This window comes from Buttiauxella agrestis ATCC 33320 (assembly GCF_000735355.1).
In the GTDB taxonomy this organism is placed as follows: Bacteria; Pseudomonadota; Gammaproteobacteria; order Enterobacterales; family Enterobacteriaceae; genus Buttiauxella; species Buttiauxella agrestis.
The window spans coordinates 1-49,993 of the sequence record NZ_JMPI01000033.1; the positions used below are offsets into that span (position 1 = coordinate 1).

At 52.2% G+C, this 49,993-nt stretch carries 56 protein-coding genes, 1 pseudogene, 1 riboswitch and 1 other annotated feature; of the genes and pseudogenes, 13 read left to right on the top strand and 44 right to left on the bottom strand.

Annotated elements, in window-relative coordinates:
• The 7 genes from GBAG_RS12455 to GBAG_RS12475 form a co-directional block, all read right to left on the bottom strand.
• Positions 1–472, bottom strand: a 472-nt coding sequence (locus GBAG_RS12455; protein ID WP_210434942.1) for an NADPH-dependent F420 reductase, incomplete at its 3' end; no start/stop codon positions are given.
• A 106-nt stretch (positions 473–578) separates the two neighbouring features.
• Entirely contained in the window at positions 579–1,379 is an 801-nt protein-coding gene (locus GBAG_RS12460) for an NADPH-dependent F420 reductase (protein WP_345702274.1), read from the bottom strand.
• A complete protein-coding gene (locus GBAG_RS12465) occupies positions 1,351–1,716 on the bottom strand; it encodes a MarR family winged helix-turn-helix transcriptional regulator (RefSeq protein ID WP_210434943.1) in 366 nt (121 codons plus the stop codon). The genes GBAG_RS12460 and GBAG_RS12465 overlap by 29 nt, the downstream gene beginning before the upstream one ends.
• Positions 1,717–2,113: 397 nt before the next feature.
• The gene (locus tag GBAG_RS23255; RefSeq protein ID WP_425591302.1) at positions 2,114–2,317 is read right to left on the bottom strand and encodes a helix-turn-helix domain-containing protein; all 204 of its coding nucleotides are present in this window, start codon (positions 2,315–2,317) and stop codon (positions 2,114–2,116) included.
• 12 nt (positions 2,318–2,329) lie between these two features.
• Positions 2,330–2,452, bottom strand: coding sequence for a hypothetical protein (locus GBAG_RS23260; RefSeq protein ID WP_425591301.1), 123 nt, complete (start codon positions 2,450–2,452; stop codon positions 2,330–2,332).
• A gap of 119 nt (positions 2,453–2,571) precedes the next feature.
• On the bottom strand, positions 2,572–2,874 hold the full coding sequence (locus GBAG_RS12470; protein ID WP_034496461.1) for a helix-turn-helix domain-containing protein: 303 nt from the start codon (positions 2,872–2,874) through the stop codon (positions 2,572–2,574).
• Between the two features lie 5 nt (positions 2,875–2,879).
• Positions 2,880–3,233: a type II toxin-antitoxin system RelE/ParE family toxin gene (locus tag GBAG_RS12475; protein ID WP_034496462.1), complete on the bottom strand. Its 354-nt coding sequence runs from the start codon at positions 3,231–3,233 to the stop codon at positions 2,880–2,882.
• 248 nt (positions 3,234–3,481) lie between these two features.
• Between GBAG_RS12475 and cueP the strand changes: the two genes are divergently transcribed.
• On the top strand, positions 3,482–4,024 hold the full coding sequence (cueP, locus tag GBAG_RS12480; protein ID WP_034496463.1) for a copper-binding periplasmic metallochaperone CueP: 543 nt from the start codon (positions 3,482–3,484) through the stop codon (positions 4,022–4,024).
• A 55-nt stretch (positions 4,025–4,079) separates the two neighbouring features.
• Here cueP and GBAG_RS12485 read toward each other — a convergent pair whose 3' ends face one another.
• From GBAG_RS12485 to GBAG_RS12500, 4 genes are read right to left on the bottom strand one after another with little or no spacing between them, the layout of a single operon-like run.
• Positions 4,080–4,580 (bottom strand): nucleoside deaminase, encoded by a 501-nt coding sequence (locus GBAG_RS12485; protein WP_034496464.1) that lies wholly within the window; start codon positions 4,578–4,580, stop codon positions 4,080–4,082.
• Between the two features lie 12 nt (positions 4,581–4,592).
• The gene (locus GBAG_RS12490; RefSeq protein WP_034496465.1) at positions 4,593–5,351 is read right to left on the bottom strand and encodes an ABC transporter permease; all 759 of its coding nucleotides are present in this window, start codon (positions 5,349–5,351) and stop codon (positions 4,593–4,595) included.
• Positions 5,348–6,127, bottom strand: a complete 780-nt coding sequence (locus tag GBAG_RS12495; RefSeq protein ID WP_034496468.1) for an ABC transporter ATP-binding protein — start codon at positions 6,125–6,127, stop codon at positions 5,348–5,350. Before GBAG_RS12495 ends, GBAG_RS12490 begins: the two co-directional genes overlap by 4 nt.
• A 9-nt stretch (positions 6,128–6,136) precedes the next feature.
• Positions 6,137–7,123, bottom strand: a complete 987-nt coding sequence (locus GBAG_RS12500; protein ID WP_072011178.1) for an ABC transporter substrate-binding protein — start codon at positions 7,121–7,123, stop codon at positions 6,137–6,139.
• 239 nt (positions 7,124–7,362) lie between these two features.
• Between GBAG_RS12500 and acuI the strand changes: the two genes are divergently transcribed.
• Positions 7,363–8,337, top strand: coding sequence for an acrylyl-CoA reductase (NADPH) (gene acuI / locus GBAG_RS12505; protein ID WP_034496470.1), 975 nt, complete (start codon positions 7,363–7,365; stop codon positions 8,335–8,337).
• Positions 8,338–8,877: 540 nt separating this feature from the next.
• On the opposite strand, the gene cobT is transcribed toward acuI, so the two are convergent.
• From cobT to GBAG_RS12605, 20 genes are all read right to left on the bottom strand, one after another.
• Positions 8,878–9,930, bottom strand: a complete 1,053-nt coding sequence (gene cobT / locus GBAG_RS12510) for a nicotinate-nucleotide--dimethylbenzimidazole phosphoribosyltransferase (RefSeq protein ID WP_034496472.1) — start codon at positions 9,928–9,930, stop codon at positions 8,878–8,880.
• 91 nt (positions 9,931–10,021) lie between these two features.
• Positions 10,022–10,765 carry an adenosylcobinamide-GDP ribazoletransferase gene (gene cobS / locus GBAG_RS12515; RefSeq protein ID WP_034496564.1) on the bottom strand — a complete coding sequence of 248 codons (744 nt, stop codon included), beginning with the start codon at positions 10,763–10,765 and terminating at the stop codon, positions 10,022–10,024.
• Positions 10,765–11,307: a bifunctional adenosylcobinamide kinase/adenosylcobinamide-phosphate guanylyltransferase gene (cobU, locus tag GBAG_RS12520; RefSeq protein ID WP_034496474.1), complete on the bottom strand. Its 543-nt coding sequence runs from the start codon at positions 11,305–11,307 to the stop codon at positions 10,765–10,767. Before cobU ends, cobS begins: the two co-directional genes overlap by 1 nt.
• Entirely contained in the window at positions 11,304–12,839 is a 1,536-nt protein-coding gene (locus GBAG_RS12525; RefSeq protein WP_034496477.1) for a cobyric acid synthase, read from the bottom strand. The genes cobU and GBAG_RS12525 overlap by 4 nt, the downstream gene beginning before the upstream one ends.
• Positions 12,839–13,645, bottom strand: a complete 807-nt coding sequence (locus GBAG_RS12530) for an ATP-binding cassette domain-containing protein (RefSeq protein WP_034496480.1) — start codon at positions 13,643–13,645, stop codon at positions 12,839–12,841. Before GBAG_RS12530 ends, GBAG_RS12525 begins: the two co-directional genes overlap by 1 nt.
• Before the next feature lie 11 nt (positions 13,646–13,656).
• Complete coding sequence (locus GBAG_RS12535) at positions 13,657–14,334, bottom strand: energy-coupling factor ABC transporter transmembrane protein (protein WP_034496482.1); 678 nt, start codon at positions 14,332–14,334, stop codon at positions 13,657–13,659.
• Entirely contained in the window at positions 14,321–14,602 is a 282-nt protein-coding gene (locus GBAG_RS12540) for an energy-coupling factor ABC transporter substrate-binding protein (protein ID WP_034496484.1), read from the bottom strand. Before GBAG_RS12540 ends, GBAG_RS12535 begins: the two co-directional genes overlap by 14 nt.
• 1 nt (position 14,603) lies before the next feature.
• Positions 14,604–15,335 (bottom strand): cobalt ECF transporter S component CbiM, encoded by a 732-nt coding sequence (gene cbiM, locus GBAG_RS12545; protein ID WP_034496486.1) that lies wholly within the window; start codon positions 15,333–15,335, stop codon positions 14,604–14,606.
• A gap of 141 nt (positions 15,336–15,476) precedes the next feature.
• Entirely contained in the window at positions 15,477–16,184 is a 708-nt protein-coding gene (locus GBAG_RS12550; protein ID WP_034496487.1) for a cobalt-factor II C(20)-methyltransferase, read from the bottom strand.
• The gene (cbiK, locus tag GBAG_RS12555; protein WP_034496489.1) at positions 16,181–16,975 is read right to left on the bottom strand and encodes a sirohydrochlorin cobaltochelatase; all 795 of its coding nucleotides are present in this window, start codon (positions 16,973–16,975) and stop codon (positions 16,181–16,183) included. Before cbiK ends, GBAG_RS12550 begins: the two co-directional genes overlap by 4 nt.
• The gene (locus GBAG_RS12560; protein ID WP_034496491.1) at positions 16,975–17,763 is read right to left on the bottom strand and encodes a cobalt-precorrin-6A reductase; all 789 of its coding nucleotides are present in this window, start codon (positions 17,761–17,763) and stop codon (positions 16,975–16,977) included. The genes cbiK and GBAG_RS12560 overlap by 1 nt, the downstream gene beginning before the upstream one ends.
• 50 nt (positions 17,764–17,813) lie before the next feature.
• Entirely contained in the window at positions 17,814–18,539 is a 726-nt protein-coding gene (locus tag GBAG_RS12565) for a precorrin-3B C(17)-methyltransferase (RefSeq protein ID WP_034496493.1), read from the bottom strand.
• The gene (cbiG, locus tag GBAG_RS12570; protein WP_034496496.1) at positions 18,533–19,594 is read right to left on the bottom strand and encodes a cobalt-precorrin 5A hydrolase; all 1,062 of its coding nucleotides are present in this window, start codon (positions 19,592–19,594) and stop codon (positions 18,533–18,535) included. Before cbiG ends, GBAG_RS12565 begins: the two co-directional genes overlap by 7 nt.
• Positions 19,575–20,348 (bottom strand): cobalt-precorrin-4 methyltransferase, encoded by a 774-nt coding sequence (locus tag GBAG_RS12575; RefSeq protein ID WP_034496499.1) that lies wholly within the window; start codon positions 20,346–20,348, stop codon positions 19,575–19,577. Before GBAG_RS12575 ends, cbiG begins: the two co-directional genes overlap by 20 nt.
• Positions 20,341–20,910: a decarboxylating cobalt-precorrin-6B (C(15))-methyltransferase gene (locus GBAG_RS12580; protein ID WP_034496501.1), complete on the bottom strand. Its 570-nt coding sequence runs from the start codon at positions 20,908–20,910 to the stop codon at positions 20,341–20,343. Before GBAG_RS12580 ends, GBAG_RS12575 begins: the two co-directional genes overlap by 8 nt.
• Entirely contained in the window at positions 20,900–21,502 is a 603-nt protein-coding gene (locus GBAG_RS12585; RefSeq protein ID WP_034496503.1) for a cobalt-precorrin-7 (C(5))-methyltransferase, read from the bottom strand. The genes GBAG_RS12580 and GBAG_RS12585 overlap by 11 nt, the downstream gene beginning before the upstream one ends.
• Positions 21,496–22,644: a cobalt-precorrin-5B (C(1))-methyltransferase CbiD gene (gene cbiD, locus GBAG_RS12590; RefSeq protein WP_034496505.1), complete on the bottom strand. Its 1,149-nt coding sequence runs from the start codon at positions 22,642–22,644 to the stop codon at positions 21,496–21,498. Before cbiD ends, GBAG_RS12585 begins: the two co-directional genes overlap by 7 nt.
• A complete protein-coding gene (locus tag GBAG_RS12595) occupies positions 22,641–23,273 on the bottom strand; it encodes a cobalt-precorrin-8 methylmutase (RefSeq protein ID WP_034496506.1) in 633 nt (210 codons plus the stop codon). The genes cbiD and GBAG_RS12595 overlap by 4 nt, the downstream gene beginning before the upstream one ends.
• Positions 23,274–23,282: 9 nt before the next feature.
• Entirely contained in the window at positions 23,283–24,242 is a 960-nt protein-coding gene (gene cbiB, locus GBAG_RS12600) for an adenosylcobinamide-phosphate synthase CbiB (protein ID WP_034496509.1), read from the bottom strand.
• Positions 24,239–25,621, bottom strand: a complete 1,383-nt coding sequence (locus tag GBAG_RS12605) for a cobyrinic acid a,c-diamide synthase CobB (RefSeq protein ID WP_034496510.1) — start codon at positions 25,619–25,621, stop codon at positions 24,239–24,241. Before GBAG_RS12605 ends, cbiB begins: the two co-directional genes overlap by 4 nt.
• A 99-nt stretch (positions 25,622–25,720) precedes the next feature.
• Positions 25,721–25,900, bottom strand: a riboswitch (cobalamin riboswitch).
• Between the two features lie 180 nt (positions 25,901–26,080).
• Between GBAG_RS12605 and GBAG_RS12610 the strand changes: the two genes are divergently transcribed.
• Positions 26,081–26,941 (top strand): GHMP family kinase ATP-binding protein, encoded by an 861-nt coding sequence (locus GBAG_RS12610; RefSeq protein WP_034496512.1) that lies wholly within the window; start codon positions 26,081–26,083, stop codon positions 26,939–26,941.
• Between the two features lie 134 nt (positions 26,942–27,075).
• On the opposite strand, the gene GBAG_RS12615 is transcribed toward GBAG_RS12610, so the two are convergent.
• From GBAG_RS12615 to dacD, 4 genes are all read right to left on the bottom strand, one after another.
• A complete protein-coding gene (locus tag GBAG_RS12615) occupies positions 27,076–27,396 on the bottom strand; it encodes a DUF496 family protein (RefSeq protein ID WP_034496514.1) in 321 nt (106 codons plus the stop codon).
• 224 nt (positions 27,397–27,620) lie between these two features.
• Positions 27,621–28,679 carry an FUSC family protein gene (locus GBAG_RS12620; protein ID WP_034496515.1) on the bottom strand — a complete coding sequence of 353 codons (1,059 nt, stop codon included), beginning with the start codon at positions 28,677–28,679 and terminating at the stop codon, positions 27,621–27,623.
• Between the two features lie 221 nt (positions 28,680–28,900).
• Positions 28,901–29,365, bottom strand: coding sequence for a DNA gyrase inhibitor SbmC (gene sbmC / locus GBAG_RS12625; protein ID WP_034496516.1), 465 nt, complete (start codon positions 29,363–29,365; stop codon positions 28,901–28,903).
• Positions 29,366–29,559: 194 nt separating this feature from the next.
• Positions 29,560–30,726: a serine-type D-Ala-D-Ala carboxypeptidase DacD gene (gene dacD, locus GBAG_RS12630; protein WP_034496517.1), complete on the bottom strand. Its 1,167-nt coding sequence runs from the start codon at positions 30,724–30,726 to the stop codon at positions 29,560–29,562.
• A 265-nt stretch (positions 30,727–30,991) separates the two neighbouring features.
• On the opposite strand from dacD, the gene sbcB reads away from it, so the two are divergent.
• A complete protein-coding gene (sbcB, locus tag GBAG_RS12635) occupies positions 30,992–32,419 on the top strand; it encodes an exodeoxyribonuclease I (protein ID WP_034496518.1) in 1,428 nt (475 codons plus the stop codon).
• A 46-nt stretch (positions 32,420–32,465) separates the two neighbouring features.
• On the opposite strand, the gene GBAG_RS12640 is transcribed toward sbcB, so the two are convergent.
• The 5 genes from GBAG_RS12640 to GBAG_RS12655 all read right to left on the bottom strand — a co-directional run bounded on the left by GBAG_RS12640 (position 32,466) and on the right by GBAG_RS12655 (position 37,252).
• Complete coding sequence (locus GBAG_RS12640) at positions 32,466–33,830, bottom strand: APC family permease (RefSeq protein WP_034496566.1); 1,365 nt, start codon at positions 33,828–33,830, stop codon at positions 32,466–32,468.
• Positions 33,820–33,882, bottom strand: a complete 63-nt coding sequence (gene yoeI / locus GBAG_RS23265) for a membrane protein YoeI (protein WP_115631794.1) — start codon at positions 33,880–33,882, stop codon at positions 33,820–33,822. Before yoeI ends, GBAG_RS12640 begins: the two co-directional genes overlap by 11 nt.
• Before the next feature lie 153 nt (positions 33,883–34,035).
• The gene (gene gabT, locus GBAG_RS12645) at positions 34,036–35,334 is read right to left on the bottom strand and encodes a 4-aminobutyrate--2-oxoglutarate transaminase (RefSeq protein ID WP_034496521.1); all 1,299 of its coding nucleotides are present in this window, start codon (positions 35,332–35,334) and stop codon (positions 34,036–34,038) included.
• Between the two features lie 125 nt (positions 35,335–35,459).
• Positions 35,460–36,386, bottom strand: a complete 927-nt coding sequence (locus GBAG_RS12650) for a LysR substrate-binding domain-containing protein (protein ID WP_034496523.1) — start codon at positions 36,384–36,386, stop codon at positions 35,460–35,462.
• Positions 36,387–36,424: 38 nt separating this feature from the next.
• Entirely contained in the window at positions 36,425–37,252 is an 828-nt protein-coding gene (locus tag GBAG_RS12655) for an SDR family oxidoreductase (RefSeq protein WP_034496526.1), read from the bottom strand.
• Positions 37,253–37,449: 197 nt separating this feature from the next.
• Here GBAG_RS12655 and hisL point away from each other — a divergent pair, with 197 nt between their 5' ends.
• The 9 genes from hisL (at position 37,450) to hisIE (ending at position 44,685) form a co-directional block, all read left to right on the top strand.
• Positions 37,450–37,500, top strand: a complete 51-nt coding sequence (gene hisL / locus GBAG_RS22770) for a his operon leader peptide (protein WP_197969191.1) — start codon at positions 37,450–37,452, stop codon at positions 37,498–37,500.
• Positions 37,476–37,598 (top strand) — a sequence feature (His leader region). (Overlaps the previous gene by 25 nt.)
• A gap of 36 nt (positions 37,599–37,634) precedes the next feature.
• Entirely contained in the window at positions 37,635–38,534 is a 900-nt protein-coding gene (gene hisG, locus GBAG_RS12660; RefSeq protein WP_034496529.1) for an ATP phosphoribosyltransferase, read from the top strand.
• Between the two features lie 4 nt (positions 38,535–38,538).
• On the top strand, positions 38,539–39,846 hold the full coding sequence (hisD, locus tag GBAG_RS12665) for a histidinol dehydrogenase (RefSeq protein ID WP_034496532.1): 1,308 nt from the start codon (positions 38,539–38,541) through the stop codon (positions 39,844–39,846).
• Positions 39,843–40,925 (top strand): histidinol-phosphate transaminase, encoded by a 1,083-nt coding sequence (gene hisC / locus GBAG_RS12670; RefSeq protein WP_034496535.1) that lies wholly within the window; start codon positions 39,843–39,845, stop codon positions 40,923–40,925. Before hisD ends, hisC begins: the two co-directional genes overlap by 4 nt.
• Positions 40,922–41,989, top strand: a complete 1,068-nt coding sequence (hisB, locus tag GBAG_RS12675) for a bifunctional histidinol-phosphatase/imidazoleglycerol-phosphate dehydratase HisB (protein ID WP_034496537.1) — start codon at positions 40,922–40,924, stop codon at positions 41,987–41,989. The genes hisC and hisB overlap by 4 nt, the downstream gene beginning before the upstream one ends.
• The gene (gene hisH / locus GBAG_RS12680) at positions 41,989–42,579 is read left to right on the top strand and encodes an imidazole glycerol phosphate synthase subunit HisH (RefSeq protein WP_034496540.1); all 591 of its coding nucleotides are present in this window, start codon (positions 41,989–41,991) and stop codon (positions 42,577–42,579) included. Before hisB ends, hisH begins: the two co-directional genes overlap by 1 nt.
• Positions 42,580–42,584: 5 nt before the next feature.
• On the top strand, positions 42,585–43,322 hold the full coding sequence (gene hisA, locus GBAG_RS12685; RefSeq protein ID WP_034496542.1) for a 1-(5-phosphoribosyl)-5-[(5-phosphoribosylamino)methylideneamino]imidazole-4-carboxamide isomerase: 738 nt from the start codon (positions 42,585–42,587) through the stop codon (positions 43,320–43,322).
• Positions 43,304–44,080 (top strand): imidazole glycerol phosphate synthase subunit HisF, encoded by a 777-nt coding sequence (hisF, locus tag GBAG_RS12690; protein WP_034496545.1) that lies wholly within the window; start codon positions 43,304–43,306, stop codon positions 44,078–44,080. The genes hisA and hisF overlap by 19 nt, the downstream gene beginning before the upstream one ends.
• The gene (hisIE, locus tag GBAG_RS12695; protein ID WP_034496548.1) at positions 44,074–44,685 is read left to right on the top strand and encodes a bifunctional phosphoribosyl-AMP cyclohydrolase/phosphoribosyl-ATP diphosphatase HisIE; all 612 of its coding nucleotides are present in this window, start codon (positions 44,074–44,076) and stop codon (positions 44,683–44,685) included. Before hisF ends, hisIE begins: the two co-directional genes overlap by 7 nt.
• A gap of 58 nt (positions 44,686–44,743) precedes the next feature.
• On the opposite strand, the gene wzzB is transcribed toward hisIE, so the two are convergent.
• The 4 genes and pseudogenes from wzzB to GBAG_RS12715 all read right to left on the bottom strand — a co-directional run.
• Positions 44,744–45,730 carry an LPS O-antigen chain length determinant protein WzzB gene (wzzB, locus tag GBAG_RS12700; protein ID WP_034496551.1) on the bottom strand — a complete coding sequence of 329 codons (987 nt, stop codon included), beginning with the start codon at positions 45,728–45,730 and terminating at the stop codon, positions 44,744–44,746.
• Between the two features lie 465 nt (positions 45,731–46,195).
• Positions 46,196–47,608 carry an NADP-dependent phosphogluconate dehydrogenase gene (gene gndA / locus GBAG_RS12705; RefSeq protein ID WP_034496554.1) on the bottom strand — a complete coding sequence of 471 codons (1,413 nt, stop codon included), beginning with the start codon at positions 47,606–47,608 and terminating at the stop codon, positions 46,196–46,198.
• A 151-nt stretch (positions 47,609–47,759) separates the two neighbouring features.
• Positions 47,760–49,310: an LTA synthase family protein gene (locus GBAG_RS12710; protein ID WP_246864878.1), complete on the bottom strand. Its 1,551-nt coding sequence runs from the start codon at positions 49,308–49,310 to the stop codon at positions 47,760–47,762.
• A gap of 289 nt (positions 49,311–49,599) precedes the next feature.
• Positions 49,600–49,993 (bottom strand): annotated as a pseudogene (locus GBAG_RS12715) (phosphomannomutase CpsG); the annotation flags it as partial.

The following is a 49,993-nucleotide window of genomic DNA, read 5'->3' on the forward strand; positions in this document are numbered from 1 at the left end:
AGGCTGCAAAAGATCCGGAGCCAATCGCATTCCATGCCTTAATAACGGGGCGGCCTAACTGCTCCTCAACCCACTGGCTTTCCACCTGACAGCCTTCCATCGCATCTATTTGCTGATCCCGGTGTGGATAATAATTAGACGTGTCAGCAACTATAACGTCAGAAGGCAAGTCCCGGATGAGCTGTGAAATCTCAGGGATGCGCATAAGCGGTATTGAAAGTATTAACACATCAACTTCGCTGACGGTTTGTTCAGCCTTAACAGGCAAAGCTCCTGTTTCTAGTGTGTCAGCCTCAATCGTTTCCGGGCCACGCGAGTTAGCGACCTTTACGTTGTGTCCTGCGGCTGCCAGTTTACGGGCCAGGGTTTTACCTATGTGGCCTGTACCAAGTATCCCAATGTTAAGTGGAGAGGTTTTATTCATCTTTTTATCCTGAACGGTTGTTTGCTTACAGACAATGAGCGGTTTCATAGTTAAATCACCGCATCTCTAAAATGGAAATATGTGTCAGCTTAGCAACGACATACATTGCGCGCGGCCTGTCATTGTTTACCCATAAAATCTGAGGCTGATTACGTTATGCGGTTTCGGTACGGTTACGCGCAATAATTTCTTCATGCGTAAAAGTTGCACCGGGTGCCATAAATATCTTTAACAACTCATCTCGGTTTTTTGGGGCGCGAGTCGCATCTGCTGCTAAAAGTGCTTCTCTGACTTTATCCATATCCAGTTCAGTACAGTATGCAGGCGTACCGGGCTGCTGGCGCCATGACTCATTTAGGGGACCTGCATCCAGTGCATCAAAACCGGTTTCGCTGACCAGCTTGAGCACAATGGTTTTTGCCAGGGTATTATCTCCGGCCACAGGCAGTGCAATGCGTCCAGGCGTATCAGGCGGAAGACCTTTTTCCGAAAGCGTGGCGGCTAATGCAGCATTCCAGGCTTTAATTAGTGGCCGGCCGGTTTGCTCACTCGCCCATACCGACTCCGGTTTGCCATTTTCAACTTCGGTAATGGTGTTATCCCGGAAGGGATAATAGTTAGAGGTGTCGATAAGCACGACGCTGTCCGGCACCTGACTGAGCAGAACTTTCAGAGTGCGATGCCCTTCAAAAGGAAGGGCAAGAATAATCGCGTCAATATCTTTTACCGCCTCTTCCCGTGTGACGGCGGTTGCGCAGACTTCACGAGCCAGGTCACGGATACTGTCCGGTCCACGGGAGTTGGCGAGCTTTATCTCATGGCCGTTAGCGGAGAGTTTTCGGGCCAGGGTTGCGCCGATGTTTCCTGCGCCAATGATGCCAATCTTCATAATAATTACCTCGCTTATAGAGGGTATGGGATACCGCTTATTCAGATGCGGGATGAGACAGATCATTCAGTGTGTCGCGTAGCTGAGACAGTCCTTCTTCGCTGAGCCGACAGGCAGTTTTAATTTTGTCGGTGATACTCCATAGTGGCTCCCGCAGGGCATCTCCGGCTTCAGTCAGGGTAATAAGTACCCGACGTTCATCAGAAGGGTCACGCGTGCGCTTTACCCTACCGGCAGCTTCCAGACGCTTCAGCAGAGGGGTAATGGTTCCCGTATCCATATTGAGTTTGTTCCCTAATTCACCCACTGCCCGCGGTGTGCCACAGAACAGTTCAAGCATCACCAGATACTGGGGAAACGTCAGGCCCAGCGGATCGAGAAATGGTTTATGGAGTCTGTTCATGCGGTTTGCGGCTCCGTAGAGGGCAAATGAGAGCTGCTTCCCGATTTCCATATTTGCTTTAGATTTCATTTTTTAGATACTCTGTTGCTTTATTATCTAGTGTACTAGATAAAAGCACATAGCATCCTTTTTGTCAGTTAAAGAGTTATGAATGAGTAATTCGTGCGGTATGACAAGGACAACAAATCAGGTTGGCCCAGACCTACTGGATGCTATTGCTCTGGGCGATTTGAACAGGTCCGCTCCTGGCACAAAAAGGCTCCTAAAAACCAGCAGAATCCAATAGGAAAGCCCGCACGGGAATCCCCAGCGCGGGCTTTATTGTTTTTATACCCAGCCAGACAATCTGGTTCTGGTTTCGGAGCAGCAAAGAAGTTAAATGGGTTTCAAAACCGCTTCATGTCCATGAATGATTACCACACCTCTCGCCACTTTTACTTTCCGCGATTTTTTTTGGGCGCATACGCATTGGTCTGGTAATCGGTTTGCGTGTATTTGGGTCAAAGTAACGACTCGGCCAGATATCCTCAGCAGGAACACCAATCGCTTTGCTGATTAGCATTTCCCCTTTTGCCCAGGGGCGGGAAAGCGCATTTGCAATGCGTTGATGAACTCAATCCTGACTGACGGGATAAAGCAGCCAGTGAAGTGCTTTTTTGCGAAGTGCCGCAATGATATCGGCTGGATGGCAGTCGTTCTGGAAAGGAAGAAAAGTGGGGCTACGGGGTAACGTCATAAATAATCTCCGCAGATAATCATTAGATATGTGTTCCCGATGCGATATTCAGGCTGCGAAACCCTATTGGCTGGAGGAACTTTATGCCTCAGAAAGCGCTTATCAAGTTTCGGAAGGGGCTAAACCTTAAACCCGTAATGGCTGCCATCCGGTAACTCAATTTCAACACGCAGCTTACTTCCCGTCGCCTCGACATAGCGTTTCAGCGTCGATAATTTCAGGTCTTGCCCCTGCCTTTCCATACCCGCAATAGTCGGCTGCTTAACACCGAGTGAATGCGCGATTTCAGTCTGGGTTTTACTCAAGCGTTCACGTAATTCAGCAAGATGAATGTCGAGTAAGATTTCCGCTGCTTTTGCCTTGGCTTTAGCGACAACTTCAGGTTTTTCAGCCGCCAGGATTTGCTCGAGCGTTCTGCCCATGTTAGTCATTCCTTCTTGTTTAGTTCATTCAAATACCGCGTGAATTCAGCATCAGCAAGCGGAATCATCACGTCATAAAACCGTTTCTCGTTACCTACTTTATTACCCGCGCAAAGCAAAATCCCTTCACGCTTTGGGTCGAAAGCAAAAAATGCCCTAATGGGATGACCTTTACTCTGAATGCGCAATTCTTTCATATTTCGATGGCGCGAACCGTATACAGTATCTGCATAAGGCCTTGGGAGACCAGGCCCTCTTGCTCGCAAAATAATCAATGATGCCAGCACATTTGCACGGTCAACATCCTCTAGTGCCACCAACCACTCATCAAAAGTTTCAGTTGTTTTAATCACCCACACATTCACTCCTTATTTATTATAGGTTAAAACCTATATAGGTCAAACACTATAAAAGAAGGAAGCTGTCACAGCGGAATTGAATGCTCAACGGGCAAATCTGAAAAGCGGAAGGAAGGTTCCAATGATGAAAAGACTGACTACACATAACCCTATAAAACGTAAAGTTTTGCATATCCTTTTGACCCTCCCCTTACGGGAAGGTTTAGAGTTTGCCGTAGCTTAACTCTCTCTTTAGAAAGGAATCATTGATGAAACGAAATATACTGTTCGCATTGCTGGCACTGAGCATCAGCGGCTCTGCAATCGCCGCTCAATCTGATGCAGAATTTCTCGCAGCACACGGTTTAGCGGGCAAAACTACCGAGCAAATGGTGGAGGCGATCGACGGATCGACTCAGGCGCGTCCGCTGCCATATAACGCAGGTATCACCAGCACCGAGTTGAAATTATCCGATGGCACGCAGCAGTTCAGCTACCCGTTGGGCGATAAGTTTTATCTGTCATTCGCACCGTATCTGACGCAAACCCACCCGTGCTTTAACCACAGCCTGTCGGGCTGTCGTGGAGAGTTGGCGAATACACCATTTGAGGTAAAAGTGACGGATAAAAGCGGCAAAATCCTGGTGCAGAAAAGCATGACCAGCCACGCCAACGGGTTTGTCGGCGTGTGGCTACCTCGTGATATCGAAGGCACAATTGAAGTGAACTATCAGGGCAAAACGGCCAGCGCGCCGATTGCGACACATAAAGACAGCCAGACCTGTTTAACCACGCTGCCATTGCAGGGTTAAGCGTTTTAATATCGAATTAATGTCGGGTGACGCTAACGCTTACCCGACCGTCCCCCTACCGAGTCGACCAAAACGCCTGCTGCATCGCCCTCGTCTCTTCGATGATTTCCGGCACCGGGCCGATCAACTCCACCGGTTTCTGGCAATGCTCAAAAACATACTTCGATGACACGCTCATCGTCGGGTTTTCTTCGTGGCTGCCTGTCGCCTCCAGCAATTGGCTTTCGTACATGCCGAAAACCACCCGCCCGATGTTCGCCCAGTACGCGGTTCCCGCGCACATACAACATGGCTCGACGGCGGTATACAGCGTGCATTGCCACAAATATTCGGCGGTGTAATTGGTGGCGGCGACTCGCGCAAGCGTCGATTCCGCATGGTTTACAGTGTCGATGTTGCACTGCTCGAGCAGCACAGTTTCGTTATCCGGCGCGACTAACAGCGCGCCAAACGGATGATGCCCGAGGGCAATCGCTCGCTGCGCCACGGCATTAGAGCGGCGCAGGTGGCGTAAAATTTGTTCTTGGTTCGGCCCAGGCCCACGTTTTAGTGACATATTTTTCCATCCTTATTTTGCATCAAGGCTCCACGGGAACAGGCGTTTTTGCAACCAGCTCACCAGGGCATAAAGGGTCAAACTACACACCACCAGCAGGAACAGACTGGCGAAGGCCAGGGGGATTTTGAATGATGAGGTGCTGAACAAAATCAAATAACCCAGTCCCTGATCGGCGGCGACAAACTCCGCGACTACCGCACCGATGATCGACAGCGTAATCGCCACTTTCAGCGCACTGAAAATATATGGCACAGCATAGGGCATACGGATTTGCCAGTATTCACGGTTACGCGGTGCACGCAGGGTTTTCGAGAGTTCGAGCAATTCAGCAGGCACTGAAGTCATACCGGTGGCGGTGGAAATCACCAGTGGGAAAAAGGAAATCAGCGTGGTGATCACCACCCGCGGCAACATACCTGAACCGAGTGTGACGACAATAATGGGCGCAATTGCCACAACCGGCGTGGACTGAATCACAATCAGCCACGGTAACACCAAGCGGGCGAGCAATTTAGAGCTGACAATAGCAATGGCAAGCGGCAGCGCAATCACAATCGCCAGCAGGAAACCGCTTAACGCCACGCTTAACGTCGCCAGAATATGCGTCAACCAACGCCCGGCATCCAGCGTGCTTACTGAAGCAAAAATGGCCGACGGCGACGGCAGGATAAACACCGGAATGGCGAATAATTTACACGCGCCCTCCCAAATCAAAATCGCCACCACCAGCGCCAGCAGCGCGATGTACTTTTCCAGAAACGCTCTCATACAGGCTCCTTGCGACGGCTAAACACTTTGTGGCGGATCTGCGCCGTTAACTCGTGGAACAGCGGATGGTTCAGCGTCTCTTCATTTCTTGGGCGCTCCAGCGGCACATCAATAATCTCACTGACCCGACCGGGGCGCGCACTCATCACCACAATTCGGTCGGAAAGCAGCAGCGCCTCCTGAATCGAGTGGGTAACGAACAGCACCGTTTTCGGGCGTTCGTTCCAGATGCGCATTAATTCAAAGCTCATTTCATCGCGCGTCAGGGAATCGAGAGCGGAAAACGGTTCATCCATCAGCAAAATATCCGGGTCATGCAGCAGCGAACGAGCAATGGAAACGCGTTGTTGCATGCCGCCAGACAGCTCCGCCGGGCGTTTGCCTGCAAACTGCGTCAGGCCGGTCATTTCCAGCAGTTCATGCCCACGCGCAATATCTTTGGCATCGACGCGACCATATTTGTGCTTCATCGGAAAGGTGATGTTATCGAGCACGTTAAGCCACGGCAGCAGCGTCGGTTTCTGGAACACAAAACCCATTTCGTCACGCGGTTCGGTCACAGGTTTGCCATACACCGAAATCGTGCCGCTGCTCGGTTTGAGCAGCCCGGCAATCAAACGCAAGATGGTCGATTTCCCGCAGCCTGACGGGCCAATAAACGAGACAAATTCATGGCGGCGCAGCGTCAAATTCACTTTATCGAGCGCGGTAACCTGGGTGCCATCGGCGGATATAAACGTTTGATTAACATCACTCAACTCTATAACAGGCTGCATGGCATTCCCTTACTTAGCGAGGTATCGACGGTCAACCAGCGTTTCCGGGTTCACTTTATCAAGCGGATATTTCATTGATTTTGCGACCCATTCCCAGGTGTGTTTTAACAGCACCGGATCGAATTGCCCCAGCCCATCCTTCTGGCTGATTTCATTGTTAATCAGCGGTTTTGTGACATTGAAATCGGCTTCCAGCATCGCGACGTCTGCTTCTGGCACCATGGCTTTTTGGTCCGCAGCGGCTTTATCCGGGTGCGCGAGGCTAAACTCGATAGACTTTTTCGCCGCCCGCAGGAAGCGCGCCACCACATCGGGTTTCTCATTAATTAACTTATCCGAAGCGAAAAACGACAGGCCATAACCATCGAGGCCGTAATCGGTCCACGCCAGTTCCAGCGGTTTTTTGCCAACCTGGGTCAGCGTGGCTTCAATACTCGGGCGGTTGGTTGACCACACCACCACGCCGTCAACACGCCCCTGCGCCAGCATCGGCACCAGCGTGCCAGGATCGGCTTTGATCTGTTTTACGCTGTCAGGATCAACGCCGTTGTTTTGCAGCATGATGGGCAAGAGCGCGTTCGAGGCTGAGAACGTCGGGATACCCAACGTTTTGCCTTTCAGGCTTTTCATGTCAGTCACGCCGCTACCCTGCCAGGAGTAAATCGCATCAGGCTGTTTCGAGTAGATACTCATAATGGCTTTCACCGGAATACCGCCTTCGGCCTGCGCCATCATTAATGACGCAATCCCGCCAGTGCCGATATCCGCCGCACCCGACGCGATTTTGGTCAGCGTGTCGCTGCTGCCACGCCCCGGCAGAATGGTCACATCCAGTCCTTCTTCGGCGTAAAACCCTTCCTGAACACCCACAAAAACGAACGCTTTATCGCCACCGTTTGGCATCCAGTCGAGCTGCAATTTGAGCTTATCCAGCGCGCTCGCATGCGCACTTACCAGTGCCAGGGCTACTGCGGTCGTCAGTCGTAAAATACGCATGCTTATCTCCTCAAAGGCTGATGTGAAACATTTGTCACAACAGTTAGAAACTTTTGTTTCAAACATACGAGGAGCAGGGTGAAAAGTTAAAATAGGAAAATCTTATAACCTGCTAAAAAGCAGGCGTTTACGCAAGTAATGGGGTCTGTGTTCTTTATTCTCAGGCGCGACGGGTATACCGTGTTGGGCATCAGATACATCTCAACCGGAACACCCGGTTCATAGAATGAGGATTCACCATGAAAGCAGTCGTACTTGAACAAGTTGAAGGCCAGACTCAGGCAGAAGTAAAACAAATTGCCGTTCCGGCTGAAGAGTTGGGAAATGTGCTGGTCAACGTTGAATGGTCAAGTCTGAACTATAAAGATGCGCTGGCGATCACCGGCAAAGGCAAAATCATCCGCAACTTCCCGATGGTGCCGGGCATTGATTTCGCAGGCCGCGTGGCAGCGAGCAGCGACTCTGCTTTTAGCGCGGGCCAGGAAGTGGTACTGACCGGCTGGGGCGTGGGCGAAAATCATTGGGGCGGCCTGGCAGAACAAGCACGCGTGAAATCCGAATGGCTGGTGCCACTGCCTGCGGGCTTAACCGCACGCAAAGCGATGATTGTCGGTACAGCGGGCTTCACCGCCATGTTGTGCGTGATGGCACTGGAAGAAGCAGGCGTAACCCCGACAAGTGGCGAAGTGGTGGTCACGGGCGCCAGCGGCGGCGTGGGCAGCACCGCCATCGCCCTGCTCCATGCGTTGGGTTATCAAGTGGTGGCAGTTTCTGGTCGTGAATCCACTCACGACTATCTGCGCCAGTTGGGTGCCAGCCGCATTCTGCCGCGCAGTGAATTTGCTGAAACTCGCCCGCTGGAAAAACAAGTGTGGGCCGGTGCAGTCGATACCGTCGGCGGCAATGTGCTGGCGAAACTGCTGGCACAGATGAACTATTCCGGTTGTGTCGCGGCCTGTGGTCTGGCGGGTGGTTTCTCGCTGCCAACAACCGTGATGCCATTTATTTTGCGTAACGTGCGCCTGCAAGGTGTGGATTCGGTGAGTGCGCCGATTGAGCGCCGAGTTGCCGCGTGGGAGCGTCTGGCCAAATTGCTGCCGGAGAGTTTCTATGAAACGGCGACGACGGAGATCGGGCTTGAGCAGGCACCGAAATTTGCCGATGACATTATGAACAATGCGGTTCAGGGGCGGACATTGGTTAAGGTGAGCTAATCCAATTTGGCCTTTATGGGATCGGAATTATTCCGTTCACTAAGCGTTCAGTGTTCCCTGTAATTACCGGAACGGTGAACGAGCCAAGGGTGCTACCGCAGCACCCTTGGCAATCCCGGCTCCCGGCTCCCGGCCTCTAAATCGCCGCTTCGCGGTAAACCCCAGTTTATCCCCAACGTTCAGGGTCGTTCGCGATTCGTTCCAGACGATCGCTCTCTTTCACGGCGGACGGCAGCTCAACCCTGACTTATGGTGAACACTGGGGCAATTTATACCGGGGGCAAAGTCAAAACCGCTTCGGCTTTTGCCGTTGACCTTTGAGTCCAGCATAAATCGCCTCCGTTTTGACCGGAAGTCCGGGTCGAGCCGCCAGGAACGGCGAGAGGTTGTGATCGACAAACGCCGATCTCAGGGCGTAATTGTTGCAGCTAGTTTGGACTCGGACAGCGCGGAAAAACCGGAGCGTACACGTAGTACGTGAGGATTTTGAGCACTGCCCGGGTTCAAAATAGCAAATAAAATAGCCCGATCAATTTGAACTCACCCCGGCAACACAATATTGCTGTCTGCCAGTGACCCCATCTCGTTATGCATCGCGCACGCGGCATCCACCAGATGCATCGCCAGTGCCGCACCGCTGCCTTCACCTAAACGCATGCCCATCTGCAAATACGGCTCCAGCCCTAACTTGCTCATCGCAATCACCGCGCCTTTTTCAGCCGATAAATGCGAAGGAATCAGATATTCACGCACACCCGGTGCAATCTGGCATGCCGCGAGGGCTGAGGCATACGACAAGAAGCCATCAAGCACCACCGGAAGCCCTGCTGCTGCTGCACCCAGCATCACGCCCGTCATGCCGACAAGATCAAAACCGCCCACTTTCGCCTGCACATCAATACCATCTGCGGCATCTGGCTGATTCGTTTCAATCGCCCGGCGTACCACAGCGATTTTATGGTGCAATTTGTCACTCGGGAAATTCGCGCCCATGCCAACCACATCATCGGGCGAGCTATCGGTTAACACGCTGACCATCGCCGCCGCAGGCGTGGTGTTTGCCATACCCAGTTCGCCTACGCCAAACAGCGTGACGCCTTCTGCGGCCTTAGCCATGGTCAATTGCATGGTTGCCAGCAGCAAGTCTTCGGCTTGTTGGCGACTCATCGCCGGGCCTTGGGCGATGTTGCCGCTGCCGCGTGCCACTTTCATATCCAGCACGCCAGGCAGAGCATCGCTGTCGATACCGACATCGACCACATGAATATCGGCACCCACGGTCGCGCCTAATACGCATACGCCGGTGTTGTGGCGAGTCATGTTCATCGCCTGAATAGCAGTCACAATTTGCGGGGAAATCGCCACGCCTTCAGCATAAACACCGTGGTCGGCGCACATCACGAAGATTGATTTGCGTTGAGTGTTCAGGCCGTTTTTCATGCCTGGCATTCCGGCCAGTTGCACTGCTAACGCCTCGAGGCGGCCAAGGCTACCGAAAGGCTTTAACAGGCCATCAATGTGCTGTTGTGCACGAGCCATTGCATCGCTATCAAGCGGGGAAATCATTGCCAAAAGGGAGTTTAGTGTTTGCATTTTATTCTCTTTAGAGCCTTACAAAATGGTGGATGACGCTGCGCTTATCCACCATTTTGTAGGTCGGATAAGCGCAGCGTCATCCGACAAATCAACGCAGCAGTGCCAACAAAAACACCAGCTCGCCTAATTCAATCGCCGCACCCAGCGTGTCGCCGGTTTGCCCGCCGAGCGTGCGCTTCAACATCAGGCCGAGGCCATACATCGCTAGTATTGTGATAGCCAGCGCCAGCAGCCCGGAAGTCGGCAACAGAACCGTGCACAACACCGCACCGCCAACCAGCGTCAGCAGCGCCTGTGTGCCCGTCACTTTGCCGATAAACAGATTGCCCAGCCCTTTCTCACGCGCATACTTGTGGTTGTACATCAGCAGCACACAGGCACTGCGCCCGGCAACCGAAGCCGCCGCTAACACCGCCAGCATGTTGCCATCGCGTAGGGCCAGCTCGCTGACCACCAGCACTTTCGTCACTATCACAAAAATCAGCGCCAGCCCGCCGTGAGTGCCGAGGCGGCTGTCGCGCATAATCTCGAGCATACGATCCCGGGTGCGCGCGGAGAAAACCCCATCGCAAGTATCAGCCAGGCCATCAAGATGGAAACCACCAGTCAATAATGCGAGCGCCAGCACGTAACCCATTGCAGCCAAAGGTAAACCTGCCCAAGGTTGCAGCAGCGTAAACACGACGCCAGCAATTGCACCAAGCAGCAGGCCGACAAACGGGAACGTCACAATGCCACGCACGTATTGGTGAGTTTCGATACCATCTGCCCAGCGCGCACGCACCGGGATGCGGCTCATAAACTGCAAAGTGGCGAAAAACAGGCGAACTATCATTTAATTTTCACTCCAATCCCTGAAACGACCAGCCAGACTTCATCGGCACGTTGCGCCAGACGTTGATTTACGCGCCCGGCAATATCACGGAAATGCCGCGCCAGGCGGTTTTCCGGCACAATCCCCATCCCGACTTCGTTCGTCACCAGAATCACTTCTGCCGGGCTGGCTTCGCAGGCGGCGAGCAAAATGTCGATCTGCTGATTCACCACCTGCTCCATCGTTTCAAAATCCCAGTCGTCCTCGGGTGTTGCGCCCGCCGCGTCATACATCACGTTGGTAATCAGCGTGGTAATGCACTCCAGCAGCACGGCTTCTTGCGCCGAGTTATGCTCGTTAATCACGCGGTTTAAATCGCGATATTGTTCAACGGTGCGCCAGTGCGCCGGGCGACTGTCGCGGTGATGCTGGATGCGCTGTTCCATTTCGCTGTCGAAGATTTTCGAGGTGGCGATGTACAGCACGCGTGCAAAATTTGCCGCCAGTTGTTCCGCGTGGCGGCTTTTTCCGCTGCGTGCGCCGCCGGTAACGAGTTTCATACAGCTTGCTCCTGATGCTCGCGCATAATCTGGTAAATCTTTTCGATATCAATATGTTCCCGCATGGCATCGGCCAGAATATTAAACTGGGTTTCTTTATGCTGTTGGTAATCGAAGACATCACCTTGCCAGGCATTCAGCCCTTTGCGCAGACGCAGGCTGTCGAGCAGGCTGCGGGTAAACTCGCCGCTATCAAACACGCCATGCAGATACGTGCCGAGCACGCGTCCATCGTCGCTGATTGCGCCATCAAGATTATGATAAGGCTGAGTATTGCACTCGGTGAAGGTGGCAAAGGGTGCGGTATTTTCGCCGCGCTGTGTTTCGCCCATATGGATTTCGTAGCCCTGAAGTGCCGAACCTGCGCTGGCAGCAAACACACCCGGTAAATCGGCCTGAACCTGCCCGGCAACGCGGGTGGTGGTTTTTTCACTGGCAAAACGCGTGACGACATCGAGCAGCCCGATGCCTGCCATCTCGCCAAGCCCGGATTCCACGGCATCGTAAATGTGTTGCCCGAGCATCTGATAGCCGCCGCAAATCCCCAGCACCGCGCCGTTGTTATGGTGATGCGAGAGCAGGGCTTGTTCGAGGCCGTTTTCACGCAGCCAGCGCAGATCGCCGAGCGTGTTTTTGCTGCCCGGTACAATCACCAGATCGCTGTTTAGCAGTTCATCAGGCCTGGCTACATAACGCAGGCGCACGTCCGGCTGTGCGGCCAGCGCGTTAAAGTCAGTGAAGTTCGACATATACGGCAGTTGCAGCACCGCGATATCCAGGTCTTTTTCCGTCACCGCGTCATATTTGCCGCGTTCCAGCACCACGCTATCTTCATCTTCGAGATCGACATTCAGCCACGGCATCACGCCTAAAACCGGCACGCCAGTTAGCGCTTCAATCTGTTCAATGCCGGAATAAAGCAGCGCCACATCGCCGCGAAATTTATTGATAATCACGCCTTTGACGCGCCACTTTTCATGTTCGAGCAGCAGCGCGATGGTGCCGTAAATCGCCGCAAACACGCCGCCGCGATCGATATCTGCCACCAGAACCACCGGGCATTCCGCCAGTTCTGCCATACCCATGTTGACGATATCGCGGTCGCGTAAATTGATTTCCGCCGGGCTGCCCGCACCTTCGAGCACCATCACGTCGTGCTCTGCCGCCAGGCTTTGATAGACTTCGCGGATTTGCGATTTGAGCTGCGGTTTGTAGTTGTGATAGGTCACGGCGTCCATGTTGGTGGCGACTTTGCCCATCAACACCACCTGCGCTTTGCAATCGCTGGTCGGCTTGAGCAATACCGGATTCATGCGCACGTCGGGGGCGATGCCTGCTGCTTCGGCCTGGAATATCTGCGCCCTGCCCATCTCTTTACCATCGGGAGTGATGCCCGAATTGAGCGCCATATTTTGCGATTTAAACGGTGCCGTACGATGGCCATCCTGGGCGAAAATGCGGCAAAGCCCTGCCACCAGCATACTTTTTCCCACGTCCGAGGCGGTACCCTGCACCATTATTGCGAGGCTCATCATGCTTCCTTTGCAACGCGCAAGGCGTTGAATAATTGGGTTTCTGTCTTGCACAACGGGAAGCCGAGTTCACTGTGTAATTTGACCAGCCACGGCTGGACTAAACCGGCTTCGCGTAACATTTCAGCCTGGCTAAACACCACGCCAGGCTCACCCTGGGCGATGATTTTACCGCCGTTCATCACGTACACGCCGCCGCAGACTTCATAAATCAAGTCAATGTCATGGCTTGAGATGACCACATGTTTCCCCTGCGCGGCGATTCGGGCGATGATCTCGATCATCTGCTGGCGGCCGCTTGGGTCCAGCCCAGCGGTCGGTTCATCCAACAATAGATAGTCAGCTTCCATCACCAGCGCCCCGGCGATCGCCACGCGTTTCTTCTGCCCGTGGCTTAAATATTGAATCGGTTTGTGGCGAAAAGACTGCGCGTCAACCAGCTGAATGGCACACTCTACGCGACGGGAAATTTCACTTTCATCGACGCCCAGATTGCGCAGGCTAAATGCGATATCGCTGTCGACATCGGTATAAAAGATTTGCTGTTCCGGGTCCTGAAACACAGTAGTGACGCGCTGACGATGCTCGATTAGCCCGATTTTACTGTAATTTAAAGGTTTGCCCTGCCACAACACCGCCCCCTGCTGCGGGCGCAAAACGCCATTGAGGTTCATAAACAAGGTGGATTTACCGCAGCCGTTTTCGCCCACAATCCCCGTCACCGCGAACGCGCTAAAGTCGAAAGTTAAATCGTGCAGAACGGGCTCATCTTGATAGCGAAAAGATAAATTATGTGTCGCGAGCATCGGTGCGGTTCTCACAGGTGGAAATCACCCTGGTAAAGTTTGACATCCAGCGTCGTGACCATTTGTTGGTAGCGCAGCAGCACGCGTGAAAACAGCATGCTGATTAACATGGCAAGCGATCGGTATCCGCCGGGCAAGGTACGATAACCGAAACGCAAAGACTGAGCACGGTGAATGGCCTGCGCTTCGTCTAACAGGATAAAAATAAAACGCCAGGTGAGCAGGATTTGCTCAGTCAGCAGGCGCGGAACCCGTAAGCGTTGCAGCAGGATGATCAATTGTGGAAACGGCAGATTCAACACCAGCCAGTAAGTGGCGGCGAGCGCGGCAAGGCTGCGCCAGAACGTCTGGTTTGCGACCCCAATTCCTTGCGCATCAATGCCGATATGCAAGGTGCCAAGCGGCACGCTCCATAAAAGCGCCTGCGCATGGTGTGAAGCGCTGAAAATAATCGTCATCACCCCGAACAGCAAAAAGCCCAGCTGCACCGCGAGCCAGCGTAAATAACGCACTGGCCCGACGCGCAGCAGCCAACAGGTAAAAGCGGCAATCACCAGCAATAAAACCGCCTGGCCGACCGGCGGGAGCGCAAACGCCAGCACCATCATCAGCAGATACAGCGCACATTTACGCAGCGGCGAGACGCGGCACCAGCGGCTTTGATAGCTGAGTTTATCAATCCCCAGCATGGTCTTCGCGGCGGCCCCGGTAATAACCCAGAATGTAGAAAATCACCGCCGTACCGATTGAACCTTGCAGGGTAAACAGCAGGCTTTCTATTTCGCTACTGGCCGGTTCATAAAGCGGCTTGAACCAGGGTTTGTAATGCGGTGCGACGACTAAAATCTGGCCTTCGGCCTGGTCGTCTGACCCGCCGTATTCGCCGCCATGAGAAACAAAAAACGGCACAATCATTAATCCCACCACCAGGGCGAGCAAAATCAGGGTCTTTTTCATGTTATTGGCTCCGGGCTGGAAGCAGTTGTCGTTTGGTCAACTGGTCGTAAATCATGACCGTGAGCAAACCTTCGGCAATGGCAATCGGGATTTGCGTCAGGCAGAAGATCCCCATGAATTTCATTGAGGAACCGGTAATGCCAAAGTGCGGGTCGGGGAATGCGACACCAAGCTGAATGGAGGTCACAAAGTAGGTAGTTAAGTCAGCAATCATCGCACACAAGAAGACGCTCACATCGCGACGGAACCCGGCTTTGCATGTCAGTTTCCACACCAGATAACCGACGACGGGGCCGATAACCGCCATCGACATGCCGTTTGCGCCAAGCGTGGTCAGGCCGCCGTGAGCCAGCAACAGCGCCTGGAACAGCAGCACAATCGCGCCCAAAACCGCCACTACGCCTGGGCCAAATAAAATCACCGCAAGGCCAACGCCCGTTGGGTGCGAGCAGCTTCCGGTGACAGAGGGGATTTTCAGCGCCGAGAGCACGAAAATAAACGCGCCGCAGAGTGCCAGCAACACCTTTTGGTTGCTGTCATGGGCCACAATCTGGCGCAAACGCACCAGCCCGACGTACAGGCACGGCAGGAACAAAATCCACCAGGCCAGCGCCCACATGGGCGGCAAGAAACCTTCCATAATGTGCATGGCGTACGCTTCTTGCGGCACGATGAGCAATAGCATCCCCATGCCAAGGCCGCTTAGCGACAGTTTTTTAAGTAACGATTCCATGATGTTCCTTTGCGTATTCATGTCGGATGACGCTTGTGCTTATCCGACCTACGGGCTTCATGTCGGATGACGCTGCGCTTATCCGACCTACGGGTTCGGTGTTGTAGGGTGGATAAGCGTTAGCGTCACCCACCAGAATTTTCATCCACGCCACTGCTTATTCACCAAAATGGTCGAAAAATACGGCAGCTTTTGATCGTCCGGCACCTCTTCCAGGTTCCGCCAGCATTGCTCGCCCGGCAGTGTCGCTTCCGCCATTAACACCGAGTGTTGGATGATTCCAAGGTGTTGCAGCAGCGCTTTGATTTGCGCGAAACGGCCATACACTTTCATCAGCACCACGCAGTCATGGGCGCGTAATGCTTCGCTCAATGCCTGATGTGATGCGGTGCACGACATCACCGCCAATGACTGTTGTTCCATCGCCAGCGGCAACTGCGCTCGCGAAGCAATCGCGGCAAACGAGGTCACACCGGGGACGATTTCGAGCCATTCTGGGTTGCCGATTCGCGCAAGCAAAAACACCCAGGTGCTGAACAGCATGGAATCACCGAGCGTGATAAACCCGACCTGCTTGCCCTGCTCCACTTCATGCGTAAGCGCCGCCGCGGTTTCATCCCACACCACCGCTTTTTCGTCGTTATCCGCGCTCATCGGGAAGTGACAGGTGCGTATTTCGGTAGTTTCACTGAGGTATTCACGCACGATGGACAGCGCCAGGCTGTCGCCGCCTTTGCGCCCTGCCGGGGCATACAGCACATCGAGTTTGGCAATTATGCGCGCCGCACGAACGGTGATCAGGTCGCTGGCGCCAGGGCCAGTACCGAGGGCATATAAACGGCCACTCATGCCGCTACCTCTGGTGTTTTTTCCAGCGCACGCTGCAAATGGTTGACGAACATCGCGCGAATTTGTGGGTTTTCTCCCAGACCTTGCAACCACGGCTGCGCTTCGATGCCCGCTTCCTGCAACTGCGTCTTCCAGGAGTCTTCTTCGTCTGACGCCATGTCATTAATCGCGTGATCGCCTGCGACTAACATCAGCGGCATTAGGTGGACTTTGCGCACGTTTTCTTGCTGCAAGCCGCGCACGATAAGGTCGATTTCCGGGTAGCTTTCCACTGCACCCACTCGCGCGGGAATCTGGCGTGCCGCCATTAAATGATCGAGGCAGGCATAGGCAGAAAACGCATGGTGGCTGGCACCGTGGCCCATAAACACCACGCGTTCGTCCGCTGCAAGCGCAGGCATCTGGCTTTGCAGTGCGTTAAGCAACAGGTCGTAATCGTTGAAATCACTTAGCAACGCCGTGCCTAACGCCAGGCGCTGGAACAAGTGACTGTGGGCCTGCACTTCGCGGGAGATTTTTTCGTATTCGTCGCCATTAATCACATGCAGAGATTGCACGGCGACATCCTGATAACCCATTGCCGCGAGGCGCTGTAACGCCTGAGCCGGTGAGTCAATTTCCAGGTTATCGCGGTTTTTCAACTTGCGAATAATCATGCCAGAGGTAAAAGCGCGGAAGCGGTCACGGTCGGCAAACGCGCGGCTGAGTTCCTCTTCACAGGCAACAATATTTTTGGCACAGGTGTCGTGGTAACTGGTGCCAAAACTGATCACTAACAGGGCTTTTTTCATTATTTTCTCTCTTGCAGCCAGCGCGTTACGCGGCGGCTCACATCTTCACGGCTTTCAAGTAATTCAGGGCCACTCACCAGCGGTTGCGGGCGCGTCACCACTACGCAAGGAATGCCTCGTGCCAGCGCGGGATTGACCTTGTCGAGATAGCCACCTTCTGCCCCGGACTCTTTGGTTATCACCACATCTGGCGAGCAAAAGTCATAGGTGGCGGCGTTGAACTCGGCACTAAACGGGCCGCGTAGCGCGATGATATTGTCCACTCCCAGCCCTAACACTTCGCATTCGGCAATCACTTCGCTTGTGGGCAGCACGCGTGCCAGCAGCGTTTTACCCGGCAGACCTTGCTGATACGCGGCAAGCTCTTTGCTGCCGGTGGTCAGCAATACGCGTGGGCCAAATTTCTGCGCCACGGTGCAGGCGGCTTGCAGGTTCGCCACTTTGTGCAGCAGCGGATGCTCCAGGTCATGAAGTTCGCTGCGGCGCTGGTAGCGGCTGAGCGTTACACCCACGGCTTCGCAGGCGCGGCTAATATGTTGGCTAAGCAATTCCGCATAGGGATGCGAGGCATCAATCACCCAGTTCACGGCATTGCTCACCAGCCAGTCTGCGATTCCATCGGTATCAATACGCCCGACGCGAATCTGCCCGCCGATCTTTCCCGCCAGTGCTTCCCCCACCGCCGTTGCCACCGAAAGCGTGTACGAAATGCGGTGTTCATCGAGGATCTGGCAGATAAACCGCGCATCGCTGGTGCCGCCGAAGACCAAAACCGCTCCAGAGGACATCGTGTCGGATGACACTTCGCTTATCCGACCTACGGGAGCGAGAAGTTCACTCACAGCTCGTAGCCTCGTGGGGTGATCATCAGACCATCGCGCACAAAAGTGGTCTTGTTGCCGACAATCACCAGGCTGGTCATATCGACCGGTTCAAAGTCCATTTCGCCAAAAGTGGTCAACCATTTCTGCTCTTTCTTACGTCCGGCGGCTTTCACCACACCGACCGGCGTTTGCGGGTTGGTAAACTCACGCATCAATTCGAAGGCACGCGCCAGATGGCCTTCGCGGCCACGGCTGCGCGGGTTGTAGAAGCAGATAACAAAATCGGCCGAGGCCGCAGCGATAATGCGTTTTTCAATCACCGGCCATGGCGTCAGCAAATCGCTGAGGCTGATATGACAAAAGTCATGCATCAGTGGCGCACCCAACAACGATGCGGCGGCAATACTGGCAGTAATGCCCGCCACCAGCCGCACTTCGATATCGAGTTGTTGCGAAGTCACCAGCTCCAGCACCAGGCCTGCCATGCCGTAAATGCCTGCATCGCCGCTGCTAATGAGCGCCACTTTGTGCCCGGCCTGCGCCAGTTCGATGGCGGTCTGGCAGCGTTCAATCTCTTTGCACATTCCGGTTTTGATGACCTGCTTATCGCCCGTTAACGGCTTGACCAGGTGGGTATAGGTTTTATAGCCGACGACAATTTCAGCCTCTTGCAGGGCGGCAATCGCCTCCTGCGTCATCATGGCAAAACTTCCAGGGCCAATGCCGATTACCGTTAACATCTGTCTGAAACTCCTAAAGTTATGGTGACACCCTGCTGTTTCAGGGTGCTACCCACCAGCTTGCCGTCGCTCATCAGCCACGCAGCCGGTTGTGAGACGCTGCCAACACCAATGGTGTCGCGCACGAATTCCGATACCGGAAAGCGCTGTTCGTGTTCGCTCAGTTGGTCAACGCTAAAAATTTTGAAGGGAACCTGATGCTTTTCCGCCAGTGCCAGCAGCGCCGTTTCATCCTGTTTAAGGGTGACGCTGCCGATAGCACACAAGGCCAGCGGGTCAAAATGGTTGTCTGCCAGTTGCTGATTTAACAGTTCGCTGACGATTTGCGGCGGGGTATCACGGCGACAGCCCATCCCCGCCATCACGCGCTTTGGCACCAGCTTAAACAGCGGAATATTAAGCTCTGCCAGTTCGGCGCGCAGCGTGACGCACACCAGCGCATCCAGCTCTGGCAGCGCATCAAGGCTATTGACCGGGATAAAACCGCGGGTGTCGTAAAGCCCGGCAGTCTTCGAAAAATCGGTATCCCACCACAGGCCAACGCGCTGCTTGCTCACCAGCATTTGATTAACGGTTTTCACCGCGAGACGGAAATCTTTCATAGTGGCATCAAGATTTGCCGCCAGCGTATCGAGTGCCGCCAGTTGGTTAACATCAGTTGCGGTGGTGATCACCGGGTCGGCATCTAAAATGCCCGCTAGCTGACGAGTGAGTTCGTTCGCCCCACCGAGATGCCCGGAAAGCAAGCTGATGACGTGCTCGCCGCGCTCGTCCATCACCACCACCGCCGGGTCATGTAATTTGTCGTTTACCCAGGGCGCGATCACGCGCACCACGATCCCCGTCGCGGCGATAAAAACCAGCGCGGAATATTGGCTAAATGCCTGTTCTACCGTTTGCGCAAAGCTTTCCCCAAACGGGATAAAACCCGGTTGCAGCAGTTTTTCACTGGTAAAACAGGTGAGCGGCAGCGCCGTTTGCAGGCGCTGAGCCAGCGCCACGCCGCCGGGCGTCAGGCAAAATAGGGCAATCGACTCAGGCTTTGCGGTATTCATGGCTGAATCCTGCGTCGTAGAGTTTTGAGTAGTGATACTCCTCGCCAAGAAACGCGCCGACCATAATCAGCGCGGTTTTGCGGATCCCCGCCTCGCGCACTTTGTCGGCGATGTCAGCCAGGGTGCCGCGTAATTCCTGGCAGTCCGGCCACGTGGCTTTGTAAACCACAGCAACCGGCGTATCGGCGGGATAACCGCCTTCAATCAGCCGTTCCGCCACGCGGTTAATGCGCTGCACGGAGAGGAAAATCGCCATAGAAGTCTGGTGACGGGCGAAAGATTCAAGTTGTTCGAGCGGCGGCATCGGCGTGCGGCCTTCGATGCGCGTGATAATCAGGCTTTGTGAGACTTCCGGGACGGTATATTCCACCCCCAGTTGCGCGGCAGCGCCCAAAAAGGCACTGACGCCCGGCACTGAAACGTAGCCGATACCGAGCCTGGTGAGCATTTCGCCCTGTTCACGAATCGAGCCATAAAGGGAGAGATCGCCCGTTTGCAGACGCACCACCAGCTTCCCGGCTTTCACGCCGTTTTCCATCAGTTCGATAATTTGCTCAAGGTTGAGCGCGGCGCTGTCATGGCATTCGGTGCCCGCCTGGCAATAATCGAGCAGCTCAGGATTAATCAGCGATCCGGCGTAGATAACCACTTGTGCCTGTTGCAGCACGCGGTAGCCTTTGAGGGTGATAAGCTCTTTATCGCCCGGCCCTGCCCCCACAAACCAGACTTTGCGGGTATCAAATAAATCATTCATGGCGTTGTTCCTTCAGGCACGAAATCAGATAAGTGGGATTGTTCGGTTTGAAATAGTGGCCGCTGCCAAGCTTTGCCAGCGTGGAAACTTGCAGTTGCAGGCAATCGAAATCGCCAATTGCGCACTGTTCAAGGTGAGTTAGCGCGCAGGTTAAATTTTCGAGCAGGATAAAGGTCATCACCAGCCGTCCGCCGGGGTGCAAATGCGCCAGCGACCAGTCGATAAGTTCGGTGAGTTGCCCGCCGCTGCCGCCGATGAACACCGCGTCAGCTATGACATCCAGATCCACTGGCGCGTACGCGCTGATAATGTCCACGTTCGGGCAGGCAAAAATTTCGCGGTTTTCTGCCATTAAGGCCAGCGCGTCGGGGTTGCGTTCAATCGCCGTGACGCGTAGCTGTGGGTAGCGTATCGCCGCCTCAAGCGAAACGCTGCCCGTTCCTGCGCCGATGTCGATAAAGTGTCGAGCATTCTGAAGCTGCAAACGATCCAGCGCCTGAGTGCGCACCACTTCTTTGGTCATCGGCACGCGTGCGCCGCGTAAAAACAGATCATCTTTCATTGAGAATAAGCACCACGTTCATCGCATAAGAGTGCGCCACGTCAGCGGCTCGCAGGCGGTGGATTCGTTCATTAGCAGACGAAAGGTTTTCGCCAATAATGAAAACAGGATTGAGGCCACGCGTCAGCATGGCCTGGGCGATGGCATAGGGATTGATGATTTGGTCAGTCACCATCGCCACTTTTTGATGCGCCGCGATGGCATTAAAATCGGGCTCGCGCCCGTGGCTGCTGGTTATCCATAAGTCATTCATATCTACCGCCGCTTTGGCGCACAGATATTGAATCGAGCTAATGCCGGGGATGATGCGCAGTTCTGCGGGTGAGAAATTCGCCGCCAAAAGTTTGCCGATGCCATAAATCAGCGGGTCGCCCGAGGCCAATACCACCACTCGTTCAGTGATGCGCTCACGCAACCAGTCGATTAAGCCGTCGAGGTCGCTATCCAACAGCCGCGTTTGTGCGTTGCCGTGCGCAAACAAAGCCAGCTGGCGTGCGCCACCGACCAGAATCTGCGCGTCGTTAATAGCGGCTTGCGCCTGAAGCGTCAGCATGTGCGCAGCGCCTGGGCCAATTCCAACGACGGTCAGCATCGCTTTTCTCCAGCAAAATCCTGAGCAATTTCTGCCACCGGGCGGCTACTGCCTAAAACCTGGTTATCAAACGAGAATAAAATGGCGTCGCACTTAGGCGGGGATTGGGTGAAACGCAGCATCTCAGCAACACGCTCACAGATGCGGATTGCCAGACGTTCAAACACGCCCATCCAGCCTTGCTCAGCGATGATTTCAAGTGCCGCTTCAGTGGTGTCGCACTGGCTTACGGCTTCCAGCAACGAAAACGGCGCGCCCATTAATGCCAGGTGCGCGACCAGCGTTTCCATGCGCCCATCGGCAATATGGCTATGGGTGTGGAAAATCCCGGCGGCGACTTTCACCAGTTTGCCGGGGTGGCCAATCAAAACGATGTGGCGATATTCGAGACGCACCGCTTCCTGAATCATGTAGCCGACGAAGTTGCTCATCGTCACCACGCATTCACTGTCCAAATCGAGTTGCTCGCGGACAAAACGTTCACCGTGGTTGCCAGGCACCAGGATAACTTTATCCAGCCCGGCGGCGCGTTTCATTTCCAGCTCCAGCGCCAGCGAGCGCTTCCAACTCTCTTCGGACATCGGCATCACAATGCCGGTGGTGCCGATAATCGAAATGCCGCCCAAAATACCGAGCCGATGGTTGTAGGTTTTCTTTGCCCGCTCTTCACCTTCCGGGGCAAAGATTTCGATATCCGCGCCCCGTTCTACGCCGATCACTTCACGTACCGCCGCTTCGATGGTTTGACGGGGCGTGCGGTTAATCGCCGAGTCGCCAATAGGCAAACCGATACCTTTGCGCGTCACTTTGCCCACGCCGATGCCGCCGCGCAGCGTGATAGCGCCGCTGTCATTAAGCTGCACACGGGCAAAAATCAGCATCCCGTGGGTGGCGTCCACGTCATCGCCACCGTCTTTGCGGATCGCGGCGGTTGCCTGCTGGCCTTCAATCATCGGCATTTCGACATTGAGATGCAGCGTGACACCGGAAGGTGTAATGATCGAAACCTGGTCGATAACGTGCTGGCGCAGCACCATCAACGCCGCGACTTTTGCCGCCGCGGTGGCACACGATCCGGTGGTGTAACCTTTGCGATACGCCTTGCCTTTATGCCAGACGCAATCGGCTTGCGGCTCGCTCACGCCGACTCCTTCAGGCGGTAAAGCAATGCGTTAACAATGGCGGCGGCAACGTTGCTGCCCCCTTTGCGTCCGCGCGCCGCAATGGCTGGCAGGCCGCTTTCAACTAACGCTTCTTTAGATTCTTCGGCACCGACAAACCCGACCGGCACACCGATCACGGCAGCAGGTTTCGCCCCTTTTTCCAGCAGGCGGAATAGCGCAGTGGGGGCGTTACCGAAAACAAAAATCTTTTCACCTTCTTCCTGCAAGGCGACATCCACCGCCGCCATCGAACGGGTCACGCCCTGCTCTTTGGCAAGCGCCACGACGCGCGGGTCGCTGATATAGCAGCGATAACTGCAACCAAATTGCTCCAATACCGTTTTGTTGATACCGGACAACGCCATCGTCGTGTCGGTGTACAACGTGCAACCGCGCTGCAAACTTTTGCTAAGTTGTTCAATGACATCAGGCGAGAACCACAGAATATCCAGCCACTCGAAATCGGCCGTGGTGTGAATAACGCGCTTGATCATCGCCTCCTGAATAGCGTCGTTGAAACGATAGTCCGGGTGCTCGGCGGCAATAATGTCGCTGATGATTTCAAAACTATGCTGTTCAATCAGCTGTGGTTGTTGCAGGTAATTCATCGTGAGTCCTTAAGCTATGCCCAATGCGAGAGTGCGCAGTGCGGCAAACAGCAGCAAAGCGAGCAGTGAAGCCAGCATCATGAGCGAAATGGTGCGGGGAATGTCTTCAAGCGCGATGCCGCGTTGCTCATCGCCAATCCAGGGTTTCTCTACCCGTTCGCCAAAATAGGTATTGGGACCGCCGAGCCGGATGCCTAACGCACCCGCGACCGTTGCCTCAGGCCAGGCGCAATTCGGGCTGCTGTGCTGATAGCGATCGCGCCAGCCGATACGAAATGCCTGGCGATGATTCGCGCCTAAGCAAAAGGCCGCGATGGCGAGAAGCAGCCAGCTCAGGCGGGCGGGAATAAAGTTGGCGGCATCGTCGAGTTTCGCGCTGACAAAACCGATGGCGCGGTATTTTTGCGTTTTGTAGCCCACCATCGAATCCAGGGTGTTGATCGCTTTGTAGGCCATGGCTAACGGTGCGCCGCCAATCATCAGGAAAAACAACGGCGCAATGACGCCATCGACGCTGTTTTCCGCCACGGTTTCCACTACAGCTCGGGTGATTTGCGGGCGTTCCAGTTGCGAGGTATCGCGCCCGACAATCCACGAGAGTTTTTCGCGACTCTGCTCAAGCGTGCCATTTTTCAGGGCGCGGTAGACCTCAAGCGCGGCATCGCTCAGGCAACGCGCAGCCAGCACGGTGTAAATCATCCACACTTCGACCAGCCAGCCCAGCCACGGATGCACGAGATTTGCGAGGTGCAATACCCCCCAACTCACGCCCCAGGTGATGCCAACCACCAACAGCCACAACACGCCGCCGCCGATTTTCAGTGCGCGGTCGCTTTTGCAGTATTGGCGGATGACACGCTGTAAACCGTTAATCAGATTGCCCATCCAGCGCACCGGATGCGGCCAGTTCTGTGGGTCGCCGAGCCAGTAATCCAGTAACCACGCAATACCCCATGCCAGTATCGTCATTGAGAGCGCCTCGCCAGTTTCAACCAGCGATTGAGCATTTCCGGGCGTTGCGCGAAATGCACATGCAGGTAGCTGGCGAAAGTGGCCTCGTGTTGGAAACCACCCTGCCAGCGCGAAATCGCCACGCCATCGCGCCATTTGCAGCAGTCGAGGGCCGCCGGTAATGGGCCGCTGAAATCGGAGTAGTGAAATTCGTGGCCGCGCAGGGTTTCGCCTTTGCTTGCCAGCAAGGTGTCTTGTCGTGCGGTGGCTTCGCAGTAGCCAAACCGGGTCAGGCGTTTACCCATCTGACTGTGGCCAGGCAATACGCCGCACATAGCGTGAGTTTCCCCCTCGCCGTCGGTCAACGATTCGCCCAGATACATCAACCCGCCGCATTCGGCGTACAGCGGAATGCGGCGTTGATGGGCTTGTTTGAGGGATTCATGCATTTTGAAATTTGCGGCGAGCGTGGCGGCATGCACTTCGGGATAACCGCCACCCAACCAGATCATCTGGCAATCGGGAACGGCGTTGTCATGAAGCGGGCTGAAACGCTGGATTTTCACTCCGGCCTGCTCGAGCATGTCGAGGTTATCCGGGTAATAAAAGTTAAAGGCTTCGTCTTCGGCCAGCGCGAGGGTTAATCCATCGGCTAAAGCCGCATCCGGTAAGGTCGGCGCTTTGCCCTCTGGCATTGAGTGAAGGCGCGATAACGCCAGCAGATGGTCGATGTTAACGGTTTCTTCGAGCTGTTTTGCGAGCTGTTGCCAGCGTTCGTCCTGAGGAAGGTTTTCTTGTGCCGGAACCAGGCCAAGATGGCGTGATGGCAATGCCACATCGGCCATGACCGGCACTCGCCCCAGCACGGGCAGACCGCAGTAACGGGTAATCACCTCGGCCAGCAACTGATAATGGCTATCACTATTGACGCGATTAAGGATGACGCCCGCGATGTTTAACGACGGGTCAAACCGCTGGAACCCCATAACCGTGGCGGCGATAGAGGTGGAGACTGCTTTGCCATCCACCAGCAAAATAACCGGGCAGCCGAGCTGCTTTGCCATTGCGGCGCTGCTGCAATAATTCGGGTCTGTGCCGTAGCCGTCATAAAGCCCCATCACGCCTTCGATAACCGCCACATCGGCCTGCTGCATTTGTTGGTTAAACAAACCATTGAGCGTGGAAGTAGGCAACATAAACGCATCGAGATTGCGCGAGGTCACGCCTGACACCGCACTGTGCCAGCCGCTATCGAGATAATCGGGGCCGATTTTGAAAGGTTGGACGCGCAGATGACGCGCCATTAAGGCGCGGAGCAGCCCAAGCGTGACGGTGGTTTTGCCACAGCCGCTGCTGGTGCCTGCAATGACGAATGCGTGTTTCGCTGCCCCTGCCATAGTTGCCTTATTACTTTCGGCAAAAAGCGGATGTCAGCACGTGCGTGCAGCCGGAAGCCGCACGCAACTGATGACAACTGACTTCCCACCGAAGGAGTTGTTTAAATTAAATGATTCGTCGGTCTTCTGGCTTAGCTTCATTCTCGCCCGCCCTTCCCAATCGTGAGATCAGTGGTTTCGCGGGTTCGTCGGCATCACAGCAGCGGGGGCTGCGGAGGAATTACACCTCCTTCCCAGCCATATTCACCCCAAATAAGAACGGGTAAAGACATGGCATAAACGAGTCAGTTGTATCGTGCATGACACTCAAACTATCATGCGCGTGAATATATAAAAGCTCGAACAGTGTAAAAGCTAATAGATAGCGAGTGTTGCGCTATAACAATTTTTATTGATTTTTTAAGGCTTGTGGCGAAGAAAACAAAATGAGATCCACGATGAAAGAGAGTTGCCACCGTTATGGCTGAAGCGCGCTGCCCGGCGTCATGCGGCGAATTCATTCAGGGTTGGATTGGCGGCAGCGAAAAGCTGGTTTCATGCCCTATCGACTGGTTTAGCACCGTTGAAGTCCGCGAAGGCGTGCAGTCTGGCGAAGAGCGGCCACGTATGCGCCAGATGCTGGAACAGGTGGTGGCATATTTCGGCTATCCCGCAGCATTAGCAAATAACCTGAGCACGGCTCTGGAGTCCACCATTCCAGTGGGTAAAGGTCTGGCGAGCAGCACCGCAGATATTGCCGCAACAGCCTTAGCAACCGCCCGGCATTTGGGTGAAACACTCAGCGAATCTACCCTTGCCGCTTTATGCGTAAACATTGAACCGACCGACAGCACGATTTTTGTCTTGCCGACGCTATTTTCCCATCTGAATGCACAGACTCAGTTTAGCTGCCAGCCCGCGCCAGCAATGGATATCCTGTTACTTGAAAGTGATACGACGATTCTGACTGAGGAATACCGTCGTCATCAGCGTGAATCTACATTAATCAGCAATGCCGCAGCGCTCGATGATGCGTGGCTTCGCTTGCAACAAAGTTGCGGGATGCAAGATCCTCGCTTACTGGGAGAAGCTGCCACGCAAAGCGCGATCGCCAGCCAGGCGTTGCTGGCAAAGCCGATGTTTTCGCAGCTGTTGGCGCTGGTCGAAGAGTTTGATTTATTCGGCGTGAACGTGGCGCACAGCGGAAGCGCTGTGGGGCTGATGCTGGATGTTCGCAAACATGATGCTGAGAAATTACGCTGGCAGATTAATCAGTTGGCTATTGATGTGTATTACCCGCGGCAACATCTGGTGAAGATGGTAGCAGGCGGCGTGCGTTGAACTCAGGCGAAAAAAAACCGCCATGAATGGCGGTTTCTAAAATTAACACTATTTACCCTAAATAGTTCGAATTGCATCAAGGCGGTAAGTGAACGCAGCCAACGCAGAGGCAACCCGAAGTACGACGGGTAAATTTAATCGGCCTTGATTTCGCCCATCACTTTCAATTTTTTGGAAATTTCACGACGCTCTTTAGACAGCTCAGCGTTTTTGATGATGTAGTCATCAACGCGGTCTTCGTAGTCGGTTTTCATGCTGGCGATGATGCCCTGAATAGCTTCGATGCTCATACCTGGCTTGATGTAATCGCTCAGGTTGTCCAGCAGCAGAACGCGTTTTGAATTATCACGGATCTTTTTCTGCACGTCCTGGATTTCACGTTGCAGTTTGTTTTTACGACGGAACAGACGCACAAACTCAAGCACGTCCTGGAAAGATGGTTTGGTTGGTTCCATTTTTATACCCCTGCTAATTTCATACTTGGATTCGTTAAAACAACGATTCATTAAGTTAACGGTCATACGCTTACCTTAAAGGTAGCGACGGCCGCTGACAATGTCATTCTTCAAGCTGCATGGTGATTAGCTGCAACCCGAACATACAGGCGATGGGTCTCTTTCGCTATCTTAACCTCAAATAGTGCTGAATCGAAACCAGCAATTCATATCAGACTAAGCAATTATTTGCGTAACGCGCGGCAGATCAACTGTGAGAGCAATTCCAGTTGACGGGCAAGCTCAAGGCTCAACCAAACGTAGCCATGAATTGGGGTTTCCTGAAGTTTCCCGTTCGGCCCCTCTTGCATCAGTTGGCGCAACTCACTAACGATTTCGGTTAGTTTTTCGTTATTGGCAGAAATCGGCGATGGGTTTCCGTCATGCAATGCCAGGGCAATTGCCGCGAGTGTACGTTGCGTCATCTGCTGTGTGTCACGCAGTGTGCGTGCGTTGATCATCAGGAAGTGGCTTTCACGGGACGCCCAGTAAGCGTTAATTTGCAGCTCGAGCGTGCACACCATGTTACGGCTGACGGTTTGAATCGCTTCTAAGATGGTTTTTTGAATGTGGGTTTCTTTGCTGCTCGGGCCAATCAAAGCACGCATTCTGACCACATCACTTAATACCTGGCGCAGATGCTTTTCCAGGTGCGGGCGTTCCACCAGGTTTGGAGAAAAACCAGCGTTGTAGACCCGACCAAAGGCCGTGACGAAATTCGCCATTTGAATACGCCAGTGGATAAACGCGCGCTGCGGGTAAATGCTGGTGAAGAGCATCGCCAGTAATGAACCGAAGATAACATCACCGCTGCGCCACATCGCGATTTCCATGTCGCCTGCGGGCGCTCCCACCACCACGGCAAGTGTGATACCAATCAGCAAAGCCTGATAGGGCCTTTTACCCAGGGCCAGATAGCCGCAGATAAACATCGCCAGCGCACACCACACCAACATCAAAGGCAGCGAAAAAAGCTCTAGCCTGAGCGCAACCAGGCCCATCGTTGCACCACAAATGGTGCCACCAATACGCTCAAACGCACGCGGGACAACGTTTCCCCAAAAGGAAATGGGCCCCATCACCACCACGAGGGTGATTAATGGCCATGTCCCTTCTGGCACTTTCAGAAGATGGACAATAAGAAAGGTGAGCACAAATGCCAGCGCGATACGGATACCGTGCACGACTCGGTAGTGGCGATAAACGCGGAGCTCAAACGGGCTTAATGATTTGTCGGGGCGCACACCCGGGTCTCCTGAAAAATAAAAACGGGATTGTACCTGTTTTTATTGAGGGGGCATCACAAAGTTAGGGGGCTTGCGCCCCCTTTAGCATCAGACTTGATCTGCCACGGGAATTTACCCGTTAGCATTTGAGTTGCAGGTAGGCGGCCAGGGAACTTATCCCGATGAGCTTACTCAAGTAAGTGATTGGGGTAAGTGAGTGCAGCCAACACCCCTGCAACTTAAAGGATGACGGGTATATACATATCTATTTCCCAGACTCCGCTCTCCGAACCATCATTAAGATAGTGTTCAAAGCAGGGTTTCGATGCCATTTGATAGCGGTTGTCAGCCAGCAGGCTGTCGAAGAACAGGTTCCACGGCTTGGCAAAATCACCGTCATCGACACGGGCACGCGCCACCGCATACTGCCCGGCTTCTATTTTGGTGGTGATAACGCCTTCACTGTTTTCAGGCACGGTGAAGTTTTCAGCCACCGATACTACGGTATCGCAGCGCAGCTTTTCCGCAGGCACAACGTCTGGGTTATCGTAATAAACCGCCAGCCACTCTTCGCCGACAATTTTGTGTGTTTTCACCCACAGTGAAAGCTGTTCAAACCCTTGATGAACCGTTTTTTCCCACGGCCCTACCATATGAAAACCAGCTACTTTCCGCTCATGCACTTGTTGTACGTTAAATTCCATATGACCTCCTGACTCGTTTAAAAACACTGTATATTTATACACCAATAAATTACAGGGAAACAATCCTTTGTCAGGGTAATGTGGTTACTTTGCGAGCACGATCGCTTTTTGCGAATCTTTCGCCTGTAGATCTTAGTACAGGCAAAAAAAAGGGCCGGCATAACTGCCGACCCCGTTTGCATCCTTCAATTAATTTACAGTTTGTGGCTCAGATAATCGCTGAAGCGTGACCATGCGCTGCCCTTTTTGACATCAGCCAGCGTCACCAGCGGCCAGTGCGCAATCAGTTTATCGCGGTCAAACAGTTCAATTTCACCAACACGCTGGTTAGCTGCGATAGGGGCTTCAAGCTCAGGCTTATCGAGGACATATTTAGCTTTAATATTAGGCACTTCAGATTTTGGCAGCGCCAGATAGACATCCTGATTGGTTCCGACTTCGACTTTCTTTTGATCACCGTACCAGATTGTCTCGGTGCCAATTTTCTTACCTTTATGCAGAACCTGAACGGTATCGAAATTATCCTGACCCCAGTGCAGTAATTTGCGCGCCTGATCTTCACGCCCTTTCGGGCTTTCAGCCCCCATCACCACAGCAATTAAACGGCGCTCGCCATCAACACTCGACGCAATAAGATTGAACCCGGCACTCGCGGTGTGACCGGTTTTCAGGCCATCGACATTCAAGCCTTTATCCCATAACAGCCCATTACGGTTCTGTTGTGTGATGCCATTCCAGGTCAGACTGCGCTCGCTATACATATGATAAAAATCAGGTTCGCCATGAATAATGGCGCGGGATAGCACGGCGAGATCGTAAGCGGAACTGTGCTGGCCCGGTGCATCCAGGCCGTGTACCGTTTCAAAATGGGTATCGCGCAGGCGTAATTGCTGCACGTATTTATTCATCATCGCCACAAATTGCGGCTGCCCGCCAGCAACGTAATCGGCTAGCGCGACACAAGCATCGTTCCCGGAGTCGATAATCAGCCCGCGACTCAGGTCATGAACGGTGAGTCGGTCGCCTTGTTTCAAAAACATCAGCGATGAACCGTCGAAAACCGGATTGCCTTTTGCCCAGGCATCTCTGCCCACTGTCACGATATCGTCAGCCTTGATGCGCCCGCTATCAATGGCGCGGTCCACCACATAGCCCGTCATCAATTTCGTCAGACTTGCCGGGTTGCGTCGCACATGTTCGTTTTCCGCAGCCAGAATTTGCCCGGTGGTGTAATCCATCAGCACCCAGGAACCCGCCTGAATTTGTGGAGGGGATGGCGGGTTAACAAAGATATCGTCGGCAAAAGCGGAGTGAGCAGATAATGACAGCAGAGAACAAACAGCAAACAGACGGATCTTCAACGATATACCCTCGGTAACAATAAATTCAGCCGCTTCTTTTACTGGAGTTTGCGATAATTTTCGCAATTAAATTGCAAAAATATATGAATAGATAGCATTGCGTACTCATCTTGAATATCTTCCGCAGTGGTGCAGGAGGCCTGCTAATGGTTTAACATGCACTGATGCAGTGACTGACCAACAAGTTTGAAACATGGAGCGAGTTTTAGTGGGATTTCAGTTTAATAACAATATGTTAAACAACACTCAAGGGCGGGAGTAAACCGTGGATAATACAACGCAACAACCGACCTTTCTCTTCCATGATTATGAGACTTTCGGCAAAAGTCCTTCGCTTGACCGCCCCGCGCAATTTGCAGCGATTCGGACAGATTCCGAGTTTAATGTCATTGGCGAGCCGGAAGTATTTTACTGCCAACCCGCTGATGACTATCTGCCTCAACCCGAAGCGGTGATGATTACCGGGATTACACCGCAGCACGCGCTGGCTCAGGGAGTCAACGAAGCCGATTTTGCCAAACGCATCCACAGTATTTTTACGCAGCCCAAGACCTGCGTGGTGGGCTACAACAATGTGCGCTTCGATGATGAAGTGACGCGTAATATTTTCTATCGTAATTTTTACGACCCGTATGGCTGGAGCTGGCAGAACGATAACTCGCGCTGGGATCTGCTTGATGTGATGCGCGCCTGTTATGCGTTGCGTCCTGAAGGGATTGTCTGGCCGGAAAACGACGATGGGCTGCCGAGTTTTCGTCTGGAGCATTTAACCAAAGCCAACGGAATTGAACATGCCAACGCGCACGATGCGATGTCCGATGTTTACGCCACTATCGCCATGGCGCAATTGGTTAAAACACGCCAGCCGCGTCTGTTCGAGTATCTCTATACTTATCGCTCCAAACACAAGCTCACCACGCTAATTGATATTCCGCAGATGAAACCGCTGGTGCATGTTTCGGGAATGTTCGGTGCATGGCGCGGCAATACCAGTTGGATTGCGCCACTGGCCTGGCATCCGGATAACCGTAATGCGGTGATCATGGTCGATTTGGCTGGAGATATTTCTCCGCTGCTGGAGCTGGATGCCGATGCATTGCGTGAGCGGTTGTATACGCCGAAAGCCGCGCTGGGTGATGCTGCCGCCGTGCCAATCAAACTGGTACATCTGAATAAATGCCCGGTGCTGGCGGTGGCGAATACCCTGCGTCCGGAAGATGCCGAGCGGTTAGGCATCGACCGTAAACGTTGCCTGGATAACCTGAAATTACTGCGGGAACACCCTGCCGTACGTGAAAAAGCGGTGGCTATTTTTGCTGAGGCCGAGCCTTTTGTGCCGTCAGATAATGTCGATGCTCAATTGTATAATGGTTTCTTCAGCGATGCCGATCGCGCGGCGATGCGCATTGTGCTGGAGACAGAGCCGCAAAATTTACCGGCGCTGGATATTACTTTTGCCGATAAACGCATTGAGAAATTGCTGTTTAACTATCGCGCCAGAAATTTCCCCGGCACGCTGGATGAAACTGAGCAGCAGCGCTGGTTAGAACATCGCCGTGAAGTGTTGTCTCAGGAAGCGCTGCAAGCCTATGCGCAAGAACTGGAAGCGCTGTACAACCTGCATGAAAGCGATAAAGAAAAGACGGCGTTGCTGAAAGCGTTGTTTGAGTATGCGCAGTTTTTGGTGGGATAACAAAAAGCAAAAAGGCCGCTTTCGCGGCCTTTTTTGTCTTCAGCTTTTACGCTAAATCTTCGTTGAATTGCGGAACCGGGTTACGGAAGCGACGTGTCACGAAGGCCAGATAGGTCAGGCCGATAGCCGCCCAAATCAGCCCCAGAATCATCGAGCTTTCTTCCAGGTTAATCCACAATGCACCCACTGTCAGCGCGCCACAGATTGGCAGCACCAGATAGTTGATGTGATCTTTGATGGACTTGTTACGGCCTTCGCGGATCCAGAACTGGGAAATGACTGACAGGTTCACGAAGGTAAACGCCACCAGCGCACCGAAGTTAATCAGCGCCGTTGCTGTAACCAGGTCAAACTTAACCGCGAACAGAGCAATGATTCCCACCAGCACAACGTTCAACGCCGGGGTACGCCATTTCGGATGAATGTAACCGAAGAAACGCTCCGGGAACACGCCGTCACGACCCATCACATACATCAGGCGAGAAACGCCCGCATGTGCCGCCATACCAGAAGCCAGAACCGTCACACAGGAGAAAATCAGGATGCCGAACTGGAAGGCTTTGCCTGCCACGAAGAGCATGATTTCTGGCTGTGATGCGTCCGGGTCATGGAAGCGAGAGATGTCCGGGAAGTACAGTTGCAGGAAGTAAGACACCACCACGAAGATCACGCCGCCAATAAGGGCAGTCAGGAAAATCGCTTTCGGAATGACTCGGCCTGCATCTTTCGTTTCTTCGGACAACGAGCTAATGCCGTCAAAGCCGAGGAACGAGAAGCACAGTATCGTCGCACCGGTGATCATCGGCACCACGTTTGCGTGTTCAGACCAGAATGGACGCGTGCTGGTTAACGTGCCGGCACCTTCGCCATTGGCTACGCCATAAATCACCAGACCCGTTATTACCACCATCACAACCATTTGCAGCACAACGATGAGGCTATTGAAGTTAGCCACGGTTTTGATGCCACGCAGGTTAGAGATGGTCATAAAGCCCACCAGCAGCACGACGAATATCCACGATGGGATCGACGGCACCAGGGCTTCAAAATAGATTTTTGCCAGCAGGATGTTGATCATCGGCATGAAGAGATAATCAAGCAGCGCCGACCAGCCCACCATAAAGCCGACCACCGGGTGGATAGCTTTTTGAGCGTAGGTATAGGCGGAACCCGCTGATGGGAAGCGGCGTACTAGCTTTCCATAACTTAACGCGGTAAACAAAATTGCCACAAGGGCAAACGCGTAAGCCGTAGCGACATGTCCGTCGGTAAGGCCAGATACAATCCCAAATGTATCGAACAAGGTCATAGGCTGCATATAAGCAAGGCCCATCATAACAACCGGAATGAGCGTTAGGCTCTTACGGAGTTCAACACGAGATTTTGCACCTGCGGTGACGTTAAGCGACATGGTCATTCCCCCAAACGGCGAATACCTGCGCAAAAGCAAAAAGCTGCCCCATCTGAATTTCCTCGGCGACACGACTGTCGTTTTTTAAAAGCTAGTATCTATCCGGTACGAAGCCCGGCCTCTTGGATTTTGGCGGATGCCTGTTTGACTACTGGAACTCAATGCAAAAAAATAACCGACGCGTTTAACGTCGGTTTTTTTGTTCTCATTTAGTGAGGCGCGTATTTTGCACTAATTCGAGGCATGATGACAAGATGTTGAGACCTTCATTAACAATTTCTTTTTCAGCAGTTAACGGAACGAGAAAACGAATCACATTGGCTCGCACTCCGCAAGAAAGCAGCACCAGTCCTTTTTTACCGGCTTCTTTGACAAGTTCTTGTGTTAACTCTTTATTTGGACGATGGCTGTCACGCTCTTCCACCAGTTCCATGGCAATCATTGCGCCATAACCACGGACATCGCCAATACAGTCAAATTGCTCGGCCATTTCGTGTAAACGACGGGTGATTTGCTCACCAATTTCTTGCGCGCGGGCATTGAGATTTTCCTTCTCAATGATATCAGTCACCGCCAGTGCGGCAGCAATCGCCACGGGTGAACCTGCATAAGTGCCGCCAAGCCCGCCCGGCATGGCTTTATCAAACAACGATTTCTTACCGACCAGCGCCGAAAGCGGGAAACCGCCCGCCAGGCTTTTCGCCATCGTGACTAAATCGGGTTCCACTTCACTGTGTTCAATCGCGAAGGTTTTACCGGTACGGCAAAAACCGCTCTGAATTTCGTCAGCAATTAATACGATGCCGTGTTTATCGCACAGCGCACGCAGTTGTTTCATAAAGGAAAGCGATGCGGCGTAGAAGCCCCCTTCCCCTTGTACCGGTTCAATAATAATGGCGGCGACTTCATCGGGTGACACATCGGCGGCAAAAATACCCGCCAGCGAGGCCAGCGCCTGAGTGTCGCTCACGCCAAGATATGCCGCTGGATAAGGCGCGTGATAAATACCTGCCGGGAAGGGACCGTAACCTTTTTTATACGGCTGAACTTTACCCGTTAACGCCATTCCCAGAAGGGTTCGGCCATGGAACGCACCACGAAACGCGATAATAGCCGAGCGCCCGGTGGCGATTCGCGCCACTTTAATCGCATTTTCAACGGCTTCAGCGCCAGTGGTGAGAAACAGGGTCTGGCACGGTTCGCTTATCGGCACCAGTGTATTCAGCCGTTCGGCAAGCTCGATATAATTGCCGTAAGGCGTGACCTGGAAACAAGGATGGGTAAATTTTTCAAGCTGTTGACGCACCGCATCAATCACTGCCGGATGGTTATGCCCGGTATTGAGCACCGCAATACCAGAAGCAAAATCAATATAGCGTTTGCCTTCAACATCCCAAATTTCGGCATTTTTCGCTTTTTCGATGTATACCGGCAACGCATTGCCGACTCCCTGAGGAACCGCCTGCTCACGCCGTGACTGCCATTGCTGATTGGTTTGCTTCATACAGACTCCTTGCGCACAAAAAAACTCTGCAAAACAACGCAGAGAAGAAAAATAAACGCGAAGACACTTTCAGAAGAAATAACGATCCACTATTAACCATAGATGTGACGACAGCGCCCTGCCACTCACCCATTTGTATTATTTTCCGTGGTGCCGTAGACCACGGCAATCTCCGGACTGCTAACTATCTGCTCGCGCCACCATTCGCTGGCAAGCCCGGCGGTTTGCTCGTTCCAGCCAATCCATACCGGAACAAACGGCACATGGGAAACCACCCGTTTTTCTACCAATACGCCACTTTCAATAAAGCGTTGCGCCATGTAACGCGGAACATAACCGCAGCCGATGCCGCTGATTTGCAGCTCGAGTTTAGTTTTGAAATCAAAAACAGTGATCGCATCCTGATCTTCGAGCAAATGCATCGAACGTGACGGTTCCAGACGGGAAGTGTCGCCGACGATCACCGCGCGACTGCGTTTCACTACACGGCGCGTTAGAGGTTCTTCAATCTCAGCCAGGGGATGATGCGGCGCGACGACAAACACGCTTTCGAGTTGCCCGAGCAAGGTAAAACCAAAACCGCTCAGTGACGGCGGGTCACTCATTGCGCCAACGATAATATCTGCCCGCCCTTCAGTGAGCGCTTCCCAGGAACCGCCGAGCACGCCATTGATAAATTTCAGGCGCGTCACGCTGTAACTTTTGTAGAACGCTTCAATTAGCGGCGTCAGCAGCGAAAACGGAAAAGAGTCATCCACACCAATCACCAGTTCGTTTTCCCAGCCCTGATGTAGCTTGATAGCCTGCTGTTCGAGTTCACGTACGGAATGCAGCACTTCGCGGCCTTTTTCCAGCAGAAGCTGACCCGTTCGCGTAAAACGTGCACGGTGCCCTGAACGGTCGAGGATTTGAATGTTGAGATCGTTTTCGAGTTTTTGAACGGTGTAACTGAGCGCGGAAGGCGTTTTGAAGAGCTTTGTTGCCGCCGCAGCAAAGCTCCCTTCTTTATCGAGGGTATCGAGAATTATCAATACATCCAGCAGTGGTTTCATACTCGTTCCCTTCGGTCACGAGCAATGCCCCACAGCGGTTACTGCATGGGCATTACCAGCGGGTTTGGATACTGATATTCAAACCCAAGTTCATTGCAAATACGGCTGCCATCCACCAGCTTACCGTGGCCATTTTGCCCTTCCGTTCTGAACACTGGCGCATCAAGGTTCATCTGGCGCGCCATTTGAGTGTAGAACTCAGCACGCGATGGGTGATCTGGCGCACATAAATTATAGATGTGTCCGCCCTTTGGAGCCTGCAACAACAGCGTAATAGCTGAAATAACATCTTCGAGATGCACGAGGTTGACGCCATGCGTGCCGTTTTGCACATCCACTTTCCCTGCCAGGAAGCGCCCAGGATGGCGCTCCGGCCCGACCAGGCCTGCCAGTCGCAGAATATCGACCGAGGTTCCCGGCAAATCATGCAGCCAGGTTTCAAGTTCTTTAAGCACACGACCACTGGCGGTCACCGGTTCAAGTGGCGAGGTTTCTTTCACGGTGCTTTCGGTCTCACCGTAAACCGACGTGGAGCTGGTAAAAATGATGCGCGGAATATCATGTGCTAACGCGCTATCAACAATTTCCTGAACCGCTTGCAGATAAAAATCGTCGCCCTCACCGGTGCGGCGAGCAGGCAGCGTTATGACCAAAGCATCCGCATCAAGCAACGCGTCGAGATCGTCGCTATCGCAAATCAGTTCGGGCGTGAGTTGCAATTGATAACTGTCAATTCCGCACATTCTTGCGGCTTCGACACCATCAAGGGTGGTTTTACTTCCTGTCACTTGCCAGCCCCGCGCTGACAATGACATCGCCAGCGGCATTCCCAACCAGCCTAACCCGACAATCGCAACCTTTTTCATTTCCTGTCTCCTGGAATGCAGCATATTTCTCTGCGGTTCTTTTTCGCCCTGCTTTTAGGCTACGCCACGTTAGCGGAACTGACAATTACTGCGGCTAAACAGAATATTAATCCCGGATGAAAAAAGCCCTTGCGCTGAACGCTGCATCTGGTTTACGTTAAAAGCACATCATGAATAAACATTCATACGAGAATTTTATGACACGCGTTCAAAATACTACCCACCATCATCACCATCATCCTGACTAGTCTTTCAGGCGATGTGTGCTGGAAGATGAAAAAATCTTCCACTGGTGCATGAACGAGTCAATAAGCCCCCGGAAGATTTCTTCCGGGGGCTTTTTTTTGGACGTCAGACAAGAATTTATCAGGAGAGATTGCACATGTTAGACAACAACCGTTTACGCATAGCTATTCAGAAATCAGGCCGTTTGAGCGATGACTCACGCGAATTGCTCGCTCGCTGTGGCATAAAAATCAACCTGCACACTCAGCGCCTGATTGCGCTGGCAGAAAATATGCCAATCGACATTTTGCGTGTCCGTGATGACGATATCCCTGGGCTGATTATGGACGGCGTGGTGGATTTGGGCATTATTGGCGAGAACGTGCTGGAAGAAGAGTTGCTGACTCGCCGCGCTCAGGGCGAAGATCCTCGTTATTACACGCTGCGTCGTTTAGATTTCGGCGATTGTCGTTTCTCGCTGGCGATTTCTGTTGATGAGCCGTGGGATGGCCCGGCATGCCTCAACAACAAACGTATCGCCACCTCTTACCCTCACCTGTTAAAGCGCTACCTTGATGGCAAAGGTGTGCAGTTCAAATCTTGCTTGTTGAACGGTTCCGTTGAAGTTGCCCCGCGTGCCGGTCTGGCTGATGCGATTTGTGACCTGGTTTCTACCGGTGCAACACTTGAAGCCAACGGCCTGCGTGAAGTTGAAGTGATTTACCGTTCCAAAGCGTGCCTGATTCAGCGCGATGGCGAAATGCCAGAAGCTAAACAACAGCTTATCGACAAACTGATGACTCGTATTCAGGGCGTGATTCAGGCGCGTGAATCGAAATACATCATGTTGCATGCGCCAAGTGAACGTCTGGACGAGATTATCTCTCTGCTGCCAGGCGCTGAACGCCCAACTATTCTGCCGCTCGCGGGCGACCAGCAGCGTGTAGCGATGCATATGGTGAGCAGTGAAACGCTGTTCTGGGAAACCATGGAAAAACTGAAAGCGCTGGGTGCCAGTTCAATTCTGGTGTTACCAATTGAGAAAATGATGGAGTAACACCATGGCAAACTTCAATACGTTGATTGACTGGAATGAATGCGATGCGGCGGCACAAAATGCACTGCTGACGCGCCCGGCGATTTCGGCATCCGAGAGCATTACCCGCACGGTCGCGGACATCATGAATAATGTGAAAGCCAACGGTGATGCGGCTCTGCGTGAGTACAGCGCAAAGTTTGATAAAACTGAAGTGCAGCAACTCAGAGTCAGTGAGCAGGAAATTTCCGCGGCGGTAGCGCGTCTGGGTTCAGAAATTAAAGACGCGATGGCCGTCGCCGTGGCGAATATCGAGAAATTCCACGTCGCGCAACAGCTCGCTCCGGTGGATATCGAAACCATGCCAGGCGTGCGGTGCCAGCAGGTGACTCGCCCGGTGGCATCCGTTGGCTTATATATTCCTGGCGGTTCAGCACCGCTATTTTCAACCGTATTGATGCTTGCCACGCCCGCGCGGATTGCGGGTTGTAAAAAAGTGGTGTTGTGTTCACCACCGCCAATTGCCGATGAAATTTTGTATGCCGCGCAACTTTGTGGCGTGCAGGAAGTGTTTCAGGTAGGCGGTGCGCAGGCAATCGCCGCGCTGGCACTGGGTACCGAAAGCATCCCGAAAGTGGATAAAATTTTTGGGCCAGGCAACGCTTTTGTGACCGAAGCGAAACGCCAGGTCAGCCAGCGTCTTGATGGCGCGGCAATTGACATGCCTGCTGGCCCGTCTGAAGTCTTAGTGATCGCCGACAGCGGCGCGACGCCTGACTTCGTGGCATCCGACCTGCTTTCTCAAGCTGAACACGGCCCGGACTCACAGGTGATTTTGCTGACGCCAGATGCGCAGATGGCGCAAGCCGTTGCCGAAGCCGTTGAACGCCAGCTTGCCGCACTTCCGCGTGCTGAAACCGCTCGCAAAGCGCTGGAAAGCAGCCGCCTGATTGTGGCCCGTGATTTAGAGCAATGCATTGAGATTTCCAACCAGTACGGCCCGGAGCACCTGATTATTCAGACGCGTGACGCCCGCGACTTGGTGGATAGCATCACCAGCGCCGGTTCGGTGTTCCTCGGTGACTGGTCACCGGAATCCGCTGGCGACTACGCTTCCGGGACTAACCACGTACTGCCCACGTACGGATATACCTCGACCTGCTCAAGCCTTGGACTGGCTGATTTCCAGAAACGCATGACGGTTCAGGAACTCTCGCCGCAAGGTTTCGCAAGCCTTGCTAAAACCATTGAAACGCTGGCCGCCGCCGAGCTGCTGGATGCCCACAAAAACGCCGTTACCCTGCGCGTTGCAGCGCTGAAGGAGATGCAATGAGCATTGAAGAGTTAGCCCGTGAGAACGTTCGCGCCCTGACCCCTTACCAGTCGGCTCGCCGCCTGGGTGGCAATGGTGATGTGTGGCTGAACGCCAACGAATACCCGATCGCAGTTGAATTTGAATTAACGCAGCAGACGCTGAACCGTTACCCGGAATGCCAGCCAAAACTGGTCATCGAACGTTACGCCGAATATGCAGGCGTGAAACCTGAGCAAGTGCTGGTCAGCCGTGGCGCAGACGAAGGTATCGAACTGTTGATTCGCGCATTCTGCGAACCGGGCAAAGATGCGGTTCTCTACTGCCCGCCGACATACGGCATGTACAGCGTGAGCAGCGAAGCCTTTAACGTTGAGTGCCGCACCGTCCCTACACTTGCAGACTGGCAGCTTGATTTACCGGCCATTGCTGAGAATATTGAAGGCGTAAAAGTCATTTATGTTTGCAGCCCGAATAACCCGACGGGGCAGTTAATCAATCCGCAAGATTTCCGCGTGCTGCTGGAAATGGCTCGCGGTAAAGCCTTAGTGGTTGCGGACGAAGCCTATATCGAGTTTTGCCCACAGGCGACGCTCGCTGGCTGGTTGAATGAGTATCCGCACCTTGTGGTGCTGCGCACGCTTTCCAAAGCCTTTGCGCTGGCTGGCCTGCGTTGTGGTTTTACTCTGGCCAATGAAGAAGTGATTAACTTGCTGATGAAAGTCATCGCCCCTTACCCGCTTTCTACGCCAGTTGCGGATATCGCCGCTCAGGCGTTAAGCCCGCAGGGTATCAATGCGATGCGCGAGCGGGTGGCCGAAATTTTAGTCAATCGCCAATATCTGATCGCGGCATTACACGACGTGGCCTGCGTTGAGCAAGTTTTCGACTCTGAAACCAACTATGTGCTGGCGCGCATCACCGCTTCCAGTGCGGTATTTAAATCGCTGTGGGATCAGGGCATTATCCTACGTGACCAAAATAAACAACCATCGTTAAGCGGCTGCCTGCGGATTACCGTCGGCACCCGTACCGAGTGCGAGCGCACCATTGCTGCGCTGCGTGAACAACCCGGCCTGACGGCCACGGAGGGCGTGTGAGCCAGAAAATTCTTTTTATCGACCGTGACGGCACTTTAATTTCCGAGCCTCCTTCAGATTTCCAGGTGGATCGCATGGACAAACTGGCGTTTGAGCCTGCGGTGATCCCCGCCCTGCTGCAATTGCAAAAAGCAGGCTACAAGCTGGTGATGATCACCAATCAGGACGGTTTAGGGACGGATAGCTTCCCGCAGGCGGATTTCGAGGGCCCGCACAACCTGATGATGCAGGTGTTTAGCTCGCAGGGTGTGAGCTTCGATGACGTGCTGATTTGCCCGCATCTTCCCGCCGACAACTGCGAGTGCCGCAAGCCAAAACTGGCGATGGTGAAAGGCTACCTGGAAGAAGGTGTGCTGGATAAACCTAACAGCTACGTGATTGGCGACCGCGCGACGGACATTGAACTGGCCGAGAACATGGGCATTCAGGGACTGCGTTACCACGGTGAAACGCTGAACTGGTCTGCCATCAGCGACCAACTGACCAAACGTGACCGTTACGCGCACGTGGAACGCGCCACGAAAGAAACGCAAATCGACGTGCAGGTCTGGCTTGACCGCGAAGGCGGCAGCAAAATTAACACCGGCGTGGGTTTCTTCGACCACATGCTGGACCAGATTGCCACCCACGGCGGCTTCCGTATGGATATCAGCGTGAAAGGCGATCTTTATATCGACGATCACCACACCGTTGAAGACACCGGCCTGGCACTGGGCGAAGCGCTGAAAATCGCCCTGGGCGACAAACGCGGCATTACGCGCTTTGGCTTTACATTGCCGATGGACGAATGCCTGGCGCGCTGCGCGCTGGATATTTCTGGCCGCCCGCACCTTGAATATAAGGCCGAGTACAACTTCCAGCGCGTCGGCGATTTAAGCACTGAAATGGTCGAACACTTCTTCCGTTCGCTCTCTTACACCATGGGCGTGACGCTGCACCTGAAAACCAAAGGCAAAAACGACCATCACCGTGTCGAAAGCCTGTTTAAAGTCTTTGGTCGCACATTGCGCCAGGCGATTCGCGTCGAAGGTGACACGCTGCCCTCCTCGAAAGGAGTGTTGTAATGAACGTGGTGATTCTGGACACAGGATGCGCCAACCTGCACTCGGTGAAAGCGGCGATTGGGCGCCATGGCTATGAGCCGTTGGTGAGCCGCGACCCGGATGTGGTGTTGCGTGCCGATAAACTGTTTTTGCCCGGCGTGGGAACCGCGCAGGCGGCGATGGACCAGATTCGTGAGCGCGAGCTTATCGAACTGATTAAAGCCTGTACCCAGCCGGTGCTCGGCATTTGCCTCGGGATGCAACTTTTGGCCTCTCGCAGTGATGAAAGCAATGGCATCGACATGCTCGGCATCATCGACGAACCGGTGTTGAAAATGACCGACCACGGTTTGCCTTTGCCACATATGGGCTGGAACCGCGTCTATCCCAAAGCGGGCGACCGCCTGTTCCGTGGCATTGACGACGGCGATTATTTTTACTTTGTGCACAGCTACGCGATGCCCGTTTGCGCGAACACTATCGCGCAGGCCAGTTACGGTGAAGCGTTCACCGCCGCCGTACAAAAAGATAACTTCTTCGGCGTGCAATTCCACCCGGAGCGCTCGGGTGCCGCAGGCGCAAAATTACTGAAAAACTTCCTGGAGATGTAAGCACCATGATTATTCCGGCTCTCGATTTAATTGATGGCACAGTGGTGCGCCTCCACCAGGGGGATTACGGCCAACAGCGCGATTACGGCAATGACCCGCTCCCACGTCTGCAAGATTACGAAGCGCAAGGCGCACAAGTGCTGCATCTGGTGGATTTAACCGGCGCGAAAGACCCGGCAAAACGCCAGATCCCGCTGATTAAAACGCTGGTTGCAGGCGTGAAAGTACCTGTGCAAGTGGGCGGTGGTGTGCGCACCGAAGAAGATGTTGCGGCATTACTTGAAGCGGGCGTGGCCCGCGTTGTGGTTGGCTCAACGGCGGTGAAATCACCCGAGATTGTGAAAGGCTGGTTTACCCGTTTTGGTGCCGATGCGTTAGTGCTGGCGCTCGATGTACGCATCGACGAACAAGGCAATAAACAGGTCGCGGTGAGCGGCTGGCAAGAGAACTCTGGCGTATCGCTCGAAGAACTGGTGGAAATGTATCTGCCGGTCGGACTCAAACACGTGCTGTGCACCGATATTTCTCGCGATGGCACGCTGGCGGGTTCAAACGTTTCACTTTATGAAGAAGTGTGCGCGCGTTATCCGCAGGTGGCATTCCAGTCTTCCGGGGGTATTGGTGGGCTTGATGATATCGCGGCGCTGCGTGGAACGGGCGTTCAGGGCGTGATTGTCGGGCGGGCATTACTGGAAGGGAAATTCAACGTAACGGAGGCGATTTCATGCTGGCAAAACGGATAATTCCTTGCCTGGACGTACGCGACGGGCAAGTCGTAAAAGGTGTGCAATTTCGCAACCATGAAATCATCGGCGACATCGTGCCACTCGCGCAACGTTACGCTGCCGAAGGTGCTGACGAACTGGTGTTTTACGATATCACCGCCTCCAGCGATGGCCGCGTGGTTGATAAAAGCTGGGTGTCACGCGTGGCGGAAGTCATCGATATTCCTTTCTGCGTGGCGGGCGGCATTAAGTCGATTGAAGATGCGGCGCAGATTTTGTCTTTCGGCGCGGATAAAATCTCTATCAACTCCCCTGCTCTGGCAGACCCGGAGCTGATTACTCGCCTGGCGGAACGTTTTGGCGTGCAATGTATTGTGGTGGGAATTGATACCTGGTTTGATAGTGAAACCGGGAAATATCACGTCAATCAATATACCGGCGATGAAAGTCGCACGCGCGTAACGCAGTGGGAAACCGTTGACTGGGTGCAGGAAGTGCAAAAGCGCGGTGCCGGGGAAATCGTACTTAACATGATGAACCAGGACGGAGTGCGCAATGGCTACGACCTGGAACAGTTAAAGAAAGTACGAGAAGTATGCCACGTTCCGCTGATTGCTTCTGGTGGCGCGGGAACCATGGAACACTTCCTCGAAGCCTTCCGCGATGCAGACGTCGACGGCGCGCTGGCGGCATCCGTATTCCATAAACAAATTATTAATATTGGCGAGCTGAAGTTGTACCTGGCTCAGCAAGGCGTGGAGATAAGAGTGTGCTAACACAAGAGCAGCAAAACCAACTGGACTGGGAAAAAACCGACGGATTGATGCCGGTGATTATTCAACACGCGAAATCTGGTGAAGTGCTGATGCTGGGATATATGAACCCGCAGGCGCTGGCGCAAACTATCGAAAGCGGAAAAGTCACTTTCTTCTCGCGCACTAAACAACGTTTGTGGACCAAAGGCGAAACCTCAGGCAACTTCCTCAATGTCGTGAAAATCGCGCCTGATTGCGATAACGACACGCTTCTGGTGCTGGTGAATCCTATCGGCCCGACCTGCCACCTCGGCACCTCAAGCTGCTTTGGCGAAACGCATCACGACTGGCACTTCTTGTATCAGCTAGAGGAACTGTTGGCATCGCGCAAAACTGCCGATCCGGAGAGCTCATACACCGCCAAGTTGTATGCGAGTGGCACTAAACGCATCGCGCAGAAAGTCGGTGAAGAAGGTGTTGAAACCGCGCTGGCGGCGACAGTGAATGACCGCTTTGAGTTGAAGAATGAAGCATCGGATTTGGTTTATCACTTGCTGGTGCTGTTGCAGGATCAGGAGCTGGATTTGAGCGCGGTGATTGAGAATTTGCGGGAAAGGCATAGGTAGTTTTTCGGAATTAAAAAAGGCCGCGATTGCGGCCTTTTCTTTTGATATCGCGACAACGCTATACAACAGGTTTGTAATTGCGTAACGCGTTACGACCAAGAACGACACCTGAGCCAAGAATCAGCCCGACTAACGCTCCGAGGACTAACGTCAGACCCTTTTTAGGACTGTCACGGCGAATCGGTAAACTTGGTTTCATCACATAGCGGAAGGCATACGTTGTTTCTGGTTTAGATTTCAATGCGTTAATAGCTAACAAGGTTTGGCGCGCATTGAAATAAGACTCATCCAACGGCAATGGACGCGTCGCTTCATTCTTAATGGTAGCTGAAAGCGCATCGCTACCCAGAACGAACAAAGTATCTTCAGACAAAGTTTCCGCCTGCTGAACCAGGGTATTCTTGATATTGGATTGCTGCGCAACGATCAATGCCTGATTCAAAATCTCCAGACGCTTGTCTTTCTTCTCTTGAGCGATTTTCTCTTTAGTCGCCAAATCTACATTCAGATCCTCGACTTTAGAGTTGATGCTTGTTTTCAAGTCATCGTCCAGTTCAGTGACAACCCGTTTATTGATCTGCTGAATATAAGTAGTGAGTGTTTTTTGCGCTTCTGCCGCACTCGTAGAGACATAACTTACTTTCAGTGGCACTGGTTGACCTTTAACTGACTCTTCGATAGTCAGTTTTTCAGGTTTTTCCTGATTGTCTAACTGCTCAGATAAAGCTGAAATGGCAGAGTTGAAGCGGCCAAAGAAACGATTTTGTATGTCAACAATCGTTGGAGCGCCAGGGCCATACAAAACATTCATGCCATTATTGTAGTTCGCTATCTGCCCTGAATCAGGAAGCGTAACGATAGCTTCAGAGGTCCATTTCTCTTTAGCGACGAATAGATAGATAACAGCAAGAATGATAGCAAGAACAGCAAAAGCGATGATGGTGACTTTACCGTTCCACAACTGAACAATGACATCAATTAAATCAATAGATTCCTGAGTGCTGCCCGTGTGGTTTTTCACCATGTTATGGTTATCTGGATTCATGTTTACCTTAGGAGAATTAGTTCACAAAATGCGATAGCCCCGCCAGGTAAGTATAATCGGATAAATGGGAAATTACCTGAGGGTAAAGGAAAATTTTTGTCAGATTAACCCGAAAATAACATTTTAAAATACATTATTTAATACCACTAACGGTTTTCAAACTTAACTGTTCAATAAACAACCAGAAAATTTTCCAACAAATTTAATTTAAGCGATTTTTCTAATAAATACTTTATATGACTTGATGAAGAATAGTTTATTAAAACTCATGAATTAAAACGCTCAGCGCTTTGGAGTCGGTCCTCTCTCGTATTGGTATAAATAATGCCTTCGACAAGTTCGGTATGAAAAATGAGCGAATCAGCAGGAGACGAAATTATGAAAATTCATACTACGATTAAAAGTAAAGCCAGTGGGGAATACACTCCACTGGCTTTAAGCTATATTTAACTTAGAGAACAGTAATTACTTTTCCATCCACTCAGTATGGAACACGCCTTCTTTATCAGTACGCTTATAGGTATGCGCACCAAAGTAGTCGCGCTGCGCCTGGATCAGGTTAGCAGGCAAAACTGCTGAACGGTAGCTGTCGTAGTAAGAGATAGCAGCAGAGAAGGTTGGCGTTGGGATACCATTCTGCACAGCATAAGAAACCACATCACGCAGAGCTTGTTGGTATTCGTCAGCAATTTTCTTGAAGTATGGTGCCAGCAGCAAGTTTGCAATAGCAGGGTTCTCTGCATACGCATCCGTGATTTTCTGCAGGAACTGAGCGCGGATAATGCAACCTGCGCGGAAAATTTTAGCAATCTCACCGTAGTTGAGATCCCAATTATTCTCTTCAGATGCTGCACGCAGCTGGGAGAAACCTTGTGCGTAAGAAACAATCTTGCCCAGATACAATGCACGACGCACTTTTTCGGCAAAATCAGTTTTATTGCCAGCAAATGGTTTAGCCTGCGGGCCACTCAGCACTTTAGAAGCCGCTACACGTTGTTCTTTCAAAGAAGAGATATAACGTGCGAATACAGATTCGGTGATCAGAGACAGTGGTTCACCCAGATCCAGCGAGCTTTGACTAGTCCACTTGCCTGTACCTTTGTTTGCTGCTTCATCAAGAATCACATCAACCAGATAGTGACCATCTTCATCTTTTTTGGTGAAGATGTCTTTGGTGATATCGATCAGGTAGCTGCTTAACTCACCTTTGTTCCAGTCGGTGAAGGTTGTTGCCAACTCTTCGTTCGACAGGTTCAGGCCATTTTTGAGCAGTGAATAGGCTTCAGCGATTAGCTGCATGTCGCCATATTCGATACCGTTGTGAACCATTTTCACATAGTGACCAGCACCATCAGCACCAATATAGGTAACGCATGGTTCGCCATCTTCAGCAACAGCAGCGATTTGCTTCAGAATTGGGGCAACCAGTTCGTAAGCTTCTTTCTGACCGCCAGGCATGATAGAAGGACCTTTCAATGCGCCCTCTTCACCACCAGAAACACCGGTACCGATAAAGTTGAAACCTTCCGCAGAAAGTTCACGGTTACGACGGATGGTATCGTGGTAGAAGGTATTGCCACCATCGATAAGAATGTCACCCTTATCAAGATAAGGCTTCAAAGAATCAATGGTTTTGTCCGTGGCTTCGCCTGCCTTAACCATTAATAAAATGCGACGAGGAGTTTCCAGAGATTCGACGAACTCTTGCACCGTATAGTAAGGAACCAGCTTCTTGCCCGGGTTCTCTGCGATGACTTCTTCAGTTTTATCGCCAGAACGGTTGAACACGGAAACGGTATAGCCACGGCTTTCGATGTTCAGCGCCAGGTTGCGCCCCATCACTGCCATACCAACGACGCCGATTTGTTGTTTGGACATTACAAACTCCTGTCTTTTGGAAGGTTACTACGACTTCAACGCCGTACTAATGTTGTCTTGATGTTAACTCAGGTTCTTTCATGAAGGTAGAGTTTGATTACAAATCACAGAACTTATATGCTTGTTGGCATATTAAAATGTCATTTATTAATCAACCACTAATGTTATAGAATTCTTTAATATAAAGATTCTCCGGTAGCTCTTTGACATTATACTCAGGATATTTCCCTGAAGATGTTTGATAATAGGAATCACCTACTGCAGACATATTAGAAAATTGACTGCTACAATATTTATCTAATAGTGAGCATCCTAAAAAATAGTTTGGCTCATTATTAACACCTAGCAATTGTAATATTGTCGGTGTTAATGACAAACTGTTATAAGCATGTGCATCAATTTTTTGATGAGTAATATTTGCACCATGAAGAATCAAAGGAATTTGATCTACGAAGTAATCCGCATTAATTCCAAAGGATTTTTTAAACTCAGGCGTTGGGAAAGTTGAATGATCTGAAGTAATTATTAACAACGTGTTTTTATAAAAACCACTCTTATCAAAAAAATTAATGAAATTACCAAGCTGAGCATCATAATTAAAAAATTTATTATAATATGGATTTTTCCCATCATTATACTTCAGGTCAGGACTATCTCTACCGTGATGAGTTCCAGAAGGATAGACTCCGATGAAAAAAGGTTGTTGTTTCTGGTCCAACAAAAGTTTTCTCAATGCTGCAAATGTCTGCTTATCAGTCATGCGATCATCTTGATATCCATCGAAATCACCCATCCCATACACCTGCGTGAAAGACATGCTTTTAAGCATGGTATTTAGAGTGCTATGTTTTTCCGTTGAGGCTAAAAAGTATGTTCGATAACCATACCTATTAAGTATTTCAGGAAGTGATACAAGTCGCTTTTGGTAGATAGAAGTTACTTTTTCGTTTGAAATTTGTGCAAACCCGTCTTGTTGGGAATTATTACCATCTTTGTATTGATATGCAGAAGTTAGCTGGCCTCTCAAACCCCTAAAAGTTGCGGCAGTGTGATTATAATAGTTTTCAAAAACTATAGAAGAATCATAAAGAGCATCTATATTTGGTGTAATATTCAGTTGTTGATTATTAACCTTATCAATAATTGATGATGACATTCCTTCAGTAAATATCACAATGACATTTTTAGTGTCCTTATTAAGGAGGGAGGTAATCGGCCCTTCATTCCAGACACTTGCTTTTAAGTATTTTTTCGCGTATTCCGGGTAATTGTAATCAGGTTTGTACGTGATTTGTGAATAATAGGAAGAGATTGTATTGGCAATTGCATGCAATGGCACCGGCAACATAATTATTATAACGGCAATTATTGATGCACCCAATATTTTAATTGATTTTTTTCTAGGTTTTGATTTAACCATGCGGATAAACAAAGAAGAAAAAACAAACGCAAATACTATAAATGATAATTTAGCTATAGCATTGATACCTAATGCTGAATACTCACTAGCATTGGATAATGTCAGCGGGAGAATATAATAACCACTAGAATATACTGATGCGACTTGCACACCTAACAAAGCGTTATAAGTAAACCAAATAACACCTTTGAATTTCAGATTAGATGACAGGATGAAAAAATATATTATTGAGCTTTCCAAATAAATCCAAAACAGAAGATCCAATCTTCCACTTAAGGACACTAAGACTCCCGACAAAATAAAAACTATAACAAGCGGAAATAAATTAGAAAAATATCTCATATTCATGCTAGGATAACCAAAATGAATTTCAATACAAATGCCTTAAGCAAACATTTACTTATACTCTGCGTTTTCATCTATTACTCATCCACTGGACTTACACATATACATCAAAAACATTATGCTGTTCTTTATATTTCTTGCACTAGAGAGATAGAACATCTTATGACACTCTCAATGCTGAAGTGATATACAATATATCAATATTGCACAGAACATTGATTTGAGTTTATTGACGTAAAATTCGCAGAATAATCTCTGTTTGATGTTCCATCAAATTTACGTCACCATGCGATTCCACATTCAGACGCACCACCGGCTCGGTGTTTGAGCTGCGCAGGTTAAAGCGCCAGTCGGCAAACGCCATGCTCACGCCGTCCGTGTTATCGATCTCTTCCGCGTGCGGCGCAAAGTGCTGCTGTACGCGTTCAATGGCGACTGTCGGGTCCGCCAGCTTGCTGTTGATTTCCCCGCTCGCCGGCCACGCCGCCATGCGGTCACACACCAGTTCGCCCAGGGTTTTGCCTTTCAGGCACAGCAGTTCCGTCACCAGCAGCCACGGGATCATCCCGCTGTCGCAGTAGGCAAAATCGCGGAAATAGTGGTGGGCGCTCATTTCCCCA

Excerpts from the sequence above, each read along its gene's own strand:
- hisG (WP_034496529.1), top strand. The coding sequence starts at position 37,635 with ATGTTAGACAACAACCGTTTACGCATAGCTATTCAGAAATCAGGCCGT.
- GBAG_RS12655 (WP_034496526.1), bottom strand. The coding sequence starts at position 37,252 with ATGAAAAAGGTTGCGATTGTCGGGTTAGGCTGGTTGGGAATGCCGCTG.
- GBAG_RS12460 (WP_345702274.1), bottom strand. The coding sequence starts at position 1,379 with ATGATCTGTCTCATCCCGCATCTGAATAAGCGGTATCCCATACCCTCT.
- GBAG_RS12565 (WP_034496493.1), bottom strand. The coding sequence starts at position 18,539 with ATGTTAACGGTAATCGGCATTGGCCCTGGAAGTTTTGCCATGATGACG.
- sbmC (WP_034496516.1), bottom strand. The coding sequence starts at position 29,365 with ATGGAATTTAACGTACAACAAGTGCATGAGCGGAAAGTAGCTGGTTTT.
- gndA (WP_034496554.1), bottom strand. The coding sequence starts at position 47,608 with ATGTCCAAACAACAAATCGGCGTCGTTGGTATGGCAGTGATGGGGCGC.
- GBAG_RS12560 (WP_034496491.1), bottom strand. The coding sequence starts at position 17,763 with ATGTCCTCTGGAGCGGTTTTGGTCTTCGGCGGCACCAGCGATGCGCGG.
- GBAG_RS12595 (WP_034496506.1), bottom strand. The coding sequence starts at position 23,273 with ATGAATTACCTGCAACAACCACAGCTGATTGAACAGCATAGTTTTGAA.
- GBAG_RS12495 (WP_034496468.1), bottom strand. The coding sequence starts at position 6,127 with ATGCAGCCTGTTATAGAGTTGAGTGATGTTAATCAAACGTTTATATCC.
- cbiB (WP_034496509.1), bottom strand. The coding sequence starts at position 24,242 with ATGACGATACTGGCATGGGGTATTGCGTGGTTACTGGATTACTGGCTC.
- hisH (WP_034496540.1), top strand. The coding sequence starts at position 41,989 with ATGAACGTGGTGATTCTGGACACAGGATGCGCCAACCTGCACTCGGTG.
- cbiM (WP_034496486.1), bottom strand. The coding sequence starts at position 15,335 with ATGGAATCGTTACTTAAAAAACTGTCGCTAAGCGGCCTTGGCATGGGG.
- GBAG_RS12575 (WP_034496499.1), bottom strand. The coding sequence starts at position 20,348 with ATGAATGATTTATTTGATACCCGCAAAGTCTGGTTTGTGGGGGCAGGG.
- cobU (WP_034496474.1), bottom strand. The coding sequence starts at position 11,307 with ATGAAACTCGTTACCGGCGGCGCACGCAGCGGAAAAAGCCGCCACGCG.
- GBAG_RS12580 (WP_034496501.1), bottom strand. The coding sequence starts at position 20,910 with ATGAAAGATGATCTGTTTTTACGCGGCGCACGCGTGCCGATGACCAAA.
- GBAG_RS12525 (WP_034496477.1), bottom strand. The coding sequence starts at position 12,839 with ATGAGCCTCGCAATAATGGTGCAGGGTACCGCCTCGGACGTGGGAAAA.
- GBAG_RS12550 (WP_034496487.1), bottom strand. The coding sequence starts at position 16,184 with ATGAGTGGCCGTTTATATGCCCTCGGTACTGGCCCTGGCGCCAGCGAC.
- hisF (WP_034496545.1), top strand. The coding sequence starts at position 43,304 with ATGCTGGCAAAACGGATAATTCCTTGCCTGGACGTACGCGACGGGCAA.
- GBAG_RS12540 (WP_034496484.1), bottom strand. The coding sequence starts at position 14,602 with ATGAAAAAGACCCTGATTTTGCTCGCCCTGGTGGTGGGATTAATGATT.
- acuI (WP_034496470.1), top strand. The coding sequence starts at position 7,363 with ATGAAAGCAGTCGTACTTGAACAAGTTGAAGGCCAGACTCAGGCAGAA.
- GBAG_RS12650 (WP_034496523.1), bottom strand. The coding sequence starts at position 36,386 with ATGAAACCACTGCTGGATGTATTGATAATTCTCGATACCCTCGATAAA.
- GBAG_RS12490 (WP_034496465.1), bottom strand. The coding sequence starts at position 5,351 with ATGAGAGCGTTTCTGGAAAAGTACATCGCGCTGCTGGCGCTGGTGGTG.
- cobT (WP_034496472.1), bottom strand. The coding sequence starts at position 9,930 with ATGCAAACACTAAACTCCCTTTTGGCAATGATTTCCCCGCTTGATAGC.
- hisC (WP_034496535.1), top strand. The coding sequence starts at position 39,843 with ATGAGCATTGAAGAGTTAGCCCGTGAGAACGTTCGCGCCCTGACCCCT.
- cbiG (WP_034496496.1), bottom strand. The coding sequence starts at position 19,594 with ATGAATACCGCAAAGCCTGAGTCGATTGCCCTATTTTGCCTGACGCCC.
- hisA (WP_034496542.1), top strand. The coding sequence starts at position 42,585 with ATGATTATTCCGGCTCTCGATTTAATTGATGGCACAGTGGTGCGCCTC.
- GBAG_RS12470 (WP_034496461.1), bottom strand. The coding sequence starts at position 2,874 with ATGGGCAGAACGCTCGAGCAAATCCTGGCGGCTGAAAAACCTGAAGTT.
- cueP (WP_034496463.1), top strand. The coding sequence starts at position 3,482 with ATGAAACGAAATATACTGTTCGCATTGCTGGCACTGAGCATCAGCGGC.
- GBAG_RS12640 (WP_034496566.1), bottom strand. The coding sequence starts at position 33,830 with ATGTCGCTTAACGTCACCGCAGGTGCAAAATCTCGTGTTGAACTCCGT.
- GBAG_RS23260 (WP_425591301.1), bottom strand. The coding sequence starts at position 2,452 with ATGACGTTACCCCGTAGCCCCACTTTTCTTCCTTTCCAGAACGACTGC.
- GBAG_RS12610 (WP_034496512.1), top strand. The coding sequence starts at position 26,081 with ATGGCTGAAGCGCGCTGCCCGGCGTCATGCGGCGAATTCATTCAGGGT.
- GBAG_RS12585 (WP_034496503.1), bottom strand. The coding sequence starts at position 21,502 with ATGCTGACCGTCGTTGGAATTGGCCCAGGCGCTGCGCACATGCTGACG.
- GBAG_RS12465 (WP_210434943.1), bottom strand. The coding sequence starts at position 1,716 with ATGAACAGACTCCATAAACCATTTCTCGATCCGCTGGGCCTGACGTTT.
- GBAG_RS12500 (WP_072011178.1), bottom strand. The coding sequence starts at position 7,123 with ATGCGTATTTTACGACTGACGACCGCAGTAGCCCTGGCACTGGTAAGT.
- hisD (WP_034496532.1), top strand. The coding sequence starts at position 38,539 with ATGGCAAACTTCAATACGTTGATTGACTGGAATGAATGCGATGCGGCG.
- GBAG_RS12485 (WP_034496464.1), bottom strand. The coding sequence starts at position 4,580 with ATGTCACTAAAACGTGGGCCTGGGCCGAACCAAGAACAAATTTTACGC.
- GBAG_RS12530 (WP_034496480.1), bottom strand. The coding sequence starts at position 13,645 with ATGCTCGCGACACATAATTTATCTTTTCGCTATCAAGATGAGCCCGTT.
- GBAG_RS12605 (WP_034496510.1), bottom strand. The coding sequence starts at position 25,621 with ATGGCAGGGGCAGCGAAACACGCATTCGTCATTGCAGGCACCAGCAGC.
- wzzB (WP_034496551.1), bottom strand. The coding sequence starts at position 45,730 with ATGAATCCAGATAACCATAACATGGTGAAAAACCACACGGGCAGCACT.
- gabT (WP_034496521.1), bottom strand. The coding sequence starts at position 35,334 with ATGAAGCAAACCAATCAGCAATGGCAGTCACGGCGTGAGCAGGCGGTT.
- GBAG_RS12535 (WP_034496482.1), bottom strand. The coding sequence starts at position 14,334 with ATGCTGGGGATTGATAAACTCAGCTATCAAAGCCGCTGGTGCCGCGTC.
- GBAG_RS12615 (WP_034496514.1), bottom strand. The coding sequence starts at position 27,396 with ATGGAACCAACCAAACCATCTTTCCAGGACGTGCTTGAGTTTGTGCGT.
- cbiK (WP_034496489.1), bottom strand. The coding sequence starts at position 16,975 with ATGAAAAAAGCCCTGTTAGTGATCAGTTTTGGCACCAGTTACCACGAC.